Below are 56,935 nucleotides of genomic sequence, written 5' to 3' on the forward strand. Positions count from 1 at the left end.
TTGCGGGGCGTGTCGACCTGTTCGATGCGCCCGCGGTTGAACACGGCCACCCGGTCGGACATCGACAATGCCTCGGTCTGGTCGTGGGTGACGAAGATGAAGGTGATGCCCAGCTGGCGCTGCAGCTTTTTCAGCTCGCCCTGCATCTGCTCGCGCAACTTGAGATCGAGGGCGCCGAGCGGTTCATCGAGCAGCAGCACCCGTGGCCGGTTGACCAGGGCGCGGGCCAGGGCGACGCGCTGGCGCTGGCCGCCGGACAGCTGCGCCGGCTTGCGTGCGCCGTAGCCGTCCAGGGCGACCATGGCCAGCGCCTCGTCGGCACGAGCATGGCGTTCGGCCTTGGCCACGCCTTTGACTTTCAGGCCATAGGCGACGTTGTCGCGCACGTTCATGTGGGGGAACAGGGCGTAGTCCTGGAACACGGTGTTGACGTCACGCTGGTACGGCGGCAGTCCGGCGGCCTCGCTGCCATGGATACGGATCGAGCCGCTGCTGGGTTGCTCGAAGCCGGCGATCAGGCGCAGGCAGGTGGTCTTGCCCGAACCCGAGGGGCCGAGCATGGAGAAGAACTCGCCGTCCTCGATGTCGATGCTGACCTGGTCGACGGCCTTGACCTCGCCGAAGGTGCGGGAAACCTGGGTGAACTGTACGGCTAGGGGCATAAGCGGTACTCAGCTGGCTTTGTATTGCCTGTGCCGGCCTCTTCGCTGGCAAGCCAGCTCCCACAGGTCATTCACAAGGCCGGGGCCAGTGAGTTCCTTGTGGGAGCCGGCTTGCCGGCGATGAGGCCAGTGCAGGTGAAAACTCCTTTGCTAACGGTTTCAGCGCCCGCCCATGATCGCGATGTAGTCCTGGGTCCAGCGGCTATAGGGCACGAACTTGCCGCCCTCGGCCTGCGGGGTTTTCCAGAAGGCGATCTTGTCGAAGTTGTCGAAGCCATTGGTCTTGCAGCCCTCGGCCCCCAGCAATTCGCTGCCGGTACAGGCCGCCGGCACCGCCGGCAACGAGCCGAACCAGGCCGCCACGTCGCCCTGCACCTTGGGCTGCAGCGACCAGTCCATCCATTTGTAGGCGCAATTGGGGTGCTTGGCCTCGCTGTGCAGCATGGTGGTGTCGGCCCAGCCGGTGGCGCCTTCCTTCGGCACCACCGAGGCCACCGGCTGCTTGTCGGCCTGCAGCCCGTTGACCATGTAGCCCCACGAACTGGTGGCGGCCACGCCCTCGTTCTTCACGTCGCTCATCTGCACGGTCGCGTCGTGCCAGTAGCGATGGATCAGCGGCTGCTGCTGGCGCAGCAGGTCGAGTACCGCCTTGTACTGCGCCTCGGTGAGTTCGTAGGGGTTCTGGATACCCAGTTCAGGCTTGGCGGACTTGAGATAGAGCGCCGCGTCGGCGATGTAGATCGGCCCGTCGTAAGCCTGCACGCGGCCCTTGTTGGGTTTGCCGTCGGGCAGGTTCTGCGGTTCGAACACCACGCTCCAGCTGGTGGGTGGCTGCTTGAACACGTTGGTGTTGTACAGCAGCACGTTCGGGCCCCACTGGTAGGGCGTGCCATACACCTGGTCCTTGACCACGTACCAGGCGCCGTTGTGCAGGCGCGGGTCGAGGTTCTTCCAGTTGGGGATCAGCGCGGTGTTGATCGGCTGCACCCGCTTGCCGGCGATCAGCCGCAGCGAGGCATCGCCCGAGGCGGTCACCAGGTCATAGCCGCCCTTGGTCATCAGGCTGACCATCTCATCGGAGGTGGCGGCGGTCTTCACGCTGACCTTGCAGCCGGTTTCCTTCTCGAAGCCGGTGACCCAGTCGTAGGCCTTGTCGCTTTCACCGCGCTCGATGTAGCCGGGCCAGGCGATGATGTCCAGCTGCCCCTCGCCGGCACCGAGCTTCTGGGGCAGCCCGGCGGCCTGGGCGCCAGCACTGGCGAGCAGGGCGCCGAGCAAAACGGTCTTGTGCACTGACATGATGTTCCCTCTTGTTGGCAATTGTGGTCGGGGCAGACGTCAAGCAAAGCGGCGGTCAGGTGGCTGACTGCTTATGATTTTTAGCGACTGAGTCGAGTCTAGATCGCTTTTATCAATCGCTGATGCAACATCCGGAAGCATTTGCACAGGTGGAGAAACCCCTGCGCCGTCCTACTCTGGTGGCCACTTTTTCGTACACGTGGAGGCACGCCAGATGAATACCCGAGGTCTGCTCGACCAACTGCTCAAGTCCGGCCAGGATCTGCTCAACAGCCAGGCCAGCAAAGGCTCGGGGCAAAAACCAGCAGGCAGCGGCGGGCTGGGCAGCCTGCTTTCCGGTGCCGGCGGCGGTGCCCTGGCGGCCGGCGCCATGGGTTTGCTGCTGGGTAACAAGAAGGCCCGCAAATATGGCGGCAAGGCGCTCACCTACGGTGGCCTGGCCGCGCTCGGGGTGCTGGCCTACAAGGCTTATGGCAACTGGCAGGCGCGCCAGGGTGCAGGCGACCAGCCGCCACAGACGCTGGACCGCCTGCCCCCGGCCCAGGCCGAGCAGCACAGTCAGGCGGTGCTGCGGGCACTGGTGGCGGCGGCCAAATCCGACGGCCATATCGACGAGCGCGAGCGGGCATTGATCGAAGGCGAGTTCACCCGCCTGGACAGCGACCGCGAGCTGCAACACTGGCTGCACGCCGAGCTGAACAAGCCGCTGGATCCTGCCGAGGTGGCCCGCGCCGCGCAAACCCCGGAAATGGCCGTCGAGATGTACCTGGCCAGCGTGATGATGGTGGACCAGGAGAACTTCATGGAGCGCGCCTACCTCGACGAACTGGCACGCCAGCTGCGCCTGGACCCGGCCTTGCGCCAGGAGTTGGAGAGCCAGGTCAGGCTTGCCGCAGGCCAGTGAACAGGCAAATGGCCACATCAATAGGCAAGGAGGCCTGAATACAGCAGCATTCAGCCGCAAATGCGTAAGACGCCTGGGCTATACTTCGGCGATTTTTCCCGCTCGTATCGAATTCCTGAGGGCTGAATGTTGAAGAACTGGACCTTGCGCCAACGGATCCTGGCAAGTTTCGCCGTGATCATCGCCATCATGCTGCTGATGATCGTGGCCGCCTACTCGCGGCTGGTGGCGATCGAATCCAGTGAGGAAGCGGTGGGGTCCGACAGCATTCCCGGCGTCTACTACAGCTCGATGATTCGCAGTGCCTGGGTCGACAGCTACGTCACCAGCCAGCAGTTGGTGGGGTTGTCGAACCACCGCGAAATCACCTCGGCCGACATGGAGCTGTTCAAGAGCTTCGAAGACCGCCTCAAGCAGCACATGGCCAGCTACCAGGCCACTATTCGCGACCCCGCCGACCAGGCCGCCTTCGACGACTTCACCCGCCTCGAGGAGGGCTACGTGAAGATCGTCGCCCAGGTGCTGGAGACCTACCGGCAAAAGAACTACGTCGAAGCCCAGCGCCTGATCACCGAAGTGCTCACCCCGGCCTGGGTGGATGGGCGCAAGCACCTGAACGGGGTGATCGAGCGCAATCGCGAGTCGGCCGATGCCGCCACCAACGACATTGTCAGCGCCGTCAACACCGCCAAGGGCAGCATGATCGTCTCGCTACTGCTGGCGATCGTCGCCGCCGGTATCTGCGGCCTGCTGCTGATGCGCGCGATCACCGCGCCCATGCAACGCATCGTGCATGCCCTCGACCGCCTGCGTTCGGGCGACCTGAGCATGCGCCTGAGCCTGGACCGCAAGGACGAATTCGGCGCCATCGAAGGCGGCTTCAACGAGATGGCCGAGTCGCTGGCCGGCCTGGTGTCGCAAGCCCAGCGCTCGTCGGTGCAGGTGACCACCTCGGTCACCGAAATTGCCGCGACCTCCAAGCAGCAGCAGGCGACCGCCACCGAAACCGCCGCCACCACCACCGAGATCGGCGCCACTTCGCGCGAGATCGCCGCCACCTCCCGTGACCTGGTGCGCACCATGACCGAAGTCACCTCGTCGGCCGACCAGGCCTCGAGCCTGGCCGGTGCCGGCCAGCAGGGCCTGGCGCGCATGGAAGAGACTATGCACCAGGTGATGGGCGCCGCCGACCTGGTCAACGCCAAGCTGGCGATCCTCAACGAGAAGGCCAGCAATATCACCCAGATGGTGGTGACCATCGTCAAGGTTGCCGACCAGACCAACCTGCTGTCGCTCAACGCCGCCATCGAAGCGGAAAAGGCCGGCGAGTACGGCCGTGGCTTCGCCGTGGTGGCCACCGAAGTGCGCCGCCTGGCCGACCAGACCGCCGTGGCCACTTACGACATCGAACAGATGGTGCGCGAGATCCAGTCGGCGGTGTCGGCCGGGGTGATGGGCATGGACAAGTTCTCCGAAGAGGTGCGCCGCGGCATGTTCGAGGTGCAGCAGGTGGGCGAACAGCTCAGCCAGATCATCAACCAGGTGCAGGCCCTGGCGCCGCGTGTGCTGATGGTCAACGAAGGCATGCAGGCCCAGGCCACCGGCGCCGAACAGATCAACCAGGCCCTGGCCCAGCTCAGCGATGCCAGCACCCAGACCGTGGAATCGCTGCGCCAGGCCAGCTTCGCCATCGACGAGCTGAGCCAGGTGGCCGCCGGGCTGCGTGGCGGTGTATCGCGTTTCAAAGTCTGACGCCGATGACCGACCTGTCCCCCCGTGAGGACCGCGCGGCCACCGCCAAGGGCGCGCTGTACCTGCAGTTCCGGATCGCCGCGCAGCGCTTCGCCCTGGACGTGCGCGAAGTGATCGAAGTACTGCCGCGTCGTCCGCTCAAGCCCATCGCCCAGGCACCGGCCTGGGTGGTCGGCGTGCTGGCCCACCGTGGCGCGCTGGTGCCGGTGATCGATGTGTCGGCGTTGAGCTTCGGTGCTCCGGCGGTTTCGCGCGGCAGCACCCGCCTGGTGCTGGTGCACTACCGTGGCGACCCGCAGCGCCCCGAGCTGCAACTGGGGCTGATCCTGGAACAGGCCACAGAGACCCTGCGTTGCCGGCCCGACGAGTTCCAGCCCTATGGCCTGGACAACGCCGAGGCCCCTTACCTGGGGCCGGTGCGTCAGGACGCGCAAGGTCTGGTGCAGCGTATCTGCGTCGACGATCTGCTGCCGGCTGCGGTCCGCCAACTGTTGTACCCCAGCGAAGTCGGGCAGGTGCCGACATGACCGGGCAACGGTTCTTCCGCTTCCTGCAGGAGCGTATCGGCCTGGACGTGGAGTCGGTCGGGGCGCCGATGATCGAGCGGGCCTTGCGCCAGCGCTGCGTTGCCCTGCAGGCCACCGACCTGGACGATTACTGGCTGCGCCTGCAACAGTCCACGGCCGAGCAGCAGGCCCTGATCGAGGCGGTCATCGTCCCCGAAACCTGGTTCTTCCGTTACCCCGAATCCTTTACCGCGCTGGTGGAGCTGGCCCACAAGCGCGTTGCCGAACTGGCCGGTGCCCGGCCGCTGCGCATCCTCAGCCTGCCGTGCTCGACCGGTGAAGAGCCCTATTCCATCGCCATGGCACTGCTCGATGGCGGGGTCGCGGCGCAAGCCTTCAGTGTCGATGGCATCGATATCAGCCCCAATTCGGTGGCCAAGGCCGAGCAGGCGCTGTATGGGCGCAACTCGTTCCGCGGCAGCGAACTGGCCTTTCGCGAGCGGCATTTCAGCGAAGCCGCCGAGGCCCACCAACTCGACGAGCGGGTGCGCCGGCAGGTCAGCCTGAAAGTCGGCAACGTGCTGGACCCGGCGCTCAAGGCCCGTGACGGCCAGTACGACTTCGTGTTCTGCCGCAACCTGTTGATCTATTTCGATGTGCCTACCCAGCAACGGGTATTCGAGGTGCTCAAGCAGCTTACTCACGCCCAGGGCGTGCTGTTCATCGGTCCGGCCGAGGGCAGCCTGTTGGCGCGCCTGGGCATGCGGCCGCTGGGTATCGCCCAGTCGTTCGCCTATGTGCGCCAGGCTGACCCTGTGCCGCCCCCGCCGAACAAACCCTTGCCGGCCATGCGCCCGTTGGCGCCGCCATTGCCCAAGGTGGTCACGCTGCCCCAGCGCCCGGCAAGGCCGTTGATGGCCCCCCCAGTGGCTGCCGAGCCGCGGGAAAACGAAGCGCAACTGCTGGCGGCCATCGCCCGGCACGCCAACGCCGGCGACAGCCAGCAGGCCCGGAGTGACTGCGAGCGTTACCTGCGCCAGTTCGAACCCAAGGCGCAGGTCTACTACTGGCTGGGGCTGCTCAGCGATACCGAGGGCGATGCCACGCAGGCCATCACCCATTACCGCAAGGCGTTGTACCTGCAGCCTCAGCACCCGGAGGCGCTGATGCACCTGGCTGCCCTGCTGGCCTCGCAAGGCGACGAGGCGGGCGCCCGACGCCTGCAGGAGCGCGCGGCCCGGGCCGGCCGGGAGGCTGAACGATGAGCGCGGGATACGACATGCAACTGATCGCCCATGACGATGGCCAGGCCATCGACGATTGCTGGAACCGCATCGGCGTGCACGGCGACAAGCAGTGCCCGCTGCTGGAACGGCACATCCACTGTCGCAATTGCGAGGTGCATGCGGCGGCGGCAACGCGCTTGCTGGATCGCTACGCGCAGGTGCTCGAAGAACAGGACGAAACACTGCCGCAGGCCGAGTGCGCAGTCGGTCGCTCCATGCTGCTGTTCCGGCTGGGTGAGGAATGGCTGGCACTGGCCACGGCCTGCCTCGCCGAAATCGCCCCGCTGCAGCCGGTGCATTCGTTGCCGCATCAGCGCTCGCGGGTACTGCAAGGGGTGGCCAATGTGCGCGGTGCGCTGGTGCCGTGCCTGTCGCTGGCGGACCTGCTGAACGTGCCGGCCGAGGCCAGCGTCGAGCGCAGTGGGCGGGTCATGCCACGCATGCTGATCCTGGCTGCCGAAGGGGGCCCGGTGGTGGTGCCGGTGGCGGAGATCGATGGCATACACCGGCTGGACCCCGGGCACCTGCAGGAGGGCCGCGATACCGCCCACTTCACCGCTGCGGTGCTGCAGTGGCGGGGCCGCAGCGTGCGGGTCCTGGATGAACAACACCTTCTGCAAGCCGTGAAGCGGAGCCTGTCATGACCCCGGAGCAAATGCGCGACGCTTCCTTGCTGGAGCTGTTCAGCTTGGAAGCCGAAGCCCAGACCCAGGTGCTCAGTGCCGGCCTGCTGGCACTGGAGCGCAACCCCGCCCAGCCTGACCAGCTCGAGGCCTGCATGCGTGCGGCCCATTCGCTCAAGGGCGCGGCGCGGATCGTCGGCATCGACGCCGGCGTCAGCGTCGCCCATGTGATGGAAGACTGCCTGGTGGCTGCGCAGGAGGGCCGCCTGCTGCTGCGCCCGGAGCATATCGATGCGCTGCTGCAAGGTACCGACCTGCTGATGCGCATCGCCACGCCAGGCGACCCGGCAGGCGAAGGCCTGGTGCCGGTGTTCCTCACCCAGATGGCCGGGCTGCTGGATTCGCCGCCGTCGGCCACGCAGGTGGCGCCGCCGTTGCCGGCTGCAACGCCGCCAGCCATGGTCGCGCCGCCGCGGGCCATGGAGCCTGAGCCGGAGCCTGCCGCTGAACCCGAAGCCGAGCCGGTCGTCCGGCCGAGGGCCGGCAAGCGCGCTGGCGAGGGTAGCGAGCGCGTGCTGCGGGTTACTGCCGACCGGCTTAACAGCCTGCTCGACCTGTCGAGCAAGTCGTTGGTCGAAACCCAGCGCCTGAAGCCTTATCTGGCGACCTTGCAGCGCCTCAAGCGCATGCACGGCCAGGGCATGCGCGCCCTGGACGGGCTCAAAGCGCAGCTCGAAGACAGCGGCCAGGGCCCGGAAGTACTCGATGCCCTGGCCCAGACCCAGCAACTGCTGGCCGAAACCCAGCAGATCCTGCTGCAGCAGGCTGCCGACCTCGACGAATTCGGCTGGCAGGCCAGCCAGCGCGCTCAGCTGCTGTACGACACCGCGCTGGCCTGCCGCATGCGCCCGTTTGCCGATGTGCTGACCGGTCAGAGCCGCATGGTGCGCGACCTGGGGCGCTCCTTGGGGAAACCGGTGCGGCTGCTGGTCGAAGGCGAGAAGACCCAGGTCGATCGCGACGTGCTGGAAAAGCTCGAGGCGCCGCTGACCCACCTGCTGCGCAACGCCGTCGACCATGGCATCGAGCTGCCCGAAAGGCGCCTGCTGGCCGGCAAGCCCAGCGAAGGCACGGTGCGCCTGCGCGCCTCGCATCAGGCTGGGCTGCTGATTCTGGAACTGGCCGATGATGGCGCCGGCATCGACCTCGAGCGTTTGCGCCGCAGCATTGTCGAACGGGCGCTGTCGCCGGCCGAAACCGTGGCGCAGATGAGCGAGGCCGAGCTGCTCACCTTCCTCTTCCTGCCCGGCTTCAGCCTGCGCGATACGGTCACCGAAGTGTCCGGGCGCGGGGTTGGCCTGGATGCGGTGCAGCACATGGTCCGCGAGCTGCGCGGCTCGATCGAGCTGACCCAGGTGGCCGGGCAGGGGTGCTGCTTCCACCTGGAGGTGCCGCTGACCCTGTCGGTGGTGCGTAGCCTGGTGGTGGAGGTGGGCGGCGAGGCCTATGCCTTCCCGCTGGCGCATATCGAGCGCACCCTCGATGTGCCGGCAGAAAGCATCGTGCAGATCGAAGGGCGCCAGCATTTCTGGCACGAGGACCGGCATATCGGCCTGGTCGCCGCCAGCCAGCTGCTCAACCGGCCGGCGACACAGGACGCGGGCCAGAGCCTGCGGGTGGTGGTGATTCGCGAGCGCGACCAGCTTTACGGTGTGGCCGTCGAGCGCCTGATCGGCGAGCGGGTGCTGGTGGTGATGCCGCTCGACCCGCGCCTGGGCAAGGTCCAGGACATTTCCGCCGGCGCCTTGCTCGACGATGGTTCGGTGGTGCTGATCATCGATGTCGAGGACCTGCTGCGCTCGGTGGACAAGCTGCTCAGCACCGGCCGCCTGGAGCGCATCGAGCGGGGCGGCCAGCACGGCCGGGGCGTTGCACGCCGGCGTGTGCTGGTGGTCGATGACTCGCTCACCGTGCGCGAACTGCAACGCAAGCTGCTGGGCAACCGTGGCTATGAAGTGGCCGTGGCGGTGGATGGCATGGATGGCTGGAACGCCCTGCGCAGCGATGACTTCGACCTGCTGATCACCGACATCGACATGCCGCGCATGGACGGTATAGAACTGGTCACCCTGGTGCGTCGCGACCAGCGCCTGCAATCGCTGCCGGTCATGGTGGTGTCGTACAAGGACCGGGAAGAAGACCGTCGTCGTGGACTTGATGCCGGCGCCGACTATTATCTGGCCAAGGCCAGCTTCCATGACGATGCGTTGCTGGACGCCGTGGAGGAGCTGATCGGAGGTGCCCAGGGATGAAGATCGCCATCGTCAATGACATGCCCATGGCTGTGGAGGCCCTGCGCCGAGCGCTGGCCTTCGAGCCGGCGCATGAGGTGGTGTGGGTCGCCGGCAACGGCGCCGAGGCGGTGCAACGCTGTACCGAGCAGCTCCCGGACCTGATCCTGATGGACCTGATCATGCCGGTGATGGACGGTGTCGAGGCGACCCGGCGGATCATGGCCGAGACCCCTTGCGCCATCGTCATCGTCACGGTCGACCGCAAGCAGAACGTGCACCGGGTCTTCGAGGCCATGGGCCATGGGGCCCTGGACGTGGTCGACACGCCGGCACTGGGCGCGGGCGATGCCCGTGAGGCGGCGGCGCCGCTGTTGCGCAAGATCCTCAATATCGGCTGGCTGATCGGCCAGCAGCGGCCCAGCGCCCCGCAGCCGGTGCGCACACCCTTGCGTGAAGCCTCCCAGCGCCGCGGCCTGGTGGCCATCGGCTCGTCGGCTGGCGGGCCGGCGGCACTGGAAGTGTTGCTCAAGGGGCTGCCGAAGGCCTTCCCGGCCGCCATCGTGCTGGTCCAGCACGTCGACCAGGTATTCGCCGGCGGCATGGCCGAATGGCTCAGCACGGCGAGCGGCCAGTCGGTGCGCCTGGCCCGCGAAGGCGAGCCACCGCAGCCGGGGCAGGTCCTGCTGGCCGGCACCAACCACCATATCCGCCTGCTGCACAACGGTCAGTTGGCCTACACTGCCGAGCCGGTCAATGAAATCTACCGGCCTTCGATCGACGTGTTCTTCGAAAGCGTGGCGCGCTACTGGTCGGGCGACGCGGTGGGCGTACTGCTCACCGGCATGGGCCGTGATGGCGCCCAGGGCCTGAAGCTGATGCGTCAGCAGGGTTTTCTGACCATTGCCCAGGACCAGCAGAGCAGTGCGGTTTACGGCATGCCCAAGGCTGCTGCGGCCATCGACGCCGCAGTGGAAATCCGCCCGCTGGAACGCATCGCCGGGCGACTGACGGAACTCTTTTCGAAATGACGACAAGTATTGAGGCACGCCGCCTGGCCGGCCGTGACCGGGTGACCCGCAATGACTGATCTACCGATCGAAGGTTTCACGACCATCAACGAAGGCGCGGCGATGGTCCTGCTGGTGGACGATCAGGCAATGATCGGCGAAGCGGTGCGCCGTGGCCTGGCCTATGAAGAGAACATTGACTTCCATTTCTGCGCCGACCCGCATCAGGCGGTGGCCCAGGCCATGCGGATCAAGCCCACGGTGATCCTCCAGGACCTGATCATGCCGGGCCTCGATGGCCTGACCCTGGTGCGCGAGTACCGCAACAACCCGGCCACCCAGGACATTCCGATCATCGTCCTGTCGACCAAGGAAGACCCGTTGGTCAAGAGCGCGGCCTTTGCTGCTGGGGCCAACGACTACCTGGTGAAACTGCCCGATACCATCGAGCTGGTGGCACGCATCCGCTACCACTCGCGCTCGTACCTGACCTTGCTGCAGCGCGACGAGGCCTACCGCGCCTTGCGGGTGAGCCAGCAGCAGTTGCTGGACACCAACCTGATGCTGCAGCGGCTGATGAACTCCGACGGCCTGACCGGGCTGTCCAACCGCCGTCACTTCGATGAGTACCTGGAGCTGGAGTGGCGCCGAGCCATTCGTGAGCAGCAGCAACTGTCGCTTTTGATGGTCGATGTCGACTACTTCAAGGCGTTCAACGACAGTTTCGGCCACCTGGCCGGTGACGAGGCCTTGCGTCAGGTGGCCGAGGCCATCCGCGGCAGTTGTTCACGGCCCAGCGACCTGCCGGCGCGCTACGGTGGCGAGGAGTTTGCCCTGGTGCTGCCCAATACTTCGCCGGGCGGCGCGCGGCTGATTGCCGAGAAGTTGCGTCAGACCATCATGGGTTTGAACATTGCCCACACCGTGCCCGAGCACGGCTCGTACTTGACAGTAAGCATCGGCCTGGCCACCCAGACGCCGGCGGTTGGCAGCCATTGCCGGCAGTTGATCTCGGCGGCGGACAAGGGGCTGTATCAGGCCAAGAACAACGGCCGTAACCAGGTGGGCATTGCCTGAGCGCGACATCCTAACGCTGACGCCATTCCTTGTAGGAGCGGCCTTGTGTCGCGAAAGGGCTGCAAAGCAGCCCCGGCAATCTTTGCGTGATCGCCGAAATCCGGGGCCGCTGCGCGCCCCTTCGCGACACAAGGCCGCTCCTACAGGGGCGTGCATGGCTGATTGCGACGCCTGCCCGGCGGGTCTGCCGTCACGGCGCGGACTCGGTTATACTCGCGGGCTTTTCACCGAATTCGCACGAGAGCTGCCCGCCCATGGAAATCCAACCGATCCTGAACACCATCAAGGACCTCACCGAGCGTTCCCAGTCCATTCGGGGGTATCTTTGACTACGATCACAAGCATGATCGTCTGGTCGAAGTAAACCGCGAGCTGGAAGACGCCTCCGTCTGGAACAAGCCCGAGTATGCCCAGGCCCTGGGCCGCGAGCGCGCCATGCTGGCGCAGGTCGTCGAAACCCTCGACAAACTGGCCAACGGCCTGGGCGACTGCAAGGACCTGCTCGACATGGCCGTCGAGGAAGGTGACGAAGGCGCCGTCAGCGATGTCGTGACCGAGCTGCAAGGGCTGGAGGAATCCCTCGCCCTGCTCGAGTTCCGTCGCATGTTCAGCGGTGAGATGGACCCGAACAACGCCTACCTGGACATCCAGGCCGGCTCCGGCGGTACCGAGGCCCAGGACTGGGCCAACATCCTGCTGCGCATGTATCTGCGCTGGGCCGACAAGCGCGGTTTCGACGCCACCATCATCGAGCTGTCCGAAGGTGAAGTCGCCGGCATCAAGGGCGCCACCGTGCACATCAAGGGCGAGTACGCCTTCGGCTGGCTGCGCACCGAGATCGGCGTGCACCGCCTGGTGCGCAAGAGCCCGTTCGACTCCGGCGCCCGCCGTCACACTTCGTTCTCGGCGGTATTCGTGTCGCCCGAGATCGACGACAAGGTCGAGATCGAGATCAACCCGTCCGACCTGCGCATCGACACCTACCGCTCTTCGGGCGCCGGTGGCCAGCACGTCAACACCACCGACTCGGCGGTGCGTATCACCCACGTGCCGACCAACACCGTGGTGGCCTGCCAGAACGAACGTTCCCAGCACGCCAACAAGGACACCGCCATGAAAATGCTGCGGGCCAAGTTGTACGAGCTGGAAATGCAGAAACGCAACGCCGCCTCGCAGGCCCTGGAAGACAGCAAGTCGGACATCGGCTGGGGTCACCAGATCCGCTCCTATGTACTCGATGACTCGCGTATCAAGGACCTGCGTACCGGCGTAGAGCGCAGCGACTGCCAGAAGGTGCTCGACGGCGACCTCGACGAGTACCTGGAAGCGAGCCTCAAGCAGGGGCTGTAAGCATCCAAGCGGCGGCAAACCCGTGGGAGCGGGCTTGCCCCGCGATCCCTCACCCGCGTGAGGCAACGAACACCTGATGGAAAGAATGACGACATGAGCGACCTCAAGACCGAATCGCAAGACCTGCAACAGGAAGAAAACGCCCTGATCGCGCTGCGCAAGGAAAAGCTTGCCGCCGAGCGCGCCAAGGGCAACGCCTTCCCCAACGACTTCCGTCGCGACAGCTACTGCAACGACCTGCAGAAACAGTACGCGGACAAGACCAAGGAAGAGCTGGAAGCAGCCGCGATCCCGGTCAAGGTGGCTGGCCGCATCATGCTCAACCGTGGCTCGTTCATGGTGATCCAGGACATGACCGGTCGCATCCAGGTCTACGTCAACCGCAAGACCCTGTCCGAAGACACCCTGGCCGCGGTCAAGACCTGGGACCTGGGCGACATCATCAGCGCCGAAGGCACCCTGGCCCGTTCCGGCAAGGGCGACCTGTACGTCGAAATGACCAACGTGCGCCTGCTGACCAAGTCGCTGCGCCCGCTGCCGGACAAGCACCACGGCCTGACCGACACCGAGCAGCGCTACCGCCAGCGCTACGTCGACCTGATGGTCAACGAAGAAACCCGCCACACCTTCCGTGTGCGTTCGCAGGTGATCTCGCACATCCGCAAGTTCCTCATCGAGCGCGACTTCCTCGAAGTCGAAACGCCGATGCTGCAGACCATTCCCGGCGGCGCCGCGGCCAAGCCGTTCGAAACCCACCACAATGCGCTGGACATGGCCATGTTCCTGCGTATCGCCCCGGAGCTGTACCTCAAGCGCCTGGTGGTCGGTGGCTTCGAGAAAGTCTTCGAGATCAACCGCAACTTCCGTAACGAAGGCGTCTCGACCCGGCACAACCCCGAGTTCACCATGCTCGAGTTCTACCAGGCCTACGCCGACTACAACGACAACATGGACCTCACCGAAGAGCTGTTCCGCGAATTGGCGCAGCTGGTACTGGGCAGCACCGACGTGCCGTACGGCGACAAGGTGTTCCACTTTGGCGAGCCGTTCGTGCGCCTGTCGGTGTTCGACTCGATCCTCAAGTACAACCCTGAGCTGACCGCTGCCGACCTGCAGGACGTCGACCGTGCCCGCGAGATCGCCAAGAAGGCCGGCGCCAAGGTGCTGGGCCACGAAGGCCTGGGCAAGCTGCAGGTGATGATTTTCGAAGAGCTGGTGGAGCACAAGCTGGAGCAGCCGCACTTCATCACCGAGTACCCGTTCGAAGTGTCGCCACTGGCCCGTCGCAACGACGACAACCCATCCGTGACCGACCGCTTCGAGCTGTTTATCGGTGGCCGCGAGATCGCCAACGCCTACTCCGAGCTCAACGACGCCGAAGACCAGGCCGAGCGATTCCTGGCCCAGGTTGCCGAGAAAGACGCCGGTGACGACGAAGCCATGCACTACGATGCCGACTTCGTTCGTGCCCTGGAATACGGCATGCCGCCGACCGCTGGTGAAGGCATCGGTATTGACCGCCTGGTCATGCTGCTGACCAACTCGCCGTCGATCCGCGACGTGATCCTGTTCCCGCACATGCGTCCGCAGGCCTGAGTGTCCTGAACAAGCCGCCTTTCGGGGCGGCTTTTTCATGCCTGTACACTTGTACTGGCTGTACCGGCGTCTTCGCGGCTAAAGCCGCTCCTACAGGGACCGTGCAGTACTTGTGGGAGCGGCTTTAGCCGCGAAGAGGCCGGCACTGAACAAACATTTTCATGAGGTATCACCGTGACACCTGCCATGCCTCACCAGGGCGCCGCCGGCATCGCCACCGCCGTCGCCGAAAGCGTGCAATACCAGGGCCGCAAGACCGCCCGCCAGGGCAGCGAGCAGCGCCGCCAGCAGATCCTCGACGCCGCCATGCGCATCGTCGTGCGCGACGGTGTGCGCGGTGTACGTCACCGTGCCGTGGCCGCCGAGGCCGGCGTGCCGCTGTCGGCCACCACTTACTACTTCAAGGACATCCAGGACCTGCTGGCCGATACCTTCGCCCAGTACGTCGAGCGCAGCGCCGCCTATATGGCCAAGCTCTGGGCCAACAGCGAAGGCGTGCTGCGCCAGTTGCTCGCCCAGGGTGACGGCAGCCCTCAGGCGCGGGCGCGCCTGGCCGACGAGGTGGCGCGCATGACCGCCGACTACGTGATCCGCCAGTTGCACAATCGTCGCGACTTTCTTATGGCCGAGCAGGCCTTCCGCCAGGAAGCGCTGCTGTGCCCACGCCTGGCCGAACTGGTGTGCGCCCATGAGCAGATCCTGCTGCACGGCGCGCGGCAGATGCTCCAGGTGGTCGGCTCGCGCCAACCCGAGCAGGATGCGCAGATGTTGACGGCGATAATCGAGCAGATGGAATATCAGGGCCTGCTCAAGGACGCGAATGCGCAGGCCGATGAGCAGATGCTCGCTATCCTTGTCCGATACCTGCAGATGGTGCTGGCCTCGGCTTGAGCTGCGAACGAATTCTCAAGGAGAACCCGATGAAAGCCTGGCGTGTGGTGTTGTTGACGTTGTCATTCCTCTTGCTGGGCGGTTGTCTGGTGGCCTTCCATGAACCGCTGCCGAGCAATCAGGCAGCGCCCAAGGCCCTGCTCGGCAAGTGGAGCAGCAAGGACGCCTGGGGCGAGCCACTGAAACTTACCATCAGCCGCAGTGGCGGCGATGCCTACAAGGCGGTGGCGACCGCCAAGGGCAAGGCCCCTGAAGAGTACGTGTTCACGGTGTCGCGCCATGGCAACCGCTGGTACATGTCGGCCGGTGTGCCCAAACGGCTGGGGGGCAACTTCCTGATTGGCGGTTTCGATATCGTCGAGGGCAAGGAACTGGTGGTCTACAACCTCGATGTCGAGCAGGTGCGGCAGGCCGTCGACAAGAAGGAACTGAGTGGGCGAAGCATCGAAGTCCCCGAAGAGAATGGCGAAGGTGTGTTGATCGACAGCCCGTCGGCGCGTGTGCTGGCGTACCTGGACGATCCGGCCAACTCTGACCTGTTCGTCGAGGTGGCGCGTTTCCAGCGCTCCGGCAAATGACCGTGTCGGCCTCTTCGCGGCTAAAGCCGCTCCCACAGGTGCATTGCCCGGCCTGATGGCTGCGATATCCCTGTAGGGGTGGCTAAATCGGCCCCACAGGTGCAGTGCCCGGCCTGAGGGCTGCGATATCCCTGTAGGGGTGGCTAAATCGGCCCCACAGGTGCATTGCCCGGCCTGAGGGCTGCGATATCCCTGTAGGGGTGGCTAAATCTGCCCCACAGGTGCATTGCCCGGCCTGATGGCTGCGATATCCCTGTAGGGGTGGCTAAATCTGCCCCACAGGTGCATTGCCCGGCCTGAGGGCTGCGATATCCCTGTAGGGGTGGCTAAATCTGCCCCACAGGTGCATTGCCCGGCCTGAGGGCTGTGATATCCCTGTGGGAGCGGCTTCAGCCGCGAAGAGGCCGGTTCAGGTGTCTTGTTCTTGAAAGGAGTCCCCGGTGGACGAGTACCAGCAGACCATACGTACGTTGTCCGACCGCATCGTGGCCGCGCAAACCCCCATTCGCGTGCTCGATGCGGTGAAATGGGACGACGGCATCCGCCAGGGCTTCCTCAAGGCCAAAGGCAAGGAACCACCCGCGGTGGACCGTGCCTACTACCAGAACCGGCCCTTGTCGTTCGACTCCAGCGCGGTGAAGGCCGAGTTCCAGAACATCGAGCGTGACATCACCCGCCAGCTTGGCCAGTTCAACCCGGTCGGGCAGATCATGCGACGCATGTGCAAGGAATACCGCATGGTGGTGCGCATGCTAGAAGCGCGCGGCACCGAGGACTTCGGGCTGATTTCCCAGGAACTGTACGGCGCGGCCTCCGACGCTTTCCATGCCGGCGACCCGACCCTCGCCGACCTGGGGCTGATGCTCTCGGATTACCTGAACAACATCGACGGCCGTGGCGACCTCAAGGACGAGCCGAAGAACCTCACGGCGAAGGAGGCGGTGGAGATCCTCCAGCGCCGTCTGAACAAGGTGTTCGGCGAGGCCGAGGAAACCATTCGCGTATTCGAGTCGGACGGCATCGTCGCCGACGCGGCGGCCGGCGCCGACTACATCAAGGTGCGCGCCGACGCAATGTTCAACAATCGTGACGTGCGCGCCCTGGAAGTACACGAAGGCCTGGTGCATGTCGGCACCACCCTCAATGGCCTGAACCAGCCGATCTGTACCTTCCTGGCCAAGGGCCCGCCCTCGTCCACGGTGACCCAGGAGGGGCTGGCCATCCTGATGGAAGTGATCGCCTTCGCCTCCTACCCCAGCCGCCTGCGCAAACTCACCAATCGCACCCGGGCCATCCACATGGTCGAGGAGGGCGCGGACTTCATGCAGGTCTACGAGTTCTTCCGTGGCCAGGGCTTCGAGATGGGGCAGAGCTACAGCAACGCCAGCCGGGTGTTCCGCGGCTCGGTACCCAATGGCCTGCCATTCACCAAGGACTTGTCCTACCTCAAGGGCTTCATCATGGTTTACAACTACATTCAGTTGGCCGTGAAGAAGGGCAAGCTGGAGCAGATCCCGTTGCTGTTCTGCGGCAAGACCACCCTGGAAGACATGCGCACCTTGCGCCAGCTGGTCGAAGAAGGCCTGGTGGAGCCACCCAAGTACCTCCCGGAGCAGTTCCGCGACCTAAACGCCCTGTCGGCCTGGATGTGCTTCTCCAACTTCCTCAACCACCTGAGCCTGGACCGCATTGAAGCCGATTACGCGAACATTCTCTGACGCCTGCCGTCACCTCGCCATCGGCCTTGGGCTGCTGCTGTTGAGTGGCTGCAGCAGCCTGCTGTTCTACCCTGAGCGCGGTCAGCCGTTCACCCCTGAGCGGGCCAAACTCGACTACCGCAATGTAACCCTGACCACCGCTGACGGCGTTCGCCTGCACGGCTGGTGGTTGCCGGCCAAGGCCGGTGTCGAGGTCAAGGGCACGGTGCTGCACCTGCATGGCAACGGCGGCAACCTGGCGGGCCACCTGGGTGGCAGCTACTGGCTGCCGGAGCAGGGCTACCAGGTGCTGATGATCGACTACCGGGGCTATGGCCTGTCCCAGGGCAAGGCCACCTTGCCTGAGGTCTATGAAGACATCGCGGCGGCCATGGCCTGGCTGGACCGCGCCCCCGAGGTGCAGGGCAAGCCACTGGTGCTGCTGGGCCAGAGCCTCGGCGGCGCCATGGCCATCCATTACCTGGCGGCGCACCCGCAGCAGCGCGAGCACGTCAGCGCGCTGGTGTTCGACGGTGTGCCGGCCAGTTACCGGGCGGTGGGCCGCTATGCCCTCAGTACCTCGTGGATGACCTGGCCGCTGCAGGTGCCGCTGTCGTGGCTGGTGCCCGACGGCGACAGCGCGATCCGCTCCATCGAACAGCTGGCCAGCCCGCCGAAGCTGTTCTTCCACAGCATCGATGACCGGCTGGTGCCCCTGGACAATGGCATTCGCCTGTACCAGCACGCTCCGCCCCCGCGGGTGCTGCAATTGACCCGCGGCGGCCACGTGCAAACCTTCGCCGACCCGACCTGGCGCCAGGTGATGCTGCGCTTTCTGGACGACCCCGCGCATTTCAACGGCCTGCGCCGCCTGGCCGAAGTTCCCAACTACCCTGACGAGAAGAACAAGCAATGAGTGAAGAACGCAACGCCATCCCGCTGATCCTGACCGGCGTCGGCAGCATCATCGTGACGGTGGGGGCCCTCTGGTATTACGGCTACCTGCATTTCGCCAAGCCTGAAGATGCCCTGTTGCTGCAGGACTTCACCATGCTCAAGACCATCCCGGGCGAGGACTACAAAGTCTCGTTGGACCCGGCACCGCAGGTGGCCCAGTGCATCGATGGCGTATTGGTGATGTTCGACACCGCGCAGAAAGGCCTGACCGGTGTGCTGGTGGACAATCGCAAGCGTGCAGTTCGCTGCATGGGCGAGGAGACGCCGCAGCGGGTGCAGTGATTATTTGCCTCTCGTGGCCTCATCGCGGGGCAAGCCCGCTCCCACGGAACTCGACGTAACTTATTGGTTTAGCAGGGACCTGTGGGAGCGGCTTTAGCCGCGAACACCGGCAAAGCCGGTGCCATCCACCGCGTCGCCCGTTTCGCTACCCGTGGGAGCGGGCTTGCCCCGCGAATGTCGGCGTCGCCGGCGCCATAAGAAAAAACCCGCCATCAGGCGGGTTTTTTATTCAGCCAGCAGCTCTCATTGCGCTTGGCTCACCGCCCGCGGCATCACCGGCTGGTTATCGTTGGAGATGGTCACCTCCACTCGACGGTTCTGCGCACGGCCGGAGTTGCTGCCGTTGTCGGCCACCGGATACTCCTTGCCGTAGCCCTGGGCGACGATGCGCGCAGGGTCCACCCCGGCACGTACCAGCGCCATGCGCACGGCAGCGGCGCGGCGCTCGGACAGGCTCTGGTTGTAGTTGGCCGAGCCGACGCTGTCGGTGTAGCCCTCGACGATCACCTTGCGCTCCGGGTTCTCCTGGAGGAACTGCGCCAGTTTGGTGACGTTGGGGTAGGCACTGCTCTTGAGTTCGGCCTTGTTGAAGTCGAACAGCACATCGCCGAAGGTCACCAGCGTGCCGCGCTCGGTCTGCTTGGCATTGAGGCTGTCCTGCAGCTTCTTGATCTGCGCGTCACGGGCATCGAGCTTGGCCTGGGCGCGTTGCGCGGCAGAGTTCTTCAGCTCGGCCTCGGCCGTGCGCAGGGTGATGGTCTGCTTGGCCACTTCGACGCGCTGGTTGGTGAGGTAGGCGAGCTGGTCGACCTTCTTGCTGTCCTCACGCTCCATATAGGCCTTGTCGGCTTTGTTCAGCCAGTCCTGGGCGTCCTTGGTTTCGAGGGCGGCTACCTTGCTCGACTGTGGATCGCTCTGTAGCGCCGAGAAATTGCTGCGGGCCGACTCGAGGTTGGCGTTCGGGTCGTGGGAGCAGGCGGCAAGGCCGACGCTCAGGGCCAGCAGGGCGGGGATCATGACGTAATTGCGCATAGTGTTCATCCTTTGATCGTTAGCGAAGGCTTGGGGTCGCGGCAGGCCTATTCGGCGCTGCGCAGGCCTTCTTCACGTACGTCCTGGACACCCTGGCGGGCATCCTGCACAGCCTTCTGGGCCTTGGCGGCCTGGGCCTTGCGTTCAGCGACACGGGCATCCCATTCAGCCTGTTCGGCGAGCATGCGGGCCTGGTCGTATTGCTTGTCGTGCATGGCAATTTCGGCCTGCTTGAACTTGTCCTGGGCCGCTTTCATTTCCACTGCGGCGAACTCGGTACCGCCGGCACTGACCGCAGCGTTCACTGCCGACTGGCTGACGGCATACTGCTCGGTGGGCGGCTTGCCGGCGCAACCGGCCAGTACCAGGCTGCTGCCCAGGGCCAGTGCGGCCAGCTTCAGCCCGCGCAGGTGAGTGGTGGAGGGTTTTGCAATGCGGGTCTTCATGGTGGTCAACTCCATTGGGTCACTCCTGTTAACGACGATGTCCGCGACCGGTCCATCGTTGTTCCCTAGCCAAGGCGTGCGCTGCAACGCCCGTGTTTGCAGGGTTTTGCCGTGATGGCTACTGGCTGTGACCGAGGCGTTTTTTGGATAGTTCAGAAAAATTGCTGTGCTAACGAAGTTTTTTTCTGACTGATTGGTCAGCGCGAAAAGGCCGGAACTTTGCGCTCCGTGGGAGGTATCTGCGGGCCCTCGAGCAAGGCCCGCAGAGGGTGAGGGCTTAGTGGCGTTCGTTTTTGCCTGGGCTGCCGAGCGCTGCCAGGTGACGGCGGGAGAGGGCGAGGAAACGAGGGGTAGGGCCGATGTCCTCGTACAGCGGATCACCCTCTTCATCGGTGGCGATCACTTGCCGGCCCTTGATGTAGGGGAAGCTGGCTTCCAGCTCTTCGAGCGCGGCGGCGACCAGTTCGCCAAGCAGCTCTTCAGGGCTGCGCTTGGGGTACATCTCGGTCAGCGCGGCCAGGCGCGCTTGGGCTTCCATGTCCAGGTGCAGGACATGCCCGGTGGGGCTCAAGCGTCCGGCGGCATTCTGTTCCCAGTGCTGGGCGAGTTCGCGGATTTTCATGATGACCTCTGTCAAAGCCTCGAAAGTGGCATTGCTTCGGATGACCACTCTTCACTTTAGTTGCTTTGCCCGCGCCCGGCTTGCCAGGCGCGGCCTGGAGTCGGCACTCTTGGGGCTTGCTGTTTCCTGGAGTGGAGAGGCCCGATGAGCGATATCGATCTGCGTTTGCGCGAGGATGTGCATCTTTTGGGGGAGCTGCTTGGCGAGACCATCCGCCAGCAGCATGGCGAGGCGTTCCTGCAGAAAATCGAGGACATCCGCCACAGCGCCAAGGCCGACCGGCTGGTGGAGGGTGAAAAGCTGAGCTCGACCCTGGGCGACCTGGCCGAGGAAGACCTGCTACCCGTGGCGCGGGCCTTCAACCAGTTCCTCAACCTGGCCAACATCGCCGAGCAGTACCAGTTGATTCGCCGCCGCGATGCCGACCAGCCGCAGCCTTTCGAGGCGCAGGTACTGCCCGAACTGCTGGCCCGGCTCAAGTCGGCCGGGCACAGCGACGATGCACTGGCCCGGCAGTTGGCCAAGCTCGATATCCAGCTGGTGCTCACCGCCCACCCCACCGAGGTGGCCCGCCGTACCCTGATTCAGAAATACGACGCCATCGCCGCGCAACTGGCAGCCCAGGACCATCGCGACCTGAGCCCCGCCGAGCGTGGGCAGGTACGCGAGCGCCTGCGCCGGCTGATCGCCGAGGCCTGGCACACCGAGGAGATCCGCCGCACCCGGCCCACGCCGGTGGACGAAGCCAAATGGGGCTTCGCGGTGATCGAGCATTCGCTCTGGCAGGCCATCCCCAACCATCTGCGCAAGGTCGATGCGGCGCTGTTCCAGGCTACCGGCCTGCGCCTGCCGCTGGAGAGCGCACCGATCCGCTTCGCCTCGTGGATGGGCGGCGACCGTGACGGCAACCCCAATGTCACCGCCAGCGTGACCCGTGAAGTGCTGCTGCTGGCACGCTGGATGGCCGCCGACCTGTTCCTGCGCGATATCGAGAACCTGGCCGCCGAGCTGTCGATGCAGCAGGCCAGCGCAGCCTTGCGCGAACAGGTCGGCGACAGCGCCGAGCCTTACCGCGCGCTGCTCAAGCAACTGCGCGACCGCCTGCGCGCCACCCGTACCTGGGCCCAGGCGTCGTTGGCTGCTGCGCAACCGGCCAGCGCTGCCGTGCTGGTCGACAACCGCGACCTGATCGCGCCACTGGAGCTGTGCTTCCAGTCGCTGCATGAATGCGGCATGGGGGTGATCGCCGACGGGCCGTTGCTCGACTGCCTGCGCCGGGCAGTGACTTTCGGCCTGTTCCTGGTGCGCCTGGACGTGCGCCAGGATGCCGCCCGCCATCGCGATGCGCTGAGCGAGATCACCGATTACCTGGGGCTCGGGCGCTACGCCGAATGGGACGAAGCGCGGCGCATCGAGTTCCTCCAGGCGGAGCTGAAGAACCGCCGCCCGTTGCTGCCCGGGCACTTCAAGCCCCAGGCCGATACCGCCGAAGTGCTTGCCACCTGCCGCGAAATCGCCGCGGCGCCTGCTGCCTCGCTGGGTTCCTATGTGATCTCCATGGCTGGCGCGGCCTCCGATGTGCTGGCGGTGCAGCTGCTGCTCAAGGAAGCAGGGCTGACCCGGCCGATGCGTGTGGTGCCATTGTTCGAGACACTCGCCGACCTGGACAACGCCGGGCCGGTGATGGAGCGCCTGCTCGGGCTGCCGGGCTACCGGGCCGGCTTGCATGGGCCGCAGGAAGTGATGATCGGCTATTCCGACTCAGCCAAGGACGCCGGCACCACGGCGGCGGCCTGGGCGCAGTACCGCGCCCAGGAGCAGTTGGTGCGCATCTGCCGCGAACACCAGGTCGAACTGCTGCTGTTCCATGGCCGTGGCGGTACGGTCGGACGCGGCGGCGGCCCGGCCCATGCGGCCATCTTGTCGCAGCCGCCGGGGTCGGTGGGCGGGCGCTTCCGTACCACCGAGCAGGGCGAGATGATCCGCTTCAAGTTCGGCCTGCCGGGGATTGCCGAGCAGAACCTCAATCTCTACCTGGCCGCGGTGCTGGAGGCGACCCTGCTGCCGCCACCGCCGCCGCAACCGGCCTGGCGCGCACTGATGGACCAGTTGGCCGCCGACGGGGTCAAGGCTTATCGCGGCGTGGTGCGGGAGAACCCCGACTTTGTCGAGTACTTCCGCCAGTCCACCCCGGAACAGGAGCTTGGCCGACTGCCGCTGGGCAGCCGCCCGGCCAAGCGGCGTGCCGGGGGGATCGAGAGCTTGCGGGCGATTCCATGGATTTTTGGCTGGACCCAGACCCGACTCATGCTGCCGGCCTGGCTCGGCTGGGAAACGGCGCTGAACAATGCCCTGGCTCGTGGCCAGGGTGAGCTGCTGGCGCAGATGCGCGAGCAGTGGCCGTTCTTCCGCACCCGCATCGACATGCTCGAAATGGTGCTGGCCAAGGCCGATGCGCAGATTGCCGAGGCCTACGACCAACGTCTAGTGCAACCGCAGCTGCTGCCATTGGGTGCGCACCTGCGCGACCTATTGTCGCAGTCATGCCAGGTGGTGCTGGGCCTGACCGGGCAGTCGGTGCTACTGGCGCACAGCCCCGAAACCCTGGAATTCATCCGCCTGCGCAACACCTACCTCGACCCCTTGCATCGTCTTCAGGCCGAGCTGCTGGCCCGCTCGCGCAACCGCGAAGCCGCTCTGGACAGCCCGTTGGAGCAGGCCCTGCTGGTCACCGTGGCGGGCATCGCGGCCGGTTTGCGCAATACCGGTTGAGGCGCTCAAGCCGTGCTTGCGGTCGGCAAACCATCAGTTGGCGACCCTGAACCCGAGGGCTGGTTGCGCCGAGCGCAACCGGGGCCTCGCCGGGCTGCGACGGACACTTTGCTGCGCCGTTGGGACGCTTGTCGGGGGGGCGGGGGCTGTGTATCTTGAGCAGCCTTTGGACCGATTTTGCGGTCTCGACCGATTTTCCGGAGTTGGCCTTGTGCGCCGAATCCGTTGATTTGCATAGAAAAATATGAGGAGCACAAGATGCGTGTAATTCTGCTGGGAGCTCCCGGGGCCGGTAAAGGTACTCAGGCAAAGTTCATCACCGAGAAGTTCGGCATTCCCCAGATCTCCACCGGCGACATGCTGCGTGCTGCCGTCAAGGCCGGCACCCCGCTGGGCCTGGAACTGAAGAAAGTCATGGATGCCGGCCAACTGGTCTCCGACGAGCTGATCATCAGCCTGGTCAAGGAGCGCATCGCCCAGCCGGACTGCGCCAACGGCTGCCTGTTCGACGGTTTCCCGCGCACCATCCCGCAAGCTGAAGCCATGGTCGCCGCCGGTGTCGACATCGACGCCGTGGTCGAAATCGCCGTGGACGACGAAGAGATCGTCGGCCGCATGGCGGGCCGCCGCGTACACCTGGCCTCGGGCCGCACCTACCACATTCAGTACAACCCGCCGAAAGTGGAAGGCAAGGACGACGTCACCGGCGAAGACCTGATCCAGCGCGACGACGACAAGGAAGAAACCGTGCGTCATCGCCTGTCGGTCTACCACAGCCAGACCAAGCCGCTGGTGGACTTCTACCAGAAGCTGTCGGCCGCCAACGCCGGCAAGCCGAAGTACAGCCACATCGAAGGCGTCGGCTCGGTCGAGTCGATCACCGCCAAGGTGCTGGCAGCCCTGAGCTGATCCATCACCCTGCGTCACGACGGCCCGCTTGCGGGCCGTTGTCGTTTATACTGCCGCTCTTTTTCCCCTGTCTCTTGGAAACCGCGTTCGATGACCACCTTGCTGGCCCTGGATACCGCCACCGAAGCCTGTTCCGTCGCCCTGCTGCATGACGGCAAGGTGACCAGCCATTACGAGGTGATCCCACGCCTGCACGCGCAGAAGCTGCTGCCGATGATCAAGCAGTTGCTGGCCGATGCCGGCGTGGCGCTGAGCGCCGTGGATGCCATCGCCTTTGGTCGCGGCCCGGGCGCCTTTACCGGTGTGCGGATCGCCATCGGTGTGGTCCAGGGCCTGGCCTTCGCCCTGCAGCGCCCGGTGCTGCCGATCTCCAACCTGGCCGCGCTGGCCCAGGGTGCGTTGCGCGAGCACGGCGTGCAGCAGGTCGCCGCTTCTATCGATGCGCGCATGGACGAGGTGTACTGGGGCTGTTACCGGGCGGAGCAGGGCGAGATGCGCCTGGTCGGCCAGGAAGTGGTGGTGGCACCAGAGCGCGTCAGCTTGCCTGAAGGCCTGGCCGGCGAGTGGTTTGGTGCCGGTACTGGCTGGAGCCTGGCCGAGCGCCTGGCGGTGCAGGCCAGCGCCAGCGATGCCGCCGCACTGCCCAATGCCCTGGATATCCTCACCCTGGCCAGCCATGCCTGGGCCCGTGGTGAAGCGGTCGCCGCCGAGCAGGCGCAACCGGTGTATCTGCGCGATAATGTCGCTACGCCCAAGGCACGCTGAGGTCGTTCGTCGGCTATCGCCGTTCACGATAAAACCTTTTGCTCGAACTGTGGTCCAGTTATCGTTCGGGCATTAGCGATGGATCTCTGATGCTGCTAAATTGCCATCATTGATCCTGAGTGCCCACGCCATGCGTATCGACGGCTTCTCCTCGCAGAGTTACCCCATCAAGCGCCCGCCGCGCAAAGCGCCGGTGCGTGACGAAGCGATCGATGACGCCGAGATCATCGAAGAGCCCGAACAGCAGGCCAGCCGTGCCAACCGCCGCAGCGCCAACCTGCCGGCCCGCCAGCAGGACCTGATCTTCCCCCGCGCCCGTGACCGGCGTACCTCCACGGCACTGGCCAGCTACCTGACCACCGCGGGCTTCACCGACTGGGATATGGAAGTGCTGGGGCTGGACCTGTACATTTGACGGATGATTCCGTCCCCCCAGCCCTACTTTCTCGGTTGCCCCTCCTGGAGCGAAAACGCCTGGCGTGAGTATCTCTATCCCGCTGATGCACGCACGGCTGAGTTCCTCGGCTTGTACAGCCAGGTCTTCAATGCCGTGGAAGGCAACACCACTTTCTATGCCCGGCCAGCGCCAGCGACGGTAGAGCGCTGGGCGCAGATCATGCCGGCGGGTTTTCGCTTCACGGCCAAGTTTCCGGGTGATGTCAGCCATGCCGGGGACCTGCGCGCGCAACTTGATTCGGCGATCGACTTCACCCGATTGATGGCGCCGTTGGGGCAGCGCGTGTCCCCCTACTGGCTGCAGTTGCCGGCGCAGTTCGGGCCCTCGCGCATGGGTGAGCTGGCCTATTTTCTGGATGAGGTTGGCGTGCCGGTTGCCGTTGAGGTGCGCAACGATGCGTTCTTCGCCCGTGGAGACGAAGAACGCCAGCTCAATCGGCTGTTGCACGAGCGGGGTGTCGAACGCATCTGCCTGGACCCGCGAGCGCTGTTCAGCTGCACATCGCGTGAGCCCGGGGTGCTGCATGCGCAGTCCAAGAAGCCCAAGGTGCCGCCGCGCCCGTGTGCGTTCAGCCAGCATCCGCAGGTGCGCTTTATCGGTCACCCTGAGCTTGCGGCCAACGAAACCTTCCTTACCCCCTGGGTCGACAAGGTGGCGGTGTGGATCGAGGAGGGCCGTAGCCCCTATGTATTTCTGCACACCGCCGACAACCGGATGGCGGCAGCGCTTGCCCAGCATTTCCACCAGCGCCTGATGGCCCGCCTGCCCGGGCTGGCCGCGTTACCGGAATTGCCGCGCGCGCCCGAGGTCGAACAGCTAGGGCTACTCTGACGACACTTTCTTCATCTGCCGGAGGTTGAACCATGGATGTGCAAACCCTGCGAGCCGAAGCCTTCAAGGCGCTGCATGAACGCGATGGCACATTCGTCATCCCCAACCCCTGGGATGCGGGTTCGGCCAGGATGTTGGCGGCCCTTGGCTTCGAAGCACTGGCCACTACCAGTGCGGGGCTGGCGTTCAGCCTGGGGCGCCCGGATGCCGAAGGCGCCCTAAGCCTTGAGGAAACCCTAGGCAATGCCCAGGCCATCGTGGATGCCACGCCGCTGCCGGTGGCGGCAGACCTGGAAAACGGCTTTGGCGATTTGCCCGAGGACTGTGCGCAGACGATCCTGCGCGCCGCCGCAACCGGCCTGGTTGGCGGTTCGATCGAAGATGCCAGTGGCCGCAGCGAGGCGCCGATCTACGACTTCGACCTGTCCGTGGCGCGAGTGCGCGCTGCCGTGGAAGCTGCTCGCCAACTGCCATTTCCGTTCACGCTCTGCGCCCGCGCCGAGAACCTGCTGCACGGCAAACTGGACCTGGACGACACCATCCGGCGCCTGCAGGACTATGCCGACGCCGGTGCCGATGTGTTGTATGCGCCTGGGCTGCGCAGCGTCGATGACATTCGCGCGGTGGTGCAGGCCGTGGCGCCCAAACCGGTAAACGTGCTGATGGGTATGCCGGGGGTGCCCCTTGGCGTCAATCAGTTGCAGGATCTGGGCGTGAAGCGCATCAGTGTCGGCTCGTCGCTGGCCCGCGCCGCACTGGGCGCCTTCCAGCGCGCGGCGTTGGAAATCCGTGAGCAGGGCACGTTCGGCTATGGCGACCAAGCGCTGCCATTTGCTCAGCTCAATGATCTGTTTCGCCGCTGAAAGCCTGCGTTCTCAGGCGTATGCGCGAACGTTGTTCAACACCACTGGGCGGGCCCAATGGGTATCGAACTCCAGGTCGTTCTGTTGCTTGGCCAGGGTGGGCTCGTCGAACGGCTCTGGCGCCGGGTCGAGCAGGTTCATCTCGAATTCGGCGATTGGCAGGAACAGTGGGCGAGGCGATGGCGCGGGGCCGGGCTCGGCAATCGGATGGCCTTGGCTCATGACCACCGGGCGCAGCCAGCTGTTGCTGATGTCGAGGTCGCGTTGCTGGGTGATCAGCTCGGCGGTGCTGAAGGGTTCGGGCGCCGGTTCCAGCAGGTTGGCCTCGAGCTCCGCCTTGGGCAGGAACAGCGGCTCGGGAGGGGTGATTTCGGTGTCATGCACCGGCAGGGCGCGCTGGGCGTCGATCAAGGCCAAGGCCCTGGCGCCGCCGATAGGTTCGCCACTCTCTTTGTCGTACTGCACCAGCGCCTGGCTGACGCTGTCGATTTCCCCTTGCGGCTGCTCGGCCATGGCCCGGGCGAAGAAGTCCTGCCACAGGTGGCTGACGCCGCCCAGTGCCTGGGAGTTCTGTCGACCGTAGTTGCCGACAGGCGACAGGTAGGTCAAGCCGATGGGGAGAGTGTCTGACATGGCAGTCGCGCGCGTTGTGCTCTGGCAGAATAGCGGATACTGCGTGTATCGGCTGAGGCCGGGGTTTCATTAATTAATTTCGAGTGCGGGATCCGATGGTAGAGCAAGAGCTGGGCACAGGTATCAGGATCGAGGCACTGACCCCCGAATTCCAGGCGCAGGCGTTGGCATGGGCCGAACGCCTGGGCTTGCCGCTGGCCGACGAGGCGGCCGGGTTTGCCGTGCAGGTCGGTGCCGATGGCCTGCAGATCCAGCAACTGGGCCCGCAGGCGCCTGGGCCTGTGCGGGTGGATTTCGTCGAGGGACAGGCGGCGCATCGGCGCCTGTTCGGTGGTGGCAGCGGGCAGATGATCGCCAAGGCGGTGGGTATCGCCCAGGGCGTGCGGCCGCAGGTGCTCGATGCCACTGCGGGGTTGGGCAAGGATGCGTTCGTGCTGGCCAGCCTGGGCTGCCAGATGACCTTGATCGAGCGTCAGCCGTTGATCGCGGCGTTGCTGGAAGACGGCCTGGCGCGGGCGCGGGGGGACCTTGAGGTGGGGGCGATCGTCGAGCGCATGCGGCTGCTGACGGGCAATGCCATCGAGCGCATGCGTGGGTGGGAAGGGGAGGCGCCCCAGGTGATCTACCTTGATCCGATGTTCCCGCATCGGGACAAGAGCGCGCTGGTTAAGAAGGAAATGCGGGTGTTCCGGCCGTTGGTCGGTGATGACCTGGATGCGCCGGCGTTGCTCGAGGCGGCGTTGGCGTTGGCTTCGCACCGGGTGGTGGTCAAGCGGCCGCGCAAGGCGCCGATTATCGATGGGCCGAAGCCGAGCCATAGCCTTGAGGGGAAGTCGAGTCGGTACGATATTTACCCGAAGAAGGCATTGAAGGTTTGAGTTGAGAAGGTTGGTTTTGCAAGTTGGGGGATTTGGTAGGCGTCCCTTTCAAGGGCTCGGGGAGGCTGGCAGGTGTTCGGCGAGGTTTTTCAGCGCCTAGCAGATCGAGCGCCGCCCGCGCGGCGCATCGCTGGCAAGCCAGCTCCCACATTTGTTTCGGGCCAATTATGCCTGTAATGGTACCGCTGTCCGCCTTGGTGCATGTCTCAAGTCAGGCGGGGCGCCAGTAGTGCCCACCTCAATATCGAGCCGAACCAACAAGGCGTACAGCGATGAAACAACAGGAGTAACTGGCCCGAAACAGATGTGGGAGCTGGCTTGCCAGCGATGCGCCGCGCGGGCGGCGCTCGATCTCATAGGCGCTGCAAGGCTTTCGGCGAACACCTGGCGGCCTTCACGCAAAAGCCAAAGCTCGAAGGCCCAGCCACTATCAAACCAATACCCGCGAACTCGCCACCGCAACCACCGCCAGCCCAATCGCCAGATTGACCCCCACCATCCGCCGAATCCGCCCCAGAACCCCAGCCCCCGCCGCCCAATCCTCAGCCTGCACTGCCGTGCGCAATTCAGGCAGCAGCAACGACTGGATCCGCATGAACAAAGCAAACATCACGATCCCGCCGCCGATCATCACCTGAACGTACCGCGGCGCGGTCTCGAACCCGGCAAAGCGCAGGTGAATCATGCCCACCCCGCTGATCGCCAAAATCGCCACCGCCAGCCAGACCCATCTGAAGAACCGCTGGAAAACTTCCACCCACAAACGCAGCCGCGCCGGCCCCTCCAGGGCTGCAACCGTGGCCGGGCGCAGGATCAGCCAGGCGAAGAACATGCCGCCGACCCAGACCAGGGCGGCAAGGACATGCAGGGTGTAGGGCAGGGCAAAGGCGAGCATCAGGATCTCCATGCGGCACAAAGGGCGATAGCGGGGTATGATAGCCGGCCCATGCGAAACACTGAAAATATATCCAGCCCTCCGGGCGCCTGCAGACCATGATCAGCAACGAACTCAAAGCCACCATTCAGGGCGCCTACTCGCGTTTCCTCGAAGCCAAAAGCCTCAAGCCACGCTATGGCCAGCGCCTGATGATCGCCGAAGTGGCCAAGGTGCTCGGCGACATCGCCTGCGACGACGAAGGGCGCCGTGCCGGCGAGCCCGCCGTGGTGGCGGTCGAGGCGGGTACCGGTACCGGCAAGACCGTCGCTTACGCCCTTGCCGCGATCCCGGCCGCCAAGGCCGCCGGCAAGCGCCTGGTGATCGCTACCGCGACCGTGGCGCTGCAGGAACAGATCGTGCTCAAGGACCTGCCCGACCTGATGCGCAACAGCGGGCTGAACTTCAGCTTCGCCCTGGCCAAAGGCCGTGGCCGCTACCTGTGCCTGTCCAAACTCGACATCCTGCTGCAGGAAGGCCACGCCCAGTCGGCCACCGCCCAGCTATTCGAAGAGGAAGGCTTCCACATCGAAGTCGACGAGCGCAGCCAGAAGCTGTTCAACAGCATGATCGAGAAGCTCGCCGGCAACCGCTGGGACGGTGATCGCGACAGCTGGTCGGAAGCCGTCGAGGACCAGGACTGGGCGCGCCTGACCACCGACCACAGCCAGTGCACCGGCCGCCATTGCCCGAACTTCCAGCAGTGCGTGTTCTACAAGGCGCGCGAAGGCATGGGCAAGGTCGATGTGATCGTCACCAACCATGACATGGTCCTCGCCGACCTCGCGCTGGGCGGCGGCGCGGTACTGCCCGACCCGCGCGACACCATGTACGTGTTCGACGAAGGCCATCACCTGCCGGACAAGGCCATCGGCCACTTCGCCCACTATTCGCGCCTGCGCTCCACCGCCGACTGGCTGGAGCAGACGGCCAAGAACCTCACCAAGCTGTTGGCCCAGCACCCGCTGCCGGGCGACCTGGGGCGCTACATCGAGCAGGTGCCGGAGTTGGCCCGTGAGGTGCGTACCCAGCAGCAGTTCATGTTCACCCTGTGCGAGCAGGTTGCCGATTTCCGCACCGGTGAAGACATGGAAGGCCGCGACCGCCCGCGCTACCGCTTCGAAGGCGGCGTGGTGCCCGAGCAGATCCGCGAAGTCGGCATCGAGCTGAAAAAAGGCTTCGCCCGCCTCACCGACCTGTTCACCCGCCTGGCCGACCTGCTCAAGGAAGGCATGGACGGCGAGAACAACATCGGCATTGCCAGCCACCAGGCCGAGGAGTGGTACCCGCTGTTCGGCAGCCTGGTGACCCGTGCCCAGGGCAACTGGGAGTTGTGGACCGCGTTCACCGCCGAAGACCCGGAAGACAACCCGCCCATGGCGCGTTGGTTGACCCTGGCCGAAACTGGCGCGCTGTTCGATATCGAGGTCAATGCCAGCCCGATTCTGGCCGCCGAGATGCTGCGTAAAAGCCTGTGGAACGTCGCCCATGGCGCCCTGGTGACTTCGGCGACCTTGACCGCGCTGGGCAAGTTCGACCGCTTCCGCATGCGCTCGGGGCTGCCGCGCGACGCGGTGCAGTGCGTGGTGCCCAGCCCGTTCGTGCATGGCGATGCCGGTCTGTTGCGGGTGCCCGACCTGGGCGCCGACCCGCGCGATGCCACGGCGCACACTGCATCGATCATCCGTGAACTGCCGAACATCGTCGAAGGTGCGCGGGGCGCGCTGGTGCTGTTCTCGTCGCGTAAACAGATGCAGGACGTATTCGATGGCCTGGACCGCGACTGGCGCAAGCTGGTGCTGATCCAGGGCAACCTGTCCAAGCAGGAAACCCTCAACAAGCACAAGGCGCGGGTCGACGATGGCCAACACAGTGTGTTGTTCGGCCTGGCCAGTTTCGCCGAAGGTGTCGACCTGCCGGGCGCTTACTGCGAGCACGTGGTCATCGCCAAGATCCCGTTCTCGGTGCCGGATGACCCGGTCGAGGCCGCGTTGTCCGAATGGATTGAGGCCCGCGGCGGCAACCCGTTCATGGAAATCGCCGTGCCTGACGCTTCGCTGAAGCTGATCCAGGCCTGCGGCCGGCTGCTGCGGACCGAACAGGACCGCGGCGTCATCACCTTGCTCGACCGGCGCCTGGTCACCCAGCGCTACGGCAAGGCTATTCTCAATGCGCTGCCGCCATTTCGACGGGAAATCGGCTGACTGCCGGAGCAAGACGCTTCCTTTGTTGTCCATACTCGATCGTGAGCCCATGACGGGCTCAGAAGGAGAGCCACCGCCCTATGATCCGCCGTACCCTGCCTGTGATGTTCTCCCTGTTGTTCAGTGCGCCGCTGCTGGCCGGGCAACAGACACTGTTCAGCTTCGTGCGCCCTGCCGCGGTGGTCAACGTGACCACCCAGGACGCTGCGATGCCGCAGTACAACGCGGAGCAGACCGCCGAAGGCGAGGTGTTGCGGCGGGTGGTGTTCAATCCGGTGGCGCAACCGACCTTGCGCCTGGCACCGCCCAGCGGCGCCTGGGACTGGTCGGCCGGGCAGGCCCTGACCCTGCGCCTGCAAAGCGGCATGGACTGGGCGCTGACCGTCGACGTGGCGGTGCAGAGCAGCGATGGGCGCACCCTCACCAGCCGTATCGACTTGCCGGCAGGGCCGGCGCAGACGGTGATGATCCCCCTCAAGGCCAGCTCGCCGCTCAGCCAGGGCATGCGCGCCGGCCCGCCGATGCCATGGGCCCATGAAGGCCAGCGCCTGCTGCTGACCAGCAGTGCAGGCGAGGTGGACCTCAAGCAAGTCACCTCGGTCAGCCTGAGCATCCCCAGCCCCAAAGTGGCGCAGAGCCTGTTGATCGAGAAGGTCGGCCTGCAGGACGACGACCAGGCGTTCAAAGCCGCCTACAGCGAGCTGATCGACGGCTATGGCCAGTCCACCCGTGGGCGCTGGCCGGAAAAGATCGTCAGCGACGACCAGCTCAAGGCTGCCGACAGCCGCGAGCAGGCGCAGCTGAAAAGCTGGTTGGGCGAGCGCGACAAGCTCGGCCTGGACGCCTATGGCGGCCTGCTGGCGGGGCCAGCCTTCGAGGCCAAGGGCTTCTTCCGTACGGAAAAACGCGACGGGCGTTGGTACCTGGTGACGCCCGACGGGCACCCGTTCTATTCCCTGGGGGTCAATGCCGTCGCCGCCGATGGCGGGCGCACTTACGTCGCCGGTCGCGAAAGCATGTTCAAGGCACTACCGGCTGATGGCGAGGCACTGGCGGCGTTCTATGGCGAAGGCAACAACGATGATGGCAACACCTCGTCCCAGGGGCGCCAGTTCAAGCAGGGGCGCTGGTTCGATTTCTATGCGGCCAACCTGCAGCGTACCTACGGCAAACCCTGCTCGGCGTCGCCCGAACCGGCCTGCCCGCCTCTGGCCCTGGACCTGCCGCGCTGGCAGGCGCACACCCTCGACCGCCTGCAGGCCTGGGGCTTCAATACCCTGGGCAACTGGAGCGACCCAGGCTTTGCCCAGGCCAAGCGCATGCCGTACACGCTGCCACTTTCGATCGTCGGCGACTACGCCAGCATCAGCACCGGGATGGACTGGTGGGGGCGCATGCCTGACCCGTTCGACCCGCGTTTCGCCATGGCCACCGAGCGCGCCGTGGCCATCGCCGCCCGTGACCACCGCGACGACCCATGGCTGATCGGCTACTTCGCCGACAACGAACTGGCCTGGGCCGCACCCGGTGACGACCCGAAGGCCCGCTATGGATTGGCCTACGGCACCCTGCGCCTGACCACCGATGTACCGGCCAAGCGCGCCTTCCTCAAGCAGCTGCGCGACAAGTACCGCAACCAGGAGGGGCTGTCGAAAGCCTGGGGCATCGAGCTGAGCGCCTGGGAGCTGATGGAAGACCCCGGCTTCGAGGCACCGCTGCCTGACCCCGCACACCCGGAAATCGAGCGCGACTACCAGTACTTCCAGCAGGTGTTCGCCCAGACCTACTTCAAGACCATCGCCGACTCACTGAAATGGCATGCCCCCAATCACCTGCTGTTGGGTGGTCGCTTCGCCGTGAGCACGCCGGAGGCGGTCAAGGCCTGCGCCGAGTTCTGCGACGTGCTCAGCTTCAACTTCTATACCCTCAAGCCCGAAGACGGTTATGACTTCGCCAGGCTGGCCGAGCTGGACAAGCCGGTGCTGATTTCGGAATTCCAGTTCGGCTCCCGCGACCGTGGCCCGTTCTGGCCCGGCCCGCTGGAAGTAGCCCGCGAAGAGGACCGTGGTCCGGCCTACGGCAACTTCCTCAAGGCGGCCCTGGCCCAGCCGATGATCGTTGGCGCCCATTGGTTCCAGTACCTCGACCAACCAGCCAGCGGGCGTCTGCTCGATGGCGAAAATGGCCATCTGGGGCTGGTGGCCATCACCGATGTGGCCTATCCGGGCTTTGTCGAGGCGGTGCGCCGCAGCAACCTGCAAGCCGTTGGTCAGTTGCGCAAGGCCCTCGACAAACCCGCGCAGTGACCGCCCTGCGCGCCTCGAATATCAGTTTTTCCTTGCGACCACCCGGCCACATTCAGTAGGCAAAACGGCCAACTACTGAAACAATGCACGCCTTTTTCAGCAAGGTCGTACGGAGAACAGGCGGGTGCAGATTCAGGGCCACTATGAGCTGAAGTTCGAGGCGGTGCGTGAAGCCTTCGCCGCGTTGTTCGAGGATCCCCAGGAGCGTGGTGCGGCGCTGTGCATCCAGGTCGGCGGCGAGACCGTGGTCGACCTGTGGGCCGGCAGTGCCGACAAGGACGGCCGCGAGGCCTGGCACAGCGACACCATCGCCAACCTGTTTTCCTGCACCAAGACCTTCACCGCCGTCACCGCCCTGCAACTGGTGGGCGAGGGCAAGCTGGCTCTGGATGTGCCGGTTGCGCGCTACTGGCCGGAATTCGCCCAGGCCGGCAAGGAGCAGGTCACCCTGCGCCAGCTGCTCAGCCACCGCGCCGGCCTGCCGGCCATTCGTGAACTGTTGCCGGCCGAGGCCCTGTACGACTGGCAGGCGATGGTCGACGCGCTGGCCGCCGAGGCCCCCTGGTGGGCCCCAGGCACCGAGCATGGTTATGCCGCGATCACCTATGGCTGGCTGATCGGTGAGCTGATCCGCCGCGCCGATGGTCGTGGGCCGGGCGAGTCGATTGTCGCGCGCACCGCCAGGCCGCTGGGCCTGGATTTCCATGTGGGCCTGGCGGACGAAGAATTCCACCGTGTGGCGCACATCGCCCGCGGCAAGGGTAACCCGGGCGATGCTGCGGCCCAGCGCCTGTTGCAGGTGACCATGCGCGAACCCGAAGCACTGTCGACCCGCGCTTTCACCAACCCGCCGGCGATCCTCACCAGCACCAACAAGCCGGAATGGCGGCGCATGCAGCAACCGGCGGCCAATGGCCACGGTAACGCACGCAGCCTGGCGGGGTTCTACGCCGGCCTGCTCGATGGCAGCCTGCTGGAGTCCGAACTGCTCGACGAGCTGACCCGCGAACACAGCCTCGGCCAGGATCGCACCCTGCTGACCCAGACCCGCTTTGGCCTGGGCTGCATGCTTGACCAGCCCCAGGTGGCCAACGCCACCTTCGGCCTCGGCGCCCGGGCTTTCGGGCATCCCGGGGCAGGTGGCTCGGTCGGCTTTGCCGACCCCGAACACGACGTAGCCTTCGGCTTCGTCACCAATACGCTGGGCCCGTACGTGCTGATGGACCCGCGCGCGCAAAAACTGGTACGTGTGCTTGCCGGCTGCCTTTGATCGGGTGGCGCGGGTATTGCCCCGGCCCTTTGACTATCCTCAGTGCCAACGCCTGAAAGGTGTGGGTAGAATTTCTTTCAATTTCATGGTGTATCGCTGATGTCTTCACATAAAACCTTAGCACTCGCGCTGTGCCTGACCATGACTGGCTGCGCCAGCCACTCGCAGGACAGTTCGAAAGACGGCGGCTTGAGCTGGTGGCCCTTCGGTTCGGATAAAGTCGCCGACAAGGAAGTGAAAGCGGCCGTGACCGAAAACGTCGCCAAGGCCGACGCCAAGTCCGAGAGCGGCAGCCGCTGGTGGTGGCCATTCGGTGGCGACGAGAAAACCACGCAAGCGGCGGCCGTGCCAAAGATCGACCAGAAGGCCACCCAGGCCTGGCTCGACCAGTACGAACCCAAGGTGCGCGAAGCCATCAAGGGCAGCAAGTTCGAGCTGGAGCGCCGTGAAGACCTGCTGGCGGTGACCATCCCGGTCGACGGCTCCTATAACCCGGACCGCCCGAACATGCTGCTGCCGGTGACCCTGAGCCCGATCACCCAGGTGGCCAAGGCCATCGAGGCCGACAGCAAGACCGCCATCCTCATCCTCGGCCATGGTGACAGCAGCGGTGCTACCGCCGCCACCCAGAAGCTGAGCCTCGAGCGTGCCGCTTCGGTGTCGGCGATTTTCCGTCTCAGCGGCCTGCAACGTGATCGCCTGATGCTCAAAGGCATGGGCTCGGTCATGCCGCGTGCCGCCAACGACAGCGCCCCGGGCCGTGCCCTGAACCGCCGTGTCGAACTGCTGCTGACCCCTAAGGACACCATGGTCGCCCTGCTGGCCAAGTACCAGCAGGCAGCGCCTGCGCCAGCCGCAGCGCCGATGGTTGCGGTGCAGGACACCAAGGCACCGGCAGCCAAGGCCGTCGCCGCCAAACCGGCCGCCAAGCCTGCGGCGAAAAAACCAGCCGCCAAAGCCAAGGCCCCGGCCAAGGCCACTGCCGCTGCGAAAAAGAAAGCCGCTCCGGCCAAACCTGCCGCGAAGAAGGCCAGCACCGACAAGAAAGTCGCCGCCAACAGCCCTGCGAAGACCAACTGATCGTCAAGGAAACGCAGCCATGACCCAATCCCTGGCCGATATGCGCCGCGACTACACCCGTGATGGCCTGGCTGAAGCCCAGGCGCCGGGTGAGCCGTTCGCGCTGTTTCACCAATGGTTCGCCGATGCGGTGAAAACCGAGCAGCTGCCGGTGGAAGCCAACGCCATGACCCTGGCCACTGTCGATGCCGACGGTCGCCCGCATTGCCGGGTGCTGTTGCTCAAGGCCCTCGATGCACAGGGTTTCACCTTCTTCACCAACTACGAAAGCGCCAAGGGCCAGCACATCGCGGCCAGGCCGTTTGCGGCCATGACCTTTTTCTGGCCGGCGCTGGAGCGTCAGGTGCGGATCGAGGGGCGGGTGGAAAAGGTCACGGCCAAGGAATCGGACGATTACTTCCAGGTGCGCCCGCTGGGCAGCCGCCTGGGGGCCTGGGCGTCGCCGCAGAGCCGAGTGATCGCTGATCGCGAGGAACTGGAGGGGCTGGTCAAGGCCACCGAGGCGCGTTTCTCCGATACTCAACCCCATTGCCCCGAGCACTGGGGTGGCTATCGCTTGCTGCCGGAGCGCATCGAGTTCTGGCAGGGACGCGCCAGCCGGTTGCATGATCGCCTGAACTATCGGCTGGTGGATGGCCAGTGGCAGCGTGAGCGCCTGGCACCTTAACTCTTGAACGCGGCGGCCTCGCGTTCCAGCCAGGCCGCCAGCGCATTGCGTTTGATCTTTTCTGCCCGCGCCCGCTCCAGCAACTGGAGCATGAATGCCTGCTTCGCCGGATCCGGCCCGGCCAGCGAAAGCGCCAGGTCACGGTCCATCCAACGCCTCATGCGTAGATACAGCCAGCCGTGGAAGTACAGGCCGGCGACAGTCGTCACCACGACGATGAAGTAATCCATGGCTATCCTTGGTCCAACCCGAGTGCCCCTTGCACAGCCGATGGTGGCTGTACCTGAGCTGAATGGGAACAAATTTATAACGTTTGCGCCGTGACACCTGTCAAGGCGAGGCGTCTAATGAGCACCTGAAACTTTTGGAGATTGTCCTCATGCGTAAATCCGTTTTGCTGGTGGCGAGCTTCACCACCATGGCGTTGTTGCTGGGCGGCTGCCAGTCGTCGCTGACCGGTGACAGCTACTCCCGTGATGAGGCCCGCCGCGTGCAGACCGTGCGCATGGGCACCATCGAATCGCTGCGTCCCGTGAAGATCGAAGGCACCAAGACGCCAATCGGTGGTGGTGCCGGCGCCATTGTCGGTGGTGTTGCCGGCAGCGCAGTTGGCGGTGGCCGTGGCAGCATCGTTGCTGCTGTGATCGGTGCCGTGGCCGGTGGCCTGGCCGGTTCCGCCGCCGAAGAAGGCCTGACCCGCACCCAGGGCGTCGAGATCACCGTGCGTGAAGACGACGGCAGCATGCGCGCCTATGTGCAGCAGGTGCAGCAGAACGAAATCTTCCGCGTCGGCGAGCGTGTGCGCATCATGACTGTCGATGGCACCAGCCGCGTCACGCACTGATCGCAAGACAAAACAAACCCCGACACGGCTTTGCCGGTCGGGGTTTGTTTTTGCCTGCTGGATTCAGCGGGCAGAGGATTTGCGGCTCGCCATGGCCGTGATCAGGTAACCGACCACGGCGGCGAAGAACGAACCGGTGAGGATGCCCATGCGGTCCATGCCCGCGTAGTCGCTGCTACCCGGTACGAAGGCCAGGGAGCCGACGAACAGGCTCATGGTGAAGCCGATGCCGCAGAGGATCGCCACCCCGAGCACCTGCCCCCAGTTGGCCTCGGCCGGCAGTGCGGCCAGGCGCAGCTTGACGGCAATCCAGGTCAGGCCGAACACCCCGACCGTCTTGCCGGCCAGCAGGCCGAGCGCGATGCCCATGGGGACCGGGTGGATAAAGCTTTCCAGGGTGACACCGGCCAGCGAAACGCCGGCGTTGGCAAAGGCGAACAGCGGCAGGATGGCGTAGGCGACCCAGGGCTGCAACGCGTGTTCCAGGCTCAGCAACGGCGAGGTTTCGGCGTGCTTGGTACGCAGCGGGATGCACAGTGCCAGGGCCACACCGGCAAGCGTGGCATGCACACCGCTCTTGAGCACGCAGACCCAGAGAATCAGGCCGATCACCAGGTAAGGGCCAAGCTTGATCACCCCCAGGCGATTCATGGCGAGCAATGCGATCAGGCAGGCGCCGGCCAGCATCAGCGACAGGCTGGACAGCGTGCCGGAATAGAACAGGGCGATGATGATGATCGCGCCCAGGTCGTCGATGATCGCCAGGGTCATCAGGAACAGCTTCAGCGACACCGGCACACGTTTGCCCAGCAACGCGAGCACGCCAAGCGCGAAGGCGATGTCGGTGGCGGTAGGGATCGCCCAACCGGCCACGGCAGCCGGGCTGTCGCGGTTGATGAACCAGTAGATCAGCGCTGGCACCAGCATGCCGCCGATGGCGGCAGTGGCGGGCAGGATCACCTGCGAAGGCTTGGACAGGTGGCCGTCGACCACCTCGCGCTTGACCTCAAGGCCAATGAGCAGGAAGAACAGCGCCATCAGGCCATCGTTGATCCAAAGCAGCAGTGGCTTGGCGATCTCGAGGGCGCCGACCTGGACGGCGACCGGTACTTCGAGCAGGCCGTTGTACAGATAGGAAAGCGGCGAATTGTTGATGATCAGGGCCAGCACGGCGGCGGCGATCAGCAGCAGGCCGCTGGCGGCTTCCAATTGGAAGAATCGAGCGAAGAGGCTACGCACGGGTGAGGACTCTCCAAATAGCTGGATTGAAACGGGCGTACACCCTAGCGTGTGGGGATATGCTTTAAAACAAAAATTATATTCGTTTTGGTTATAAGGTGTTGCGGGTACGACTGGGCAAGCCTAGACGGCAATGCGGAGCAGGGCAGGAAGGTAATTCTCAGGGAAGAGCCGGAAAAATCCGAGAGTGACCGCAGGCCTGTGCCGTCACCGCGACACAGGCCTGTCGAACGGTCAGTCTTTCAGGCCTAGCATGTCCCTTGCCACGGCTTCGGCGATGCGGATGCCGTCGACACCGGCAGACAGAATGCCGCCGGCGTAGCCCGCGCCTTCACCTGCTGGGAACAGACCCTTGAGGTTCAGGCTCTGGAAGCTGTCGTCACGGGTGATGCGCAACGGCGAGGAGGTGCGTGTTTCGATCCCGGTCAGCACCGCATCATGCAGGCTGTAGCCCTTGATCTGGCGCTCGAAGGCCGGCAGTGCCTCGCGGATGGCTTCGATGGCGAAGGCCGGCAGGCTTGCCGCCAGGTCACAGAGGGTGACGCCCGGCTTGTACGAAGGCTCGACGCTACCCAGCGCCGTGGACGCACGGCCGGCCACGAAGTCACCTACCAACTGTGCCGGTGCCTGGTAGTTGCTGCCGCCCATCACGTAGGCGTGGGATTCCAGGCGCTCCTGGAGTTCGATGCCGGCCAGCGGGCTGCCCGGGTAATCGCGCTCCGGGTCGATGCCGACCACCAGGCCCGAGTTGGCGTTGCGCTCGTTGCGCGAGTACTGGCTCATGCCGTTGGTGACCACGCGGCCCGGCTCGCTGGTGGCGGCGACCACGGTGCCGCCCGGGCACATGCAGAAGCTGTAGACCGAGCGACCGTTCTTGGCGTGGTACACCAGCTTGTAGTCGGCAGCACCCAGCTTCGGATGGCCGGCATATTTGCCCAGGCGCGCCTTGTCGATCAGCGACTGTGGGTGCTCGATGCGGAAACCGACCGAGAACGGCTTGGCCTCCATGAACACGCCTTTGGCGTGGAGCATGCGGAAAGTGTCGCGAGCGCTGTGGCCCAAGGCCAGGACCACATGGCGCGACAGCAACTGTTCGCCGTTTTGCAGGACCACGCCGGTCAGTTGCTCGCCATCGACCAGCAGGTCGGTGACTTTTTGCTCGAAGCGTACTTCGCCGCCCAGGCTGATAATCTCTTCGCGCATCTTCTCGACCATGCTGGTCAGGCGGAAGGTACCGATGTGCGGCTTGTTGATGTAGAGGATCTCTTCCGGCGCGCCGGCCTTGACGAACTCTTCCAGCACCTTGCGGCCATGGTGTTGCGGGTCCTTGATCTGGCTGTACAGCTTGCCGTCGGAGAAGGTCCCGGCGCCGCCTTCGCCGAACTGCACGTTGGACTCGGGGTTGAGCACGCTCTTGCGCCACAGGCCCCAGGTGTCCTTGGTGCGCTGGCGTACTTCCTTGCCGCGCTCGAGGACGATTGGCTTGAAGCCCATCTGTGCCAGCAAGAGGCCGGCGAAGATGCCGCACGGGCCGAAGCCGACCACCACCGGGCGTTCCTGCACTGCCGCTGTGGCGTGGCCGACGAACTTGTAGCTGACGTCTGGGGCGATGCTGATTTTCGGATCGTCGGCGAATACCCGCAGCAGTTCGTCTTCGTTGCTGGTTTCGAGGTCGATGGTGTAGATGAACAGCAGCTCGCTGTTCTTCTTGCGCGCATCGTAGCTGCGCTTGAACAGGGTGAAACCGAGCAGTTGCTCATCCGTGATGCCCAGGCGCTGGACGATGGCTGCGCGCAGCTCGTCGTCGGAGTGGTCCAGGGGCAGCTTGAGTTCGGTGATTCGTAGCATGGCAGGGTCCAGTATCCCGGCCATGGGCGGCCGGCGGCTTTACACAAACCGCCAAGTATAAGCTGTTCGCCGCCCCGACTGGCAGGATAAAAGCGCCCGGCGATCAGAGGTCGCGGGCACCGCCGTAGTAAGCGCAGCCCTTCAGGGTCTTGCCGTCGATGCGCAGTTCGGCCTTGAGGTGGCGGATCGCACCGGTGGCAACGTCGACGCAGCGTTGCGGCGCGACCCACAGCTCGACACGCTGGCCGTTGGCTTCACTGGACAGGCTCAGGCCGCCCCCGGGCAGCTCTTCTTCGAGGAACGGTAGCGGCAGCGGTTCCTGGCCGACGCGGTTGAGCACCATGCCTTTGCCGCTGGCCTTGATGTCCCAGTCCGGCTCGTGGCCGCCGGCGCGCAGGGTCAATTGCTTGAAGTTGGGGTCTTCGCAACCGCGGGCGGTGGGCTCCAGGCGGTACAGGCGGGTGACGTCGATCTGGCCGTCGCTGCCGGCCTGCTTGCTGCCGGTCAGGCGGCCGCGCAGGTCGCTGAACAGTTTGTCCTTGGAGTCTTTGGCCAGGTTGGCGGCTTCCTGCAGGATCGCGGTGCTGCCAGCGTCATTGATGACGAACTGACGGGCTTCGTTGCAGGGTTTGAACAGCAGGTGGCCGCCGCCGGCGCTGAGTTCGCCCTGCATGCGCGTGGTGCCGAGGTTCGGGTCGACCGGTTTTTCGGCCAGCACCTGGCAACCGGCGAACAGCGGCAGCATCGAAGCGAGCAGCAGGGAGGGGGTGAGGCGCATGGGGCGGGCTCCGGGAATCTTGGCGAAAGAGCTGGCCACGTTACTCAGGGTGCGTCGGGATCTCAAGCGCCAGGTCATTCACGTGTGCTTCTTCGCGGGTAAATCGCGACGGCGAACCGCCGCTCCCACAGGGGCCGTGCACTCCTCAGGGTTGCACAGTACCTGTGGGAGCGGCGGTTCGCCGTCGCGATTTACCCGCGAAGAAGCGCACGCATTACTTGCAGGCAGAAAAAAGGGCCCGAAGGCCCTTCGATCATTCAACCCCCGAGGTACGCGTCACGTACCTTAGGATCGGTCAGCAGCGCTTCACCGGTACCCTGCATCACCACCTTGCCGTTCTCCAGCACATAGGCGCGGTCGGCGATCTTCAGCGCCTGGTTGGCGTTCTGCTCCACCAGGAACACCGTCACGCCATCGCGGCGCAACTGTTCGATGATGTCGAAGATCTGCTGGATGATGATCGGCGCCAGGCCCAGCGAAGGCTCGTCGAGCAGCAGCAGCTTAGGCTTGCTCATCAGCGCACGGCCGATGGCCAGCATCTGCTGTTCGCCGCCGGACATGGTGCCGCCGCGCTGGATATAGCGCTCCTTCAGGCGCGGGAACAGCTGCAGGACTTTGTCCAGCTGCTCCTGGTAGTCGCCCTTGTCGGTGAAGAAACCGCCCATGGCCAGGTTTTCCTCGACGGTCAGGCGCGAGAACACGCGGCGGCCTTCCGGCACCACCGCGATGCTCTTGCGCATGATGTGCGAGGAGGGCTGGCCGACCAGCTCTTCACCCAGGTACTTGATGCTGCCGCTATGGGCCTGGGGCGAACCGCAGAGGGTCATCAGCAGCGTCGACTTGCCGGCGCCGTTGGCGCCGATCAGGGTGACGATTTCGCCCTGGTTGATCTCTACGTTGACGCTGTGCAGCGCCTGGATCTTGCCGTAGAAGGTGGAAACGTTCTCGAACTTCAGCATTTACGCCTCCCCCAGGTAGGCCTTGATCACATCAGGGTTGCCGCGAATCTCTTCCGGCGTGCCATCGGCCAGGGGCGTGCCCTGGTTGATAACCACGATGTGGTCGGAGATGCTCATCACCAGTTTCATGTCGTGCTCGATCAGCAGCACGGTCACGTTGTGGGATTCCCGCAGGTAGCTGATGAGCGCCTTGAGGTCTTCGGTTTCCTTGGGGTTCAGGCCGGCGGCCGGTTCGTCGAGCATGATGATCCGTGGCTGGGTCATCATGCAGCGGGCGATTTCCAGGCGCCGTTGCTGGCCATAGGCGAGGGTGCCGGCGGTACGGTTGGCGAACTCGGTCAGGTTGACCTTCTCCAGCCAGTACTGCGCGCGCTCCATGGCTTCCTTTTCGCTGCGGCGGAAGCTCGGGGTCTTGAACAGGCCGGCGAAGAAGTTGGTGTTGAGGTGGCGGTGCTGGGCAATCAGCAGGTTCTCCAGCGCGGTCATTTCCTTGAACAGGCGCACGTTCTGGAAGGTCCGCACCACGCCCTTGCGGGCGATCTGATGGCCGGCCAGACCCTGGATAGGCTGGCCGTCGAGCAGGATGGTGCCGCCGCTGGGTTTGTAGAAACCGGTCAGGCAGTTGAACACGGTGGTTTTGCCGGCGCCGTTCGGGCCGATCAATGCCACCACCTGTTTCTCCTTGACGGTCAGGCCTACGCCGTTGACCGCCAACAAGCCGCCGAAGCGCATGCTCAGGCCGCTGACTTGCAGAATTTCGCGGCTCATCGAGGCAGCTCCAGGTGAGGACGTTGCATGGGCAGCAGGCCCTGCGGACGCCAGATCATCATCAACACCATCAGCGCACCGAACATCAGCATCCGGTATTCGCTGAACTCACGCATCATCTCCGGCAGCAGGATCATCACGATGGCCGCGAGAATCACGCCCAACTGCGAACCCATGCCACCCAGCACGACGATGGCGAGGATGATCGCCGACTCGATGAAGGTGAACGACTCCGGTGTCACCAGCCCTTGGCGGGCGGCGAAGAAGCTGCCGGCGAAACCGGCGAAGCAGGCACCCAGGGTGAATGCCGAGAGCTTGATCACGGTGGGGTTCAGGCCCAGCGCACGGCAGGCGATCTCGTCTTCACGCAGCGCTTCCCAGGCACGGCCGATCGGCATGCGCAGCAGGCGGTTGATGACGAACAGCGCCAGCAGGGCCAGCAGCAGGGCGACCAGGTAGAGGAAGATGACCTTGTTGATCGAGTTGTATTCCAGCCCGAAGAATTCGTGGAAGGTCTGCATCCCCTCGGCAGCCTTGCGTTCGAAGGTCAGGCCGAAGAACTCGGGCTTGGGAATGTTGCTGATGCCGTTGGGGCCGCCGGTCCAGTCGGTGAGGTTACGCAGGAACAGGCGAATGATCTCGCCGAAGCCCAGTGTGACGATCGCCAGGTAGTCGCCACGCAGGCGCAGCACCGGGAAACCGAGCAGGAAGCCGAAGGTGGCGGCCATCAGGCCGGCGATCGGCAGGCACACCCAGAAGCTCCAGCCCAGGTAGTGCGAGAGCATCGCATAGCTGTAGGCGCCGACGGCGTAGAAACCCACATAACCCAGGTCGAGCAGGCCAGCCAGGCCGACCACGATGTTCAGGCCCAGGCCCAGCAACACGTAGATCAGGATCAGGGTGGCGATGTCGACCGCGCCGCGCGAGCCGAAGAACGGCCAGATCAGCGCCGCCACGATCAGCCCCATGATGATCCAGCGCTGGGTTTTCGGCAGGGTGAGGAAGTTGCTCACCGACGGTGGCACCAGCTTGCGGTCCGAGCGGCGGCCCATCACCGCACTCCACTGCTTGTCGAACAGCACGCGCAGGAACATCAGCACCGAGCACGCGGCAATGATGCTGATGGTGAACGAGCCCTGGCTGTGAACGATCAGGCTGATGCCATCGATGCTGAGTTTCAGGCCCAGTACCGGGAAGGCCACGGCCCAGACCAGCAAGGCGCTGAAGAACGCCTGTTTGAGATTTCTGTTCATACTTTTTCAACCTCCGGGCGGCCCAGGATGCCGGTCGGCCGGAACAGCAGGACAAGAACCAAAAGACCGAAAGCCACCACGTCCTTGTACTGGTCGCCGAAGATGTCGGCGCCGAACGCTTCGGCCACGCCCAGCACCAGCCCGCCGAGCATGGCGCCCGGAATGCTGCCGATGCCGCCCAGTACCGCCGCGGTGAAGGCCTTCAGGCCCACCAGGAAACCGGCGTTGGGGTTGATCACCCCGTACTGCATGCTCAGCAGCACGGCCGCCACCGCCGCCAGCGCGGCACCGATGACGAAGGTCAGGGCGATGATGTTGTTGGTGTTGATGCCCAGCAGGTTGGCCATCTTGATGTCCTCGGCGCAGGCGCGGCAGGCGCGGCCCAGGCGGGAACGGGAGATGAACAGGGTCAGGCAGGTCATGGCCACCAGGGTGACCACGAACACCAGGATCTGCATGTAGCTGATCAGGACTTCTTCCGCGCCGCCCGGCCCGAAGGAGAGGCTCCCGGGGATCAGGTTGGGGATGGATTTGTCCTTGGAGTCCTGGGACAGCAACACGGTGTTCTGCAGGAAGATCGACATGCCGATGGCGGAGATCAGCGGGATCAGCCGGTTGCTGTTGCGCAGCGGCCGGTAGGCGACCCGTTCGATGCTGTAGCCGTAGGCACTGGTGACGCAGATGGTGGCGACGAAGGCCACGGTCATCAGGATCGGCAGCGAATGGATACCCATCATGGCCAGCCCGGCAAGGGCGATGAAGGCCACGTAGGAACCGATCATGTACACCTCGCCGTGGGCGAAGTTGATCATGCCGATGATGCCGTACACCATCGTGTAACCGATGGCGATCAGGGCATAGGTACTGCCGATGGTCAGTCCGTTAACCAGTTGTTGTAGGAAATGGTAGATCTCAGGCATTACAGCGCTCCTAAAAACCTGATTTGCATTTCACTGGTGGGGGATGACCCCGGCCCATGTTCTCGTGGTCTTCGCCACGTGATCTTTTGCGGGCACTGCCAGGAAACCGCGGGTGACGGTTTTAAGATTTTCAGGTGGACCGGCCCCCGGATCGCGGGAATCAGGCCCATAGAACCTCGTAAAACAAAGCCCACTGCTCGCACAGTGGGCTTCTCGGTCAGCTATTAGTCACGCAGTTACTGAGGAGAGACTTCGGTCTTCGGCTTGCCGAAGTGCCATTCGTACACCACGAACTTGAAGTCTTTCAGGTCGCCTTTCTCGTCGTAGGACAGCTCGCCGGTCGGGGTCTTGAACTTGCCGGCGTGGATGGCGGCAGCCACCTTGTCGGTGTCTTCGGACTTGGCGGCCTTGATGCCTTCGGCAATCAGCTCGACGGCCGAGTAGGCCGGGAATACGAACGGGCCGCTCGGGTCCTTGCCGTCAGCCTTGATGGCGTCGACGATGGCCTTGTTCGCCGGGTCCTGGTCGAAGGACTTCGGCAGGGTCACCAGCAGGCCTTCGGAGGCGTTCTGGGCGATCTGCGAGATGGAGTCGTTACCCACGCCTTCCGGGCCCATGAACTTGGCTTTCAGGCCCTTTTCCTGTGCCTGGCGCAGGATCAGGCCCAGCTCTGGGTGGTAGCCGCCGTAGTAGACGAAGTCGACGTTGTTCTGCTTGAGCTTCTGGATGATCGAGGAGAAGTCTTTGTCACCGGCGTTCAGGCCTTCGAAGACGGCAACCTTGGTGCCTTTCTTCTCGAGGGTCTGCTTGACCGCGGTGGCGATGCCTTCACCGTACTGCTGCTTGTCGTGCAGTACCGCGACCACTTTCGGTTTGACGTGGTCGGCGATGTAGTTGCCGGCGGCCGGGCCCTGGGCGCTGTCCAGGCCGATGGTGCGGAAGATCAGCTTGTAGCCACGGGCGGTGATTTCCGGGGAGGTGGCGGCCGGGGTGATCATGATCACGCCTTCGTCTTCGTAGATGTCGGACGCAGGCTGGGTGGAGCTGGAGCACAGGTGGCCGATCACGAACTTGACGCCGTCGTTGACCACTTTGTTGGCGACTGCAACGGCCTGTTTAGGGTCGCACGCGTCGTCGTATTCCTTGGCTTCGAGCATCTTGCCATCGACGCCGCCCTTGGCGTTGATGTCCTTGATGGCCTGTTTGGCGCCGATGAACTGCATGTCGCCGTATTGGGTGACCGGACCGGTCTTGGGGCCGGCGATACCAATCTTGATGGTATCGGCGGCAAACGAATGGCTGGCAACCCCGGCCAGAACCATTGCGGCGAACAGCTTGGAAATCTTGATCATAGTGCTCCACTCATTCTGTTGTAATTCTTATAGTCCTGGAGGCCAGGCCTACAGACCGGGCGGGATTTGCGGCTGGCTACGCCTAACCGCAACCCCACCTTCCCCCGGAACATGTCCCGGAACTGTACCGGTACAGTGTAGAGCGCTGCCCGAGCGCTTGAAAAGCGGGCGAAAAGCGTCTGTTTCCGGGGGTGTCGCCTGATCGACATAAAGATACAGAAAAGCGCCATCACTTTTGCCTGCACTCTCGGCCCGCCCCACAAGTTCGCGCCGAATCGACCAAATTACGTATTTGAAACCGGGTTTTTCTGCAAAAATGCCGGCCTTTTTTCTTGGCCGATTTATGCGCAGGTAAACCCATGACTGATCAAGTAAGCACCCTCTATGCCAAATTGCTCGGCGAGACCGCTGCCATCGAGTGGAAAGCCCTGGAACGTTTCTGGGCCAAGGGTGACCTGATTTGGGTCGACCCCAGCCTCGACCTGATCGTCGTTGCCGAGGCAATGGCCGAGAATCGCAGCGAGATCTTCGCCAAGTGGCGCAGTGATGGCACTGTGGCGGCGCTGTCCGCGGAGCAGGCGCTCGACCTGCAAACCCGCGATCCAGAGATCTGGGCGGTGGTCGTTTCGCCGTTCATCGTGATTCAGGAAAAGAAAGCGGAATAAGCACGCGCTTTTTTAGTGCGCAAAATCGCACAGACGCCTCGCGATGGTGCGCGTTGACGCTCACGTAAGGTGGAAGTAAGTAACAGTGGCGGGATGATTCGGCGGGGCGGTAACAGTTTACGGCATGCGTAAATGGGACTGCTTCGCAGGCTTTGCCAGCTCGTACAGTAACAGTGCTCTATTCAAGGCATGTGCGGTCGCTGTGGGAGCGGGTTTACCCGCGAAGCACGCAACGCGGTGTCTGGCACCAGCTTCGCTGGTGTTCGCGGGTAAACCCGCTCCCACATGTACTGCACGACAGCTGTATGAGCGCCCCGGCAAGGCCGCTCACACAGTTGGACAGTTGCTCCCACAGAGGCCTGCAAAAAGACTCTGCAGGCCCATGGGAAGTGGGCGCCCCGCGGGTAATCAGTAGTCCACGCGCCCGGTATGGGTGTTCAACGAGATCACGCGGGTCTTGCCGATGCGGTGACGGTAGATCTCGCGCAGGTACTTCACCGCCTTCTTCACGCATTCGCGCGACAGGCGGATATCGTTGATCGAAACGAACCGGCTCTTGTCGTTGATCAGCTCGCGGTACTTCTTCTCGTACATCGGCTTGATCGCGTACCAGTTGGTGTCGAGGATCTTCGCCGGGTTCTCGAACTCGTTGAGCAGGTCGTCGATGCGGTCCTCGTCGAAGTGCTCGCTGGTGATGAACTCGAGGATGGCGTTGTCCATGGTGTCGTCGAAACGGTAGGGATTGCGCGCGAAGCAACGCTTGATGAACGCCACGATCAGGGTCAGGAAATCGTCCGACAGGCACGGGCTCTTGGCGATCAGCGTGGTCAGCGACAGGTTGGCCGAAGCACCGATCACCAGCGCATAGCGCTTGAGCGTGGTGTTGGGGAACAGGCTGTTGAGGTGGGTCTTGAGCCGGTTCAGGTCCATGTACGACAGCTTGTAGTCCTTGGGCAGGGAGACGATCGACACCACCGACGAGCAGTTCTTGAAGAAGTGCAGGTCGTGCAGCGCCGCGGCGTCATAGCCCGAGGCCTGGTATTGCTCCAGTGCCGCGCGATAACGGCTCGACTCGATCGGCAGCAGGCTGATGCCTTCGATGGCCTGGGTCTGCTTGTTGAAGTGCGGCAGGTCGATGGAGCGGAAGAACAGGTCGTCGATATCCAGCCGCGGCTGTTCGCGCTCGAATACCTTGAACTTTTCCGACCCGGCCGGGGGGATTTCCGGCACCACCGATTCGGCGTAGGCGATGGCCACGGGGCCGGCCAGGCTCATGAACAGGTCGTTGGCATCCAGGCGGATGGTTTCGCCGATGTCGATGCCGGCGCGGCGGAAGTAGTTCTGGTCGTAGTCGGTGGTCACCGCCTGCGCCGTGAGGATGTTGAAGATCTGCTGGGAGATGTACTGGTTGGCGTGTTTCTCCATGGCGTTGACGTCGATGTTCTGGATCGTGCCGTCATCGCTTTCTTCGGCGTAGCGCATGATGTCGTTGGAGATCAGCATCATCGCGTTCCACGGGCGGATGCGGCCCATGACGCTGGCTTCGCTGCTGTCTTCGTTATCGAAGTTGTACGAGAAGTCCCATTCTTCCGAAAGATATTTGCACAGCAGGCGCCCGGCGTTGATGTGCAGGGCCTCGGACATCTCGCTGCGGTGGTCGGAGGCGTTGGGCAGCACGCAGATGCCACTGGTGAAAATCGGCTCGAAGACGAACGAATGCCCGCTCTTGCCGTCGTTCTCGTCGGCCGGCTTGGTGTCGAAGGTCTTGTTCATGTACGAGTACTGCTGGGCCAGGCCGAATTCCGAGGCCATGCCCGAGCCGGTGCCGCCGCCGGCGCTGAAGATGTAGAAGTACAGGCGCGACTGGTTGGCCTTGATGCCACAGGAGTCGATCAGGTACGAGTGGATCAGCTTCCAGTCGGCGCTGGAGAAGCGCTGGGTATCCTTGTTGAGGATGATCTTGGCCAGGTACTGGCCGAGGATCGGCGCGTTACCGGCGCCACCGGCATGCACCTCGGACAGGTCCATGATCTTCATCTTGCTGTAGTCGCGCAGGAAACCGCCGCGCTCGCCCTTGCGCGAGAAGCGGATGCGCCCGGCGATGTCCTTGTCCAGGTCGCCCAGCATCACCAGTGGCTCGACCAGAAATACCGGTTTCACGCCTTTGTTCTGTACCAGGCGCAGGTTCTGGCGGATCCAGCGCGCGGGGCTGTAACCGCCTTCGCCCTTGTGGCGATCCTCGTTGTTGAATTCATTGAGGAAGAAGGTGCGGGCGTTGTACACAAGCTCCGCCACGTCCAGCGCAATGTTCGAGCCGCAACGGCCCAGGCCGATCAGGCACACCGACGGGAACTGCTGTTCGAGGCGCAGTTGGTCTTCGTCTTCCACGTGCAGGTTGCGCGGGAATACCAGGTCGCGCAGGCCGTCGAGGTTGTCGAGGATGCGCTGGATGTCCTGTTCGGTGAAGTAGAGGTACTGCTGCGCCGGTGTGCTGCGCGCCGCCGGCAGGTCTCGAGCACCGCTTGCGGTCAGCGAAGCGGGAAGGAGCGTCGACTCGGGGACCGCATTGGCAGAAGTGTTCGTAGAGGTCATAGTGCGCCGTTTGCCTGGGAGTGTGGGCTTCCCGGTGAAGCATGTCATAACGCTATCACGGAGAAATATCGCGACTTTATCAGTGCGTCTTTTTCTTGTGCGATCGGGGATTTCCCTAGCCCCTACATGGTTTTTTGCGAATCGCACCTGCACTGCATCGTCCGTTCGTCACGCTTCTTTAATCTTCTGTCTGGAGTTGCTCATGAGTAGTGCGTTGCCTTCGCTGGGTTTTGCCGGGATTGGCCTGATGGGTCTGCCGATGTGTCGTCGCCTGTTGGCGGCCGGCTATCCGTTGACAGTGTGGAACCGTAGCCCGGACAAATGCGCCGAGCTGGTGGCTGCGGGTGCTCGCCTGGCCGCCAGCCCTGCCGAGCTGTGCCAGGGCACCGATGTGGTGCTGTTGTGCCTGGCCGACACTGCGGTGGTGCGCGACGTGGTGTTCGGTGAGCAGGGCGTCGCCAAGGGTGGGCGCAGCGGTCAGTTGCTGGTGGACTTCTCCAGCCTTGAGCCCACCGCCACGCGGGAGATGGCCGCGGAGCTGGCGGCCCTGTGCGGCATGGCCTGGCTGGATGCACCGGTGTCCGGCGGCACTCCAGGCGCCGAGGCCGGCACCCTGGCGATCATGGTCGGTGGCGAGGCGGATGACCTGGAGCGCGTTCGCCCGGTGTTGCTGACCCTCGGTCAGCGGGTGACGCACATGGGTGGGGTAGGGGCAGGGCAGGTGACCAAGGCGTGCAACCAGATGATCGTCGCCTGCAATGCGCTGGTGATCGCCGAGGTCGTGGCGCTGGCCGAACAGTCAGGGGTGGATGCGCGGCTGATCGCCGAAGCCCTGGCCGGTGGTTTCGCCGATTCGAAACCCTTGCAGATCCTTGCACCGCAAATGGCCGAGAGCCGTTTCGAACCGATCAAGTGGCATGTGCGCACCCTGCTCAAGGACCTGGATACCGCCGTTGGATTCTCCCGCGAGCAGGGCTCGGCGACGCCGCTCAGTGGCCTCGCCGCGCAATTGATGCGTTTGCATGGAAGCCAGGGTTATCTGCAAAAAGATCCGGCGACCCTGGTAGAGCTGTATCGCAACAAGGGCTGAGTGCGCGGGCCTGGCGATCGAGCCGTTCGAGCACCGGGCGCAGCTCGGCCAGGGGGATCGGGCGGCTGAGCAGGTAGCCCTGCAGGAAGTCGCAGCCATGGGCGGCGAGGAACGCGCGCTGCTCTGGCGTCTCGACGCCCTCGGTCACCACCTCCAGGTGCAGGGTATGCGCCATCATGATGATCGCCTGGACGATTTCGCGGTCTTTCTGGTTGCCCGGTACGTCCTGAACGAATGATCGATCGATCTTCAGCACGTCCAGCGGCAGGCGCTTGAGGTAGGCCAGCGATGAATAACCCGTGCCGAAATCGTCGATCGACAGGGCCACGCCCTGGGCGCGGATGCGCTTGAGCAGGTTGACAGTGTGCTGGATGTCGCCCATCAGGGCATTTTCGGTGACCTCCAGCTCCAGTTGACGGGCGGCCAGGCCGGCCTGGAACAACGCCAGTTCGACTTCGGTGGCGAGCTCTTCGCGGCCGAGGGTGAGTGCCGAGCAGTTCACCGTTACCTTGAGTTCGTCATGGCCCTGGCGACCGAGCTGGGCCAGGTCGGCGCAGGCCCGGCGCAGCACCCACAGGTCCAGCTCGGCGATCAGCCCGTTGGCCTCGGCAATACCGATGAACCGGTCGGGGCCGAGCAGGCCATGTTGCGGGTGCTGCCAGCGCACCAGGGCTTCGAGCTTGGCCACCCGGCCGCTGCGCAGGTCGAAGATCGGCTGGTAGTGCACGCACAACCCGCGTTCTTCGAACAGTGCCACGCGCAGTTCCTCTTCCAGTTGCAGCTCCAGGGTGGCGCGGGTCTTCAGGCCATTGCTGAAGAAGTTCAGGCTGTTGCGCCCGCAGCCTTTGGACTGGTAAAGCGCAAGGTCGGCGTTCTTCAGCAACTCCTCGGTGCTCAGGCCATCGTCGGGGAAGATGCTGATGCCGATACTGGTGGTCATGACCATGCGCCGGCCCGCCAGGTCGATCGGCTCCTTCATGCGCAACATGATGCGCTGCGCCAGGTGACGGGCTTCGTCGCGGTTGTTGAGTGCGGTGACGATGCAGAATTCGTCGCCGCCGAAGCGCGCCACCAGGTCGTGACCACGGGTCGCGGCCTTGATGTGCCCGGCGATCACTTTGAGCAGTTCGTCGCCGGCGGCATGGCCGAGGCTGTCGTTGATGCGCTTGAAGTGGTCGATGTCGAGGAACATCACCGCGAGCATGCTTTCACTGGCGGCATGCTCGGCCAGGCGTTCGGCGAACACCTGGTTGAAACCACGGCGGTTGACCAGGTTGGTCAACGCGTCATAGTGCGCGGCCTGCTGCAGTGACGCGCGGGCCTGGTCGAGCTGGCTGAGCAGCAGGTTCACCCGGCGCAGGTCGTGCTCCTTGCTTTGCAGCTTCTTGTCGGACAGTGCTGCGCTGATGCTGCTGCCGCTGATCAGCAGGGTTATGAAGGCGATGGTCAGTGCCAGTTGCAGGCTGTTGTCGCTGGTGGGCAGGCGCAGGGCGGTCTCGCTGGGGATCACCAGGGTCATGGCGGCCATGCCGGTGAAGTGGGTCACGACAATGCCGCCGGCCATCAGCAGGCTGGCGCCATATTTCATCAGCAGGTGCAAGGTGCCACTGCCGTGGCGGAAGTGCCGGGCCATCAGCAGGGCGACCAGGCTGGTGGCCACGGCGATGGCGATCGATGCCAGCAGCAGGGCTGTCTGGTAGTGTTGCTGGGCACTGGTCTGCAGGGCGGCCATGCCGACGTAGTGCATGGTGCTGATACCGATGCCGATGAACAGCGCGGTCTGCAAAAAGTGATGCGGGCGCATTTGCGCACGCTCGAGGCCGTTCATTGCCAGCCATGCGGCAAGCAGCGCGATCAGCAGGGACAGGCCCGTCAGGGCCGCGTCGTAGTGAATGTCCAGCGGTGCCTGGAAGGCCAGCATGCTGATGAAGTGCATCGCCCAGATACCACCGGCCAGGCAGCAGGCGCCCAGTATTCGCCATTGCCTGCGGGCCAGGCGGTCCTCGCAATGGCTTTGCCGCTCGGCCATGTCCAGGGTGGCGAAACAGGCGGCACTGGCCACGGCAAAGGCTAACAGCACCAGGTAGGGGTTGTGTTGGCAGTCGAGGATGATCTGCCCGGTCGTCGGTAATCCCGAGAACAATTGCAGTCCCAGCCACTCCATTGCAGGCCTCTTCGTCGAGTGCTCTCCGGTCCCCACGACGCGCGGCTGGAGACTGTTCCTGCTGGAGTATAGGAAGCTGTATTTAAGCCTTCCTGATTAATGGCACTTTGATCTCTACCATTTGGATATGAAGGTGATAGCTGGAAGATCTAAATAGATAACGAAGGCTGAAACGATCGCGGGGCAAGTCGCATCGGCGCACCGCCGCTCCCACGTGGGAGCGGCGGTGCGCCGATGCGACTTGCCCCGCGGTGACCTCTATGGAGTTCAGCCGGCGACCAGTACCCGGATGGCCTCCAGGCGCAAGGCAGCCTTGTTCAGCGCGGCCATGCCGTCTTCGCGCTGCTGGCGCAGGGCGTCGATTTCGCTGTCGCGCACGCTCGGGTTGACGGCCTTGAGCGCTGTCAGGCGCGCCAGCTCTTCGTCAGCCTCGGCGGCCAGACGTTGCTGTGCCTGGGCAACCCGCTCCTCATGGACCGGAATGACCTTGGCTTCACCCGCGCTGATGCGCTTGGCCAGGACATCGCGCTGGGCCTGGACGAACTTGTTGGCGCTGGCCTTGGGCACGCTTTCAAGCTGGTCGTTGAGGGTTTCGAAGGCCACGCGCGGGGCCAGGTCGTTGCCATTGGCGTCGAGCAGGCAGCGCAGCGCCGCCGGTGGCAGGTAGCGGCCCATCTGCAGGCTGCGCGGGGCGACCACTTCGCTGACGTAGAGCAGCTCGAGCAGCACGGTGCCGGGCTTGAGCGCCTTGTTCTTGATCAGCGCCACGGCGGTGTTGCCCATCGAGCCGGACAGCACCAGGTCCATGCCGCCCTGCACCATCGGATGCTCCCAGGTGAGGAACTGCATGTCCTCGCGCGACAGCGCCTGGGCGCGGTCGTAGGTGATGGTCACGCCCTCGTCGTCGCCCAGTGGGAAGCTGGCGTCGAGCATTTTCTCGCTCGGCTTGAGCACCAGGGCGTTCTCGGAATGGTCTTCGCTGTCGATGCCGAAGGCGTCGAACAGGGTTTCCATGTAGATCGGCAGGGCGAACTGGTCGTCCTGCTCGAGGATCGCCTCGACCAGCGCCTGGCCTTCGCCGGCACCGCCGGAGTTGAGCTCCAGCAGACGGTCGCGGCCGGTGTGCAGCTCGGCTTCCAGGCGCTCGCGCTCGGCGCGGGCTTCGCCGACCAGCTTGGTCCAGCCCTTGTCGTCGCCACCGGCCAGTTGCGCCAGCAGGCGCGGGCCGAACTGGTGCTGCAGGGCGTTGCCGGTCGGGCAGGTGTTGAGGAAGGCGTTGAGGCCTTCGTGGTACCACTGGAACAGGCGCTCTTGCGGGCTGTCCTGCAGGTACGGGATGTGCAGTTCGATGGTGTGCTTCTGGCCGATCCGGTCGAGGCGGCCGATGCGTTGCTCGAGCAGGTCCGGGTGCGCCGGCAGGTCGAACATCACCAGGTGGTGGGCGAACTGGAAGTTGCGGCCTTCACTGCCGATCTCGGAGCAGATCAGCACCTGGGCGCCGAACTCTTCGTCGGCGAAGTAGGCGGCGGCGCGGTCGCGCTCGAGGATGCTCATGCCTTCGTGGAAAACCGTGGCCGGGATGCCGGAGCGCACGCGCAGGGCGTCTTCCAGGTCCATGGCGGTTTCGGCGTGGGCGCAGATCACCAGGACCTTGGTGCGCTTGAGCATCTTCAGGGTGTCGATCAACCAGTCGACGCGCGGGTCGAAGCGCCACCAGCGCTCGTCGTCGCCGGCCTCGCCCTGGGCCTGGAAGGCCACTTCCGGGTACAGCTCGGCACGCTCGCCGGATGGCAGCGCGGCATACGGCTCGGGGTTGGCCAGCGGGTAGGGGTGCAACTGGCGCTCGGGGAAACCCTGGATCGCCGCGCGGGTGTTGCGGAACAGTACGCGGCCGGTGCCGTGGCGGTCGAGCAGCTCGCGGATCAGGCGCGCGCTGGCCTGGCTGTCGCCATCGGTAACGGCGGCCAGCAGGGCTTCACCCTCGGCCCCCAGGAAACCCTGGATGGTGGCATGGGCTTTCGGCGACAGGCGGCCTTCGTCAAGCAGCTCCTGCACTGCCTCCGCCACCGGGCGATAGTTTTCGCTCTCGGCGCGGAACGCGGCCAGGTCGTGGAAACGGTTGGGGTCGAGCAGGCGCAGGCGGGCGAAGTGGCTGTCCTGGCCGAGTTGTTCAGGGGTGGCGGTAAGCAGCAGCACGGCCGGGACGACCTCGGCCAGTTGCTCGACCAGGGCATATTCGGCGCTGGCCTGTTCTTCGTGCCAGACCAGGTGGTGAGCCTCGTCGACCACCATCAGGTCCCAACCGGCGGCGAACAGCGCGTCCTGGGCCTTTTCATCGTCGACCAGCCATTCCAGGGCGACCAGCGCCAGTTGGGCGTCTTCGAACGGGTTGGTGGCATCGCTTTCGATGAAGCGCTCGGCGTCGAACAGTGCGACCTGCAGGTTGAAGCGGCGGCGCATTTCCACCAGCCACTGGTGCTGGAGGTTCTCCGGTACCAGGATCAGCACCCGGTTGGCGCGGCCGGACAACAGCTGGCGGTGGATCACCAGGCCCGCTTCGATGGTCTTGCCCAGGCCTACTTCGTCGGCCAGCAGCACGCGCGGGGCGATACGGTCAGCCACTTCGCGGGCGATGTGCAACTGGTGGGCGATGGGTTGGGCGCGCACGCCGCCCAGGCCCCACAGCGACGACAGCATCTGTTTGCTGGTGTGCTGCAGGGTGTTGTAGCGCAGGGAGAACCACGACAGCGGGTCGATCTGGCCGGCGAACAGGCGGTCACTGGCCAGGCGGAACTGGATGAAATTCGACAGCTGTGTCTCGGGCAGCACATGTGCCTGGTTCTGGGCGTCGATGCCGTGATAGATCAGCAGGCCGTCGATGACCTCGACTTCGCGCACGGTCAGCTTCCAGCCTTCGAAGTGGATGATCTGGTCGCCTGGCGAGAAGCGCACGCGGGTCAGCGGCGCGTTGCGTAGCGAGTACTGGCGGGTTTCCCCCGTCGCCGGGTAGAGCACGGTCAACAAGCGACCATC

General features: G+C 64.5%; 49 protein-coding genes (2 of these 49 cut by a window edge). 30 read left to right on the plus strand and 19 right to left on the minus strand.

The features are described 5' to 3' along the window. Nucleotides 1-662 carry the 5' portion of an ABC transporter ATP-binding protein gene (locus ABE459_RS04585; protein WP_125462879.1) on the minus strand. Its footprint begins 364 nt before the window's first position, so only the first 662 of its 1,026 coding nucleotides appear in the window; it begins with the start codon at nucleotides 660-662; its stop codon lies beyond the left edge, outside the window. Nucleotides 663-821: 159 nt separating this feature from the next. Further along, nucleotides 822-1,961 carry a putative ABC transporter substrate-binding protein YdcS gene (gene ydcS, locus ABE459_RS04590; protein WP_110995521.1) on the minus strand — a complete coding sequence of 380 codons (1,140 nt, stop codon included), beginning with the start codon at nucleotides 1,959-1,961 and terminating at the stop codon, nucleotides 822-824. A gap of 214 nt (nucleotides 1,962-2,175) precedes the next feature. Here ydcS and ABE459_RS04595 point away from each other — a divergent pair, with 214 nt between their 5' ends. From ABE459_RS04595 to ABE459_RS04665, 15 genes are all read left to right on the plus strand, one after another. Continuing rightward, the gene (locus ABE459_RS04595; protein WP_323831793.1) at nucleotides 2,176-2,865 is read left to right on the plus strand and encodes a tellurite resistance TerB family protein; all 690 of its coding nucleotides are present in this window, start codon (nucleotides 2,176-2,178) and stop codon (nucleotides 2,863-2,865) included. A gap of 129 nt (nucleotides 2,866-2,994) precedes the next feature. After that, complete coding sequence (locus tag ABE459_RS04600) at nucleotides 2,995-4,617, plus strand: methyl-accepting chemotaxis protein (RefSeq protein ID WP_323831866.1); 1,623 nt, start codon at nucleotides 2,995-2,997, stop codon at nucleotides 4,615-4,617. A 5-nt stretch (nucleotides 4,618-4,622) separates the two neighbouring features. Next, the gene (locus ABE459_RS04605; protein ID WP_323831792.1) at nucleotides 4,623-5,144 is read left to right on the plus strand and encodes a chemotaxis protein CheW; all 522 of its coding nucleotides are present in this window, start codon (nucleotides 4,623-4,625) and stop codon (nucleotides 5,142-5,144) included. Next, a complete protein-coding gene (locus ABE459_RS04610) occupies nucleotides 5,141-6,388 on the plus strand; it encodes a CheR family methyltransferase (protein ID WP_323831790.1) in 1,248 nt (415 codons plus the stop codon). The genes ABE459_RS04605 and ABE459_RS04610 overlap by 4 nt, the downstream gene beginning before the upstream one ends. Beyond that, entirely contained in the window at nucleotides 6,385-7,053 is a 669-nt protein-coding gene (locus ABE459_RS04615) for a chemotaxis protein CheW (protein ID WP_125462883.1), read from the plus strand. Before ABE459_RS04610 ends, ABE459_RS04615 begins: the two co-directional genes overlap by 4 nt. Then, complete coding sequence (locus ABE459_RS04620) at nucleotides 7,050-9,344, plus strand: hybrid sensor histidine kinase/response regulator (protein WP_323831788.1); 2,295 nt, start codon at nucleotides 7,050-7,052, stop codon at nucleotides 9,342-9,344. Before ABE459_RS04615 ends, ABE459_RS04620 begins: the two co-directional genes overlap by 4 nt. After that, a complete protein-coding gene (locus ABE459_RS04625) occupies nucleotides 9,341-10,354 on the plus strand; it encodes a chemotaxis response regulator protein-glutamate methylesterase (RefSeq protein ID WP_258705825.1) in 1,014 nt (337 codons plus the stop codon). The genes ABE459_RS04620 and ABE459_RS04625 overlap by 4 nt, the downstream gene beginning before the upstream one ends. A 51-nt stretch (nucleotides 10,355-10,405) precedes the next feature. Next, entirely contained in the window at nucleotides 10,406-11,410 is a 1,005-nt protein-coding gene (locus ABE459_RS04630) for a PleD family two-component system response regulator (protein WP_323831786.1), read from the plus strand. 254 nt (nucleotides 11,411-11,664) lie between these two features. Beyond that, nucleotides 11,665-12,760 (plus strand): peptide chain release factor 2 gene (prfB, locus tag ABE459_RS04635; RefSeq protein ID WP_125462887.1). Its coding sequence is split into 2 segments (ribosomal slippage): nucleotides 11,665-11,736 and nucleotides 11,738-12,760, totalling 1,095 coding nucleotides; the frame shifts between segments, so codons are not numbered across the junction. Between the two features lie 93 nt (nucleotides 12,761-12,853). Next, nucleotides 12,854-14,356 (plus strand): lysine--tRNA ligase, encoded by a 1,503-nt coding sequence (gene lysS / locus ABE459_RS04640; protein WP_125857652.1) that lies wholly within the window; start codon nucleotides 12,854-12,856, stop codon nucleotides 14,354-14,356. 186 nt (nucleotides 14,357-14,542) lie between these two features. Beyond that, nucleotides 14,543-15,247 carry a TetR family transcriptional regulator gene (locus ABE459_RS04645; RefSeq protein ID WP_125861257.1) on the plus strand — a complete coding sequence of 235 codons (705 nt, stop codon included), beginning with the start codon at nucleotides 14,543-14,545 and terminating at the stop codon, nucleotides 15,245-15,247. 29 nt (nucleotides 15,248-15,276) lie between these two features. Beyond that, a complete protein-coding gene (locus ABE459_RS04650; protein ID WP_125462889.1) occupies nucleotides 15,277-15,825 on the plus strand; it encodes a hypothetical protein in 549 nt (182 codons plus the stop codon). A gap of 440 nt (nucleotides 15,826-16,265) precedes the next feature. Beyond that, a complete protein-coding gene (locus tag ABE459_RS04655; protein WP_125462890.1) occupies nucleotides 16,266-17,543 on the plus strand; it encodes a flavohemoglobin expression-modulating QEGLA motif protein in 1,278 nt (425 codons plus the stop codon). Continuing rightward, nucleotides 17,515-18,438, plus strand: a complete 924-nt coding sequence (locus ABE459_RS04660) for an alpha/beta hydrolase (protein ID WP_323833167.1) — start codon at nucleotides 17,515-17,517, stop codon at nucleotides 18,436-18,438. The genes ABE459_RS04655 and ABE459_RS04660 overlap by 29 nt, the downstream gene beginning before the upstream one ends. Then, nucleotides 18,435-18,761, plus strand: a complete 327-nt coding sequence (locus ABE459_RS04665) for a hypothetical protein (RefSeq protein ID WP_125462892.1) — start codon at nucleotides 18,435-18,437, stop codon at nucleotides 18,759-18,761. The genes ABE459_RS04660 and ABE459_RS04665 overlap by 4 nt, the downstream gene beginning before the upstream one ends. A gap of 243 nt (nucleotides 18,762-19,004) precedes the next feature. Here ABE459_RS04665 and ABE459_RS04670 read toward each other — a convergent pair whose 3' ends face one another. The 3 genes from ABE459_RS04670 to ABE459_RS04680 form a co-directional block, all read right to left on the minus strand. Continuing rightward, nucleotides 19,005-19,793: an OmpA family protein gene (locus ABE459_RS04670; RefSeq protein WP_125462893.1), complete on the minus strand. Its 789-nt coding sequence runs from the start codon at nucleotides 19,791-19,793 to the stop codon at nucleotides 19,005-19,007. 47 nt (nucleotides 19,794-19,840) lie between these two features. After that, nucleotides 19,841-20,254: a DUF4398 domain-containing protein gene (locus tag ABE459_RS04675; RefSeq protein ID WP_125462894.1), complete on the minus strand. Its 414-nt coding sequence runs from the start codon at nucleotides 20,252-20,254 to the stop codon at nucleotides 19,841-19,843. Nucleotides 20,255-20,516: 262 nt separating this feature from the next. Then, a complete protein-coding gene (locus ABE459_RS04680; protein WP_125462895.1) occupies nucleotides 20,517-20,861 on the minus strand; it encodes a pilin assembly protein in 345 nt (114 codons plus the stop codon). Between the two features lie 144 nt (nucleotides 20,862-21,005). On the opposite strand from ABE459_RS04680, the gene ppc reads away from it, so the two are divergent. The 6 genes from ppc to ABE459_RS04710 all read left to right on the plus strand — a co-directional run bounded on the left by ppc (nucleotide 21,006) and on the right by ABE459_RS04710 (nucleotide 27,458). After that, nucleotides 21,006-23,633 carry a phosphoenolpyruvate carboxylase gene (ppc, locus tag ABE459_RS04685; protein WP_323833165.1) on the plus strand — a complete coding sequence of 876 codons (2,628 nt, stop codon included), beginning with the start codon at nucleotides 21,006-21,008 and terminating at the stop codon, nucleotides 23,631-23,633. A gap of 258 nt (nucleotides 23,634-23,891) precedes the next feature. Next, nucleotides 23,892-24,542, plus strand: a complete 651-nt coding sequence (gene adk, locus ABE459_RS04690) for an adenylate kinase (protein WP_028691565.1) — start codon at nucleotides 23,892-23,894, stop codon at nucleotides 24,540-24,542. A 90-nt stretch (nucleotides 24,543-24,632) separates the two neighbouring features. Continuing rightward, nucleotides 24,633-25,307: a tRNA (adenosine(37)-N6)-threonylcarbamoyltransferase complex dimerization subunit type 1 TsaB gene (gene tsaB, locus ABE459_RS04695; protein WP_125462897.1), complete on the plus strand. Its 675-nt coding sequence runs from the start codon at nucleotides 24,633-24,635 to the stop codon at nucleotides 25,305-25,307. A 130-nt stretch (nucleotides 25,308-25,437) separates the two neighbouring features. Beyond that, nucleotides 25,438-25,722: a hypothetical protein gene (locus ABE459_RS04700; RefSeq protein WP_110995541.1), complete on the plus strand. Its 285-nt coding sequence runs from the start codon at nucleotides 25,438-25,440 to the stop codon at nucleotides 25,720-25,722. 3 nt (nucleotides 25,723-25,725) lie between these two features. Continuing rightward, nucleotides 25,726-26,595 (plus strand): DUF72 domain-containing protein, encoded by an 870-nt coding sequence (locus tag ABE459_RS04705; RefSeq protein ID WP_258705828.1) that lies wholly within the window; start codon nucleotides 25,726-25,728, stop codon nucleotides 26,593-26,595. 32 nt (nucleotides 26,596-26,627) lie between these two features. Further along, on the plus strand, nucleotides 26,628-27,458 hold the full coding sequence (locus ABE459_RS04710; protein ID WP_323833163.1) for an isocitrate lyase/phosphoenolpyruvate mutase family protein: 831 nt from the start codon (nucleotides 26,628-26,630) through the stop codon (nucleotides 27,456-27,458). 12 nt (nucleotides 27,459-27,470) lie between these two features. Here ABE459_RS04710 and ABE459_RS04715 read toward each other — a convergent pair whose 3' ends face one another. Further along, nucleotides 27,471-28,091, minus strand: coding sequence for an energy transducer TonB (locus ABE459_RS04715; RefSeq protein ID WP_125857662.1), 621 nt, complete (start codon nucleotides 28,089-28,091; stop codon nucleotides 27,471-27,473). A gap of 95 nt (nucleotides 28,092-28,186) precedes the next feature. Here ABE459_RS04715 and ABE459_RS04720 point away from each other — a divergent pair, with 95 nt between their 5' ends. Continuing rightward, on the plus strand, nucleotides 28,187-28,969 hold the full coding sequence (locus tag ABE459_RS04720) for a class I SAM-dependent methyltransferase (protein WP_258705831.1): 783 nt from the start codon (nucleotides 28,187-28,189) through the stop codon (nucleotides 28,967-28,969). Nucleotides 28,970-29,399: 430 nt separating this feature from the next. Here the strand turns inward: ABE459_RS04720 and ABE459_RS04725 are convergent, their stop codons facing one another. Further along, a complete protein-coding gene (locus ABE459_RS04725; protein WP_125462902.1) occupies nucleotides 29,400-29,864 on the minus strand; it encodes a CopD family protein in 465 nt (154 codons plus the stop codon). Nucleotides 29,865-29,962: 98 nt separating this feature from the next. Here ABE459_RS04725 and dinG point away from each other — a divergent pair, with 98 nt between their 5' ends. The 5 genes from dinG to pdxH all read left to right on the plus strand — a co-directional run bounded on the left by dinG (nucleotide 29,963) and on the right by pdxH (nucleotide 37,430). Continuing rightward, nucleotides 29,963-32,107: an ATP-dependent DNA helicase DinG gene (dinG, locus tag ABE459_RS04730; protein ID WP_258645221.1), complete on the plus strand. Its 2,145-nt coding sequence runs from the start codon at nucleotides 29,963-29,965 to the stop codon at nucleotides 32,105-32,107. 80 nt (nucleotides 32,108-32,187) lie between these two features. Then, nucleotides 32,188-34,413, plus strand: a complete 2,226-nt coding sequence (locus ABE459_RS04735; RefSeq protein WP_323833160.1) for a beta-galactosidase — start codon at nucleotides 32,188-32,190, stop codon at nucleotides 34,411-34,413. Between the two features lie 124 nt (nucleotides 34,414-34,537). Further along, complete coding sequence (locus ABE459_RS04740) at nucleotides 34,538-35,683, plus strand: serine hydrolase domain-containing protein (RefSeq protein ID WP_125462905.1); 1,146 nt, start codon at nucleotides 34,538-34,540, stop codon at nucleotides 35,681-35,683. A 99-nt stretch (nucleotides 35,684-35,782) separates the two neighbouring features. Beyond that, on the plus strand, nucleotides 35,783-36,763 hold the full coding sequence (locus tag ABE459_RS04745; protein ID WP_323833158.1) for an OmpA family protein: 981 nt from the start codon (nucleotides 35,783-35,785) through the stop codon (nucleotides 36,761-36,763). A 19-nt stretch (nucleotides 36,764-36,782) separates the two neighbouring features. Continuing rightward, entirely contained in the window at nucleotides 36,783-37,430 is a 648-nt protein-coding gene (gene pdxH, locus ABE459_RS04750) for a pyridoxamine 5'-phosphate oxidase (protein WP_125462906.1), read from the plus strand. Here pdxH and ABE459_RS04755 read toward each other — a convergent pair. Further along, nucleotides 37,427-37,660, minus strand: a complete 234-nt coding sequence (locus ABE459_RS04755) for a hypothetical protein (protein ID WP_323833156.1) — start codon at nucleotides 37,658-37,660, stop codon at nucleotides 37,427-37,429. The two genes, pdxH and ABE459_RS04755, sit on opposite strands and share 4 nt — an antisense overlap. Before the next feature lie 149 nt (nucleotides 37,661-37,809). Here ABE459_RS04755 and ABE459_RS04760 point away from each other — a divergent pair, with 149 nt between their 5' ends. Further along, nucleotides 37,810-38,274, plus strand: a complete 465-nt coding sequence (locus ABE459_RS04760) for a glycine zipper 2TM domain-containing protein (RefSeq protein WP_110996277.1) — start codon at nucleotides 37,810-37,812, stop codon at nucleotides 38,272-38,274. A gap of 63 nt (nucleotides 38,275-38,337) precedes the next feature. Here the strand turns inward: ABE459_RS04760 and nhaA are convergent, their stop codons facing one another. From nhaA to ABE459_RS04800, 8 genes are all read right to left on the minus strand, one after another. Continuing rightward, a complete protein-coding gene (nhaA, locus tag ABE459_RS04765; RefSeq protein ID WP_323833154.1) occupies nucleotides 38,338-39,513 on the minus strand; it encodes a Na+/H+ antiporter NhaA in 1,176 nt (391 codons plus the stop codon). A 234-nt stretch (nucleotides 39,514-39,747) separates the two neighbouring features. Beyond that, nucleotides 39,748-41,361, minus strand: coding sequence for an NAD(P)/FAD-dependent oxidoreductase (locus ABE459_RS04770; protein WP_323833153.1), 1,614 nt, complete (start codon nucleotides 41,359-41,361; stop codon nucleotides 39,748-39,750). Between the two features lie 103 nt (nucleotides 41,362-41,464). Next, a complete protein-coding gene (locus tag ABE459_RS04775) occupies nucleotides 41,465-42,139 on the minus strand; it encodes a hypothetical protein (protein WP_125462910.1) in 675 nt (224 codons plus the stop codon). 257 nt (nucleotides 42,140-42,396) lie between these two features. Continuing rightward, nucleotides 42,397-43,098, minus strand: a complete 702-nt coding sequence (locus ABE459_RS04780) for an ATP-binding cassette domain-containing protein (protein WP_125462911.1) — start codon at nucleotides 43,096-43,098, stop codon at nucleotides 42,397-42,399. Continuing rightward, complete coding sequence (gene livG, locus ABE459_RS04785; protein ID WP_125462912.1) at nucleotides 43,099-43,866, minus strand: high-affinity branched-chain amino acid ABC transporter ATP-binding protein LivG; 768 nt, start codon at nucleotides 43,864-43,866, stop codon at nucleotides 43,099-43,101. Beyond that, the gene (locus tag ABE459_RS04790; RefSeq protein WP_110996282.1) at nucleotides 43,863-45,119 is read right to left on the minus strand and encodes a high-affinity branched-chain amino acid ABC transporter permease LivM; all 1,257 of its coding nucleotides are present in this window, start codon (nucleotides 45,117-45,119) and stop codon (nucleotides 43,863-43,865) included. The genes livG and ABE459_RS04790 overlap by 4 nt, the downstream gene beginning before the upstream one ends. Beyond that, entirely contained in the window at nucleotides 45,116-46,039 is a 924-nt protein-coding gene (gene livH / locus ABE459_RS04795; protein WP_110996283.1) for a high-affinity branched-chain amino acid ABC transporter permease LivH, read from the minus strand. Before livH ends, ABE459_RS04790 begins: the two co-directional genes overlap by 4 nt. Before the next feature lie 236 nt (nucleotides 46,040-46,275). Further along, complete coding sequence (locus ABE459_RS04800) at nucleotides 46,276-47,391, minus strand: branched-chain amino acid ABC transporter substrate-binding protein (protein ID WP_125462913.1); 1,116 nt, start codon at nucleotides 47,389-47,391, stop codon at nucleotides 46,276-46,278. Between the two features lie 359 nt (nucleotides 47,392-47,750). On the opposite strand from ABE459_RS04800, the gene ABE459_RS04805 reads away from it, so the two are divergent. Continuing rightward, the gene (locus ABE459_RS04805; protein WP_125462914.1) at nucleotides 47,751-48,056 is read left to right on the plus strand and encodes a DUF2288 domain-containing protein; all 306 of its coding nucleotides are present in this window, start codon (nucleotides 47,751-47,753) and stop codon (nucleotides 48,054-48,056) included. Nucleotides 48,057-48,464: 408 nt separating this feature from the next. Here ABE459_RS04805 and ABE459_RS04810 read toward each other — a convergent pair whose 3' ends face one another. Further along, complete coding sequence (locus tag ABE459_RS04810) at nucleotides 48,465-50,648, minus strand: hypothetical protein (protein ID WP_125462916.1); 2,184 nt, start codon at nucleotides 50,646-50,648, stop codon at nucleotides 48,465-48,467. A 202-nt stretch (nucleotides 50,649-50,850) separates the two neighbouring features. Between ABE459_RS04810 and ABE459_RS04815 the strand changes: the two genes are divergently transcribed. Next, on the plus strand, nucleotides 50,851-51,738 hold the full coding sequence (locus ABE459_RS04815; protein ID WP_323833151.1) for an NAD(P)-dependent oxidoreductase: 888 nt from the start codon (nucleotides 50,851-50,853) through the stop codon (nucleotides 51,736-51,738). Here the strand turns inward: ABE459_RS04815 and ABE459_RS04820 are convergent. Both ABE459_RS04820 and rapA read right to left on the minus strand, forming a co-directional pair. Further along, nucleotides 51,638-53,902: a bifunctional diguanylate cyclase/phosphodiesterase gene (locus tag ABE459_RS04820; RefSeq protein ID WP_323833149.1), complete on the minus strand. Its 2,265-nt coding sequence runs from the start codon at nucleotides 53,900-53,902 to the stop codon at nucleotides 51,638-51,640. The genes ABE459_RS04815 and ABE459_RS04820 overlap by 101 nt on opposite strands. A gap of 267 nt (nucleotides 53,903-54,169) precedes the next feature. Next, nucleotides 54,170-56,935 carry the 3' portion of an RNA polymerase-associated protein RapA gene (gene rapA / locus ABE459_RS04825; RefSeq protein WP_323833147.1) on the minus strand. Its footprint extends 81 nt past the window's final position, so only the last 2,766 of its 2,847 coding nucleotides appear in the window; the start codon falls outside the window, past its right edge; it ends in the stop codon at nucleotides 54,170-54,172.

This window comes from Pseudomonas sp. TWI923 (genome assembly GCF_039673365.1).
Lineage (GTDB): Bacteria > Pseudomonadota > Gammaproteobacteria > Pseudomonadales > Pseudomonadaceae > Aquipseudomonas > Aquipseudomonas sichuanensis.

Excerpts from the sequence above, each read along its gene's own strand:
- ABE459_RS04675 (WP_125462894.1), bottom strand. The coding sequence starts at position 20,254 with ATGGAGTTGACCACCATGAAGACCCGCATTGCAAAACCCTCCACCACT.
- ABE459_RS04630 (WP_323831786.1), top strand. The coding sequence starts at position 10,406 with ATGACTGATCTACCGATCGAAGGTTTCACGACCATCAACGAAGGCGCG.
- tsaB (WP_125462897.1), top strand. The coding sequence starts at position 24,633 with ATGACCACCTTGCTGGCCCTGGATACCGCCACCGAAGCCTGTTCCGTC.
- ABE459_RS04715 (WP_125857662.1), bottom strand. The coding sequence starts at position 28,091 with ATGTCAGACACTCTCCCCATCGGCTTGACCTACCTGTCGCCTGTCGGC.
- ABE459_RS04810 (WP_125462916.1), bottom strand. The coding sequence starts at position 50,648 with ATGACCTCTACGAACACTTCTGCCAATGCGGTCCCCGAGTCGACGCTC.
- ABE459_RS04700 (WP_110995541.1), top strand. The coding sequence starts at position 25,438 with ATGCGTATCGACGGCTTCTCCTCGCAGAGTTACCCCATCAAGCGCCCG.
- ABE459_RS04805 (WP_125462914.1), top strand. The coding sequence starts at position 47,751 with ATGACTGATCAAGTAAGCACCCTCTATGCCAAATTGCTCGGCGAGACC.
- ABE459_RS04820 (WP_323833149.1), bottom strand. The coding sequence starts at position 53,902 with ATGGAGTGGCTGGGACTGCAATTGTTCTCGGGATTACCGACGACCGGG.
- livH (WP_110996283.1), bottom strand. The coding sequence starts at position 46,039 with ATGCCTGAGATCTACCATTTCCTACAACAACTGGTTAACGGACTGACC.
- ABE459_RS04815 (WP_323833151.1), top strand. The coding sequence starts at position 50,851 with ATGAGTAGTGCGTTGCCTTCGCTGGGTTTTGCCGGGATTGGCCTGATG.
- ppc (WP_323833165.1), top strand. The coding sequence starts at position 21,006 with ATGAGCGATATCGATCTGCGTTTGCGCGAGGATGTGCATCTTTTGGGG.
- ABE459_RS04710 (WP_323833163.1), top strand. The coding sequence starts at position 26,628 with ATGGATGTGCAAACCCTGCGAGCCGAAGCCTTCAAGGCGCTGCATGAA.
- ABE459_RS04725 (WP_125462902.1), bottom strand. The coding sequence starts at position 29,864 with ATGCTCGCCTTTGCCCTGCCCTACACCCTGCATGTCCTTGCCGCCCTG.
- ABE459_RS04745 (WP_323833158.1), top strand. The coding sequence starts at position 35,783 with ATGTCTTCACATAAAACCTTAGCACTCGCGCTGTGCCTGACCATGACT.
- ABE459_RS04665 (WP_125462892.1), top strand. The coding sequence starts at position 18,435 with ATGAGTGAAGAACGCAACGCCATCCCGCTGATCCTGACCGGCGTCGGC.
- ABE459_RS04680 (WP_125462895.1), bottom strand. The coding sequence starts at position 20,861 with ATGAAAATCCGCGAACTCGCCCAGCACTGGGAACAGAATGCCGCCGGA.
- ABE459_RS04705 (WP_258705828.1), top strand. The coding sequence starts at position 25,726 with ATGATTCCGTCCCCCCAGCCCTACTTTCTCGGTTGCCCCTCCTGGAGC.
- ABE459_RS04735 (WP_323833160.1), top strand. The coding sequence starts at position 32,188 with ATGATCCGCCGTACCCTGCCTGTGATGTTCTCCCTGTTGTTCAGTGCG.
- ABE459_RS04620 (WP_323831788.1), top strand. The coding sequence starts at position 7,050 with ATGACCCCGGAGCAAATGCGCGACGCTTCCTTGCTGGAGCTGTTCAGC.
- dinG (WP_258645221.1), top strand. The coding sequence starts at position 29,963 with ATGATCAGCAACGAACTCAAAGCCACCATTCAGGGCGCCTACTCGCGT.
- ABE459_RS04755 (WP_323833156.1), bottom strand. The coding sequence starts at position 37,660 with ATGGATTACTTCATCGTCGTGGTGACGACTGTCGCCGGCCTGTACTTC.
- ABE459_RS04605 (WP_323831792.1), top strand. The coding sequence starts at position 4,623 with ATGACCGACCTGTCCCCCCGTGAGGACCGCGCGGCCACCGCCAAGGGC.
- ABE459_RS04780 (WP_125462911.1), bottom strand. The coding sequence starts at position 43,098 with ATGCTGAAGTTCGAGAACGTTTCCACCTTCTACGGCAAGATCCAGGCG.
- ABE459_RS04720 (WP_258705831.1), top strand. The coding sequence starts at position 28,187 with ATGGTAGAGCAAGAGCTGGGCACAGGTATCAGGATCGAGGCACTGACC.
- ABE459_RS04790 (WP_110996282.1), bottom strand. The coding sequence starts at position 45,119 with ATGAACAGAAATCTCAAACAGGCGTTCTTCAGCGCCTTGCTGGTCTGG.
- ABE459_RS04760 (WP_110996277.1), top strand. The coding sequence starts at position 37,810 with ATGCGTAAATCCGTTTTGCTGGTGGCGAGCTTCACCACCATGGCGTTG.
- ABE459_RS04800 (WP_125462913.1), bottom strand. The coding sequence starts at position 47,391 with ATGATCAAGATTTCCAAGCTGTTCGCCGCAATGGTTCTGGCCGGGGTT.
- ABE459_RS04645 (WP_125861257.1), top strand. The coding sequence starts at position 14,543 with ATGCCTCACCAGGGCGCCGCCGGCATCGCCACCGCCGTCGCCGAAAGC.
- pdxH (WP_125462906.1), top strand. The coding sequence starts at position 36,783 with ATGACCCAATCCCTGGCCGATATGCGCCGCGACTACACCCGTGATGGC.
- ABE459_RS04610 (WP_323831790.1), top strand. The coding sequence starts at position 5,141 with ATGACCGGGCAACGGTTCTTCCGCTTCCTGCAGGAGCGTATCGGCCTG.
- ABE459_RS04650 (WP_125462889.1), top strand. The coding sequence starts at position 15,277 with ATGAAAGCCTGGCGTGTGGTGTTGTTGACGTTGTCATTCCTCTTGCTG.
- ABE459_RS04615 (WP_125462883.1), top strand. The coding sequence starts at position 6,385 with ATGAGCGCGGGATACGACATGCAACTGATCGCCCATGACGATGGCCAG.
- ABE459_RS04625 (WP_258705825.1), top strand. The coding sequence starts at position 9,341 with ATGAAGATCGCCATCGTCAATGACATGCCCATGGCTGTGGAGGCCCTG.
- livG (WP_125462912.1), bottom strand. The coding sequence starts at position 43,866 with ATGAGCCGCGAAATTCTGCAAGTCAGCGGCCTGAGCATGCGCTTCGGC.
- lysS (WP_125857652.1), top strand. The coding sequence starts at position 12,854 with ATGAGCGACCTCAAGACCGAATCGCAAGACCTGCAACAGGAAGAAAAC.
- ydcS (WP_110995521.1), bottom strand. The coding sequence starts at position 1,961 with ATGTCAGTGCACAAGACCGTTTTGCTCGGCGCCCTGCTCGCCAGTGCT.
- ABE459_RS04670 (WP_125462893.1), bottom strand. The coding sequence starts at position 19,793 with ATGCGCAATTACGTCATGATCCCCGCCCTGCTGGCCCTGAGCGTCGGC.
- ABE459_RS04770 (WP_323833153.1), bottom strand. The coding sequence starts at position 41,361 with ATGCTACGAATCACCGAACTCAAGCTGCCCCTGGACCACTCCGACGAC.
- ABE459_RS04595 (WP_323831793.1), top strand. The coding sequence starts at position 2,176 with ATGAATACCCGAGGTCTGCTCGACCAACTGCTCAAGTCCGGCCAGGAT.
- adk (WP_028691565.1), top strand. The coding sequence starts at position 23,892 with ATGCGTGTAATTCTGCTGGGAGCTCCCGGGGCCGGTAAAGGTACTCAG.
- ABE459_RS04775 (WP_125462910.1), bottom strand. The coding sequence starts at position 42,139 with ATGCGCCTCACCCCCTCCCTGCTGCTCGCTTCGATGCTGCCGCTGTTC.